The organism is Actinophytocola sp. (assembly GCF_049647105.1).
GTDB lineage: Bacteria > Actinomycetota > Actinomycetes > Mycobacteriales > Pseudonocardiaceae > Actinophytocola.
Window position 1 is genome coordinate 1 of record NZ_JBARWZ010000128.1, and the last position, 47,547, is coordinate 47,547.

General features: G+C 70.0%; 41 protein-coding genes and 2 pseudogenes. 21 read left to right on the forward strand and 22 right to left on the reverse strand.

Annotated features, from left to right (window positions below; translation table 11 throughout):
* Nucleotides 1-189, forward strand: a pseudogene (locus WBA97_RS15735) (hypothetical protein); the annotation flags it as partial.
* A gap of 201 nt (nt 190-390) precedes the next feature.
* Here the strand turns inward: WBA97_RS15735 and WBA97_RS15740 are convergent.
* Nucleotides 391-1,488, reverse strand: a complete 1,098-nt coding sequence (locus WBA97_RS15740; RefSeq protein ID WP_424231555.1) for an MFS transporter — start codon at nt 1,486-1,488, stop codon at nt 391-393.
* 80 nt (nt 1,489-1,568) lie between these two features.
* Here WBA97_RS15740 and WBA97_RS15745 point away from each other — a divergent pair, with 80 nt between their 5' ends.
* The gene (locus tag WBA97_RS15745; RefSeq protein ID WP_424231556.1) at nt 1,569-2,645 is read left to right on the forward strand and encodes an ADP-ribosylglycohydrolase family protein; all 1,077 of its coding nucleotides are present in this window, start codon (nt 1,569-1,571) and stop codon (nt 2,643-2,645) included.
* Here WBA97_RS15745 and WBA97_RS15750 read toward each other — a convergent pair.
* Together WBA97_RS15750 and WBA97_RS15755 are read right to left on the reverse strand one after the other, a co-directional pair.
* Nucleotides 2,630-4,081 (reverse strand): M20/M25/M40 family metallo-hydrolase, encoded by a 1,452-nt coding sequence (locus tag WBA97_RS15750; protein ID WP_424231593.1) that lies wholly within the window; start codon nt 4,079-4,081, stop codon nt 2,630-2,632. The genes WBA97_RS15745 and WBA97_RS15750 overlap by 16 nt on opposite strands.
* Nucleotides 4,082-4,088: 7 nt before the next feature.
* Nucleotides 4,089-4,238 (reverse strand): hypothetical protein, encoded by a 150-nt coding sequence (locus WBA97_RS15755; protein ID WP_424231557.1) that lies wholly within the window; start codon nt 4,236-4,238, stop codon nt 4,089-4,091.
* A 427-nt stretch (nt 4,239-4,665) separates the two neighbouring features.
* Between WBA97_RS15755 and pdhA the strand changes: the two genes are divergently transcribed.
* Genes pdhA through WBA97_RS15770 form a run of 3 tightly spaced genes read left to right on the forward strand, consistent with a single transcriptional unit; the run spans nt 4,666 to nt 8,198 of the window.
* Nucleotides 4,666-5,871: a pyruvate dehydrogenase (acetyl-transferring) E1 component subunit alpha gene (gene pdhA / locus WBA97_RS15760; protein WP_424231558.1), complete on the forward strand. Its 1,206-nt coding sequence runs from the start codon at nt 4,666-4,668 to the stop codon at nt 5,869-5,871.
* Entirely contained in the window at nt 5,871-6,887 is a 1,017-nt protein-coding gene (locus tag WBA97_RS15765) for an alpha-ketoacid dehydrogenase subunit beta (protein ID WP_424231559.1), read from the forward strand. Before pdhA ends, WBA97_RS15765 begins: the two co-directional genes overlap by 1 nt.
* A 3-nt stretch (nt 6,888-6,890) precedes the next feature.
* Nucleotides 6,891-8,198, forward strand: coding sequence for a dihydrolipoamide acetyltransferase family protein (locus tag WBA97_RS15770; RefSeq protein ID WP_424231560.1), 1,308 nt, complete (start codon nt 6,891-6,893; stop codon nt 8,196-8,198).
* Here the strand turns inward: WBA97_RS15770 and WBA97_RS15775 are convergent.
* Both WBA97_RS15775 and WBA97_RS15780 read right to left on the reverse strand, forming a co-directional pair.
* A complete protein-coding gene (locus tag WBA97_RS15775) occupies nt 8,136-9,482 on the reverse strand; it encodes a pentapeptide repeat-containing protein (RefSeq protein ID WP_424231561.1) in 1,347 nt (448 codons plus the stop codon). The genes WBA97_RS15770 and WBA97_RS15775 overlap by 63 nt on opposite strands.
* A gap of 22 nt (nt 9,483-9,504) precedes the next feature.
* Complete coding sequence (locus WBA97_RS15780; RefSeq protein ID WP_424231562.1) at nt 9,505-10,122, reverse strand: SCP2 sterol-binding domain-containing protein; 618 nt, start codon at nt 10,120-10,122, stop codon at nt 9,505-9,507.
* A 97-nt stretch (nt 10,123-10,219) separates the two neighbouring features.
* Between WBA97_RS15780 and WBA97_RS15785 the strand changes: the two genes are divergently transcribed.
* Nucleotides 10,220-10,876: a TetR/AcrR family transcriptional regulator gene (locus WBA97_RS15785; protein WP_424231563.1), complete on the forward strand. Its 657-nt coding sequence runs from the start codon at nt 10,220-10,222 to the stop codon at nt 10,874-10,876.
* 12 nt (nt 10,877-10,888) lie between these two features.
* Here the strand turns inward: WBA97_RS15785 and WBA97_RS15790 are convergent, their stop codons facing one another.
* Both WBA97_RS15790 and WBA97_RS15795 read right to left on the reverse strand, forming a co-directional pair.
* The gene (locus WBA97_RS15790; RefSeq protein ID WP_424231594.1) at nt 10,889-11,728 is read right to left on the reverse strand and encodes a MaoC family dehydratase; all 840 of its coding nucleotides are present in this window, start codon (nt 11,726-11,728) and stop codon (nt 10,889-10,891) included.
* Nucleotides 11,728-13,050 carry a 3-oxoacyl-ACP reductase gene (locus WBA97_RS15795; RefSeq protein ID WP_424231564.1) on the reverse strand — a complete coding sequence of 441 codons (1,323 nt, stop codon included), beginning with the start codon at nt 13,048-13,050 and terminating at the stop codon, nt 11,728-11,730. Before WBA97_RS15795 ends, WBA97_RS15790 begins: the two co-directional genes overlap by 1 nt.
* Nucleotides 13,051-13,155: 105 nt before the next feature.
* Between WBA97_RS15795 and WBA97_RS15800 the strand changes: the two genes are divergently transcribed.
* On the forward strand, nt 13,156-14,439 hold the full coding sequence (locus WBA97_RS15800; protein WP_424231565.1) for an acetyl-CoA C-acetyltransferase: 1,284 nt from the start codon (nt 13,156-13,158) through the stop codon (nt 14,437-14,439).
* Between the two features lie 669 nt (nt 14,440-15,108).
* On the opposite strand, the gene WBA97_RS15805 is transcribed toward WBA97_RS15800, so the two are convergent.
* Nucleotides 15,109-15,255, reverse strand: a complete 147-nt coding sequence (locus tag WBA97_RS15805) for a hypothetical protein (protein ID WP_424231566.1) — start codon at nt 15,253-15,255, stop codon at nt 15,109-15,111.
* Between the two features lie 228 nt (nt 15,256-15,483).
* On the reverse strand, nt 15,484-16,680 hold the full coding sequence (locus WBA97_RS15810) for an AAA family ATPase (RefSeq protein ID WP_424231567.1): 1,197 nt from the start codon (nt 16,678-16,680) through the stop codon (nt 15,484-15,486).
* Between the two features lie 136 nt (nt 16,681-16,816).
* Here WBA97_RS15810 and WBA97_RS15815 point away from each other — a divergent pair, with 136 nt between their 5' ends.
* Genes WBA97_RS15815 through WBA97_RS15830 form a run of 4 tightly spaced genes read left to right on the forward strand, consistent with a single transcriptional unit; the run spans nt 16,817 to nt 23,536 of the window.
* Nucleotides 16,817-20,950 (forward strand): NEW3 domain-containing protein, encoded by a 4,134-nt coding sequence (locus WBA97_RS15815; protein WP_424231568.1) that lies wholly within the window; start codon nt 16,817-16,819, stop codon nt 20,948-20,950.
* The gene (locus tag WBA97_RS15820) at nt 20,947-21,702 is read left to right on the forward strand and encodes a peptidylprolyl isomerase (protein ID WP_424231569.1); all 756 of its coding nucleotides are present in this window, start codon (nt 20,947-20,949) and stop codon (nt 21,700-21,702) included. The genes WBA97_RS15815 and WBA97_RS15820 overlap by 4 nt, the downstream gene beginning before the upstream one ends.
* Nucleotides 21,703-21,705: 3 nt before the next feature.
* Nucleotides 21,706-22,575, forward strand: a complete 870-nt coding sequence (locus WBA97_RS15825) for an ROK family protein (RefSeq protein WP_424231570.1) — start codon at nt 21,706-21,708, stop codon at nt 22,573-22,575.
* A 34-nt stretch (nt 22,576-22,609) separates the two neighbouring features.
* Nucleotides 22,610-23,536: a bifunctional helix-turn-helix transcriptional regulator/GNAT family N-acetyltransferase gene (locus tag WBA97_RS15830; protein ID WP_424231571.1), complete on the forward strand. Its 927-nt coding sequence runs from the start codon at nt 22,610-22,612 to the stop codon at nt 23,534-23,536.
* A gap of 126 nt (nt 23,537-23,662) precedes the next feature.
* Here the strand turns inward: WBA97_RS15830 and WBA97_RS15835 are convergent, their stop codons facing one another.
* The 6 genes from WBA97_RS15835 to WBA97_RS15860 form a co-directional block, all read right to left on the reverse strand.
* Entirely contained in the window at nt 23,663-24,253 is a 591-nt protein-coding gene (locus WBA97_RS15835; protein WP_424231572.1) for a peroxidase-related enzyme, read from the reverse strand.
* 225 nt (nt 24,254-24,478) lie between these two features.
* Nucleotides 24,479-26,302, reverse strand: coding sequence for a phosphoenolpyruvate carboxykinase (GTP) (locus tag WBA97_RS15840; protein ID WP_424231573.1), 1,824 nt, complete (start codon nt 26,300-26,302; stop codon nt 24,479-24,481).
* A 315-nt stretch (nt 26,303-26,617) separates the two neighbouring features.
* Complete coding sequence (locus WBA97_RS15845; protein WP_424231574.1) at nt 26,618-27,394, reverse strand: DUF6802 family protein; 777 nt, start codon at nt 27,392-27,394, stop codon at nt 26,618-26,620.
* A gap of 107 nt (nt 27,395-27,501) precedes the next feature.
* The gene (locus WBA97_RS15850) at nt 27,502-29,337 is read right to left on the reverse strand and encodes a dynamin family protein (protein ID WP_424231575.1); all 1,836 of its coding nucleotides are present in this window, start codon (nt 29,335-29,337) and stop codon (nt 27,502-27,504) included.
* Entirely contained in the window at nt 29,334-29,882 is a 549-nt protein-coding gene (grpE, locus tag WBA97_RS15855; RefSeq protein ID WP_424231576.1) for a nucleotide exchange factor GrpE, read from the reverse strand. Before grpE ends, WBA97_RS15850 begins: the two co-directional genes overlap by 4 nt.
* Nucleotides 29,883-29,887: 5 nt before the next feature.
* The gene (locus WBA97_RS15860) at nt 29,888-31,480 is read right to left on the reverse strand and encodes a dynamin family protein (RefSeq protein ID WP_424231577.1); all 1,593 of its coding nucleotides are present in this window, start codon (nt 31,478-31,480) and stop codon (nt 29,888-29,890) included.
* Nucleotides 31,481-31,677: 197 nt separating this feature from the next.
* Between WBA97_RS15860 and WBA97_RS15865 the strand changes: the two genes are divergently transcribed.
* From WBA97_RS15865 to WBA97_RS15900, 8 genes are all read left to right on the forward strand, one after another.
* A complete protein-coding gene (locus WBA97_RS15865) occupies nt 31,678-32,826 on the forward strand; it encodes a sensor histidine kinase (RefSeq protein ID WP_424231595.1) in 1,149 nt (382 codons plus the stop codon).
* A gap of 130 nt (nt 32,827-32,956) precedes the next feature.
* Nucleotides 32,957-33,613: a response regulator gene (locus WBA97_RS15870; protein WP_424231578.1), complete on the forward strand. Its 657-nt coding sequence runs from the start codon at nt 32,957-32,959 to the stop codon at nt 33,611-33,613.
* A gap of 199 nt (nt 33,614-33,812) precedes the next feature.
* Complete coding sequence (locus tag WBA97_RS15875) at nt 33,813-34,763, forward strand: ABC transporter ATP-binding protein (RefSeq protein ID WP_424231579.1); 951 nt, start codon at nt 33,813-33,815, stop codon at nt 34,761-34,763.
* 5 nt (nt 34,764-34,768) lie between these two features.
* A complete protein-coding gene (locus WBA97_RS15880) occupies nt 34,769-35,530 on the forward strand; it encodes an ABC transporter permease (protein ID WP_424231580.1) in 762 nt (253 codons plus the stop codon).
* A gap of 428 nt (nt 35,531-35,958) precedes the next feature.
* Nucleotides 35,959-36,462 carry a hypothetical protein gene (locus tag WBA97_RS15885; RefSeq protein WP_424231581.1) on the forward strand — a complete coding sequence of 168 codons (504 nt, stop codon included), beginning with the start codon at nt 35,959-35,961 and terminating at the stop codon, nt 36,460-36,462.
* A gap of 235 nt (nt 36,463-36,697) precedes the next feature.
* A complete protein-coding gene (gene trmB / locus WBA97_RS15890; protein WP_424231582.1) occupies nt 36,698-37,342 on the forward strand; it encodes a tRNA (guanosine(46)-N7)-methyltransferase TrmB in 645 nt (214 codons plus the stop codon).
* A 145-nt stretch (nt 37,343-37,487) separates the two neighbouring features.
* Nucleotides 37,488-38,528, forward strand: coding sequence for a nitric oxide synthase oxygenase (locus WBA97_RS15895; protein ID WP_424231583.1), 1,041 nt, complete (start codon nt 37,488-37,490; stop codon nt 38,526-38,528).
* Nucleotides 38,529-38,569: 41 nt separating this feature from the next.
* The gene (locus tag WBA97_RS15900) at nt 38,570-39,868 is read left to right on the forward strand and encodes an amidohydrolase family protein (protein ID WP_424231584.1); all 1,299 of its coding nucleotides are present in this window, start codon (nt 38,570-38,572) and stop codon (nt 39,866-39,868) included.
* Between the two features lie 3 nt (nt 39,869-39,871).
* On the opposite strand, the gene WBA97_RS15905 is transcribed toward WBA97_RS15900, so the two are convergent.
* From WBA97_RS15905 to WBA97_RS15935, 7 genes are all read right to left on the reverse strand, one after another.
* The gene (locus WBA97_RS15905) at nt 39,872-40,507 is read right to left on the reverse strand and encodes a hypothetical protein (protein ID WP_424231585.1); all 636 of its coding nucleotides are present in this window, start codon (nt 40,505-40,507) and stop codon (nt 39,872-39,874) included.
* Nucleotides 40,507-41,196 carry an SDR family oxidoreductase gene (locus WBA97_RS15910; protein ID WP_424231586.1) on the reverse strand — a complete coding sequence of 230 codons (690 nt, stop codon included), beginning with the start codon at nt 41,194-41,196 and terminating at the stop codon, nt 40,507-40,509. The genes WBA97_RS15905 and WBA97_RS15910 overlap by 1 nt, the downstream gene beginning before the upstream one ends.
* 9 nt (nt 41,197-41,205) lie before the next feature.
* Nucleotides 41,206-43,239, reverse strand: coding sequence for a PhoX family protein (locus tag WBA97_RS15915; protein WP_424231587.1), 2,034 nt, complete (start codon nt 43,237-43,239; stop codon nt 41,206-41,208).
* A 122-nt stretch (nt 43,240-43,361) separates the two neighbouring features.
* On the reverse strand, nt 43,362-44,099 hold the full coding sequence (locus WBA97_RS15920) for a hypothetical protein (RefSeq protein ID WP_424231588.1): 738 nt from the start codon (nt 44,097-44,099) through the stop codon (nt 43,362-43,364).
* Nucleotides 44,096-44,617: an RNA polymerase sigma factor gene (locus WBA97_RS15925; protein WP_424231589.1), complete on the reverse strand. Its 522-nt coding sequence runs from the start codon at nt 44,615-44,617 to the stop codon at nt 44,096-44,098. Before WBA97_RS15925 ends, WBA97_RS15920 begins: the two co-directional genes overlap by 4 nt.
* Nucleotides 44,618-44,659: 42 nt before the next feature.
* Nucleotides 44,660-45,751, reverse strand: a complete 1,092-nt coding sequence (locus WBA97_RS15930) for an inositol-3-phosphate synthase (protein WP_424231590.1) — start codon at nt 45,749-45,751, stop codon at nt 44,660-44,662.
* 94 nt (nt 45,752-45,845) lie between these two features.
* On the reverse strand, nt 45,846-46,415 hold the full coding sequence (locus WBA97_RS15935; RefSeq protein ID WP_424231591.1) for a PadR family transcriptional regulator: 570 nt from the start codon (nt 46,413-46,415) through the stop codon (nt 45,846-45,848).
* A gap of 264 nt (nt 46,416-46,679) precedes the next feature.
* Between WBA97_RS15935 and WBA97_RS15940 the strand changes: the two genes are divergently transcribed.
* Together WBA97_RS15940 and WBA97_RS15945 are read left to right on the forward strand one after the other, a co-directional pair.
* A complete protein-coding gene (locus tag WBA97_RS15940; RefSeq protein ID WP_424231592.1) occupies nt 46,680-47,084 on the forward strand; it encodes a DUF5318 domain-containing protein in 405 nt (134 codons plus the stop codon).
* Nucleotides 47,085-47,166: 82 nt separating this feature from the next.
* Nucleotides 47,167-47,547, forward strand: a pseudogene (locus WBA97_RS15945) (hypothetical protein); the annotation flags it as partial.

Here is a 47,547-nt window from a genome sequence, read left to right on the forward strand (position 1 = left end):
ACCATCGACCTGGTCGGCACCATCGGCCGACACGTCCTGGCAAACCTCATGCCCGCCCGACGACTGCGGGTCTGCCCGCGCATCGTCAAACGCGCCATCTCCAAATACCAAGCTCGCGGCCCCAACATCGACCGAACCAGCTACAAAGCCACCATCAGCATCCACATCCTGACACCGGCAGACCCTTGACCAGCACCACAACCACCTAACTTCACGGCCTTGGAGCTAGTGCCCCGTTCAGGTGGATTGGGGTGATTATCGGTGGATCCCGGTGTTCGCTGGCAAGGCGCCGGAAGGTCCTCGTACCGGGTTGTACTCGGGCCTTTCGGCAACGCGGCCAGCGGGCGGCGGGGCCGTCGAGAATCGTGCCGCATCCGCCTGGACGGGGCACTAGCGCGCTGACACCACGAACACCACCGCCACCGCGCCGTAGAGCCACATCGCCGGGCCAAGGCCCGTGTGGTCCGCCAGCAGACCGATCACCAGCGGGGTCGTCACGCCGACCTGGCTCACCGCCTCCGCCACCGACGACGTCGCACCCGCCTGGCCGGGGCGGAGCGTCATGTACCGCGCCTGCAGGATGATCCACGCCAGGTTCACCGCAGCGCCCACCAACGCCATCGCGATCGCCGCCGTCACCGTGGCCGGCGCCAGCAACAGCAGGAACACGCCCGCCGCCAACGCCACCGCGCACGTCCGCAGGCCTGCCCGCCGTCCGTTCGTCCGGCTCGCCCACGCGGCCGCGGCCACCCCGCCCGTCAGGCCCGCGCCCGTCGCCACCGTCGCCAGTGCCGGGCTCAGGTCCTGCTCGGTGATCAGGAACGCCACCGCGAAGCCGATGAAGGTGTCGTCGAACGCCACGATCACCGCCACCAGCAGCCCGGCGACGATCACCCTGCGGTCGCGGACGACCGACATCAGCGCACCCAGCGCGCTCTGCTCCTCCTCCTCGCGCACCGGGCGGGGCAGCGGCCGCGTCGCCAGCCACACCCCGTACGCCACCATCATCAGGCCGGCCGTCCAGAACGCCGCCCGCCAGCCCAGGCCCGACCACAACGCGGTCGCCAGCAGCAGCGGGCCCGCCAGGTCGCCCACCGCGGCCAGCAGGTTCGCCCGTGCCAGCGCCGGTTCCACGTTGTCGCCCGCGATCTCCACCAGCGACACTTCTCCCGCGGTCACCAGCAGGTCGCCGAGTGTCCCCATCACGCAGACCGCGGCGAACAGCGTCCGGAAGTCGCCGGCCGCCGCGAACAGGAACAGGCCCGCGCCGGAGCCGAGGCCGCCGATCGCCGCCAGAACCCTGCGATCGCAGCGGTCCACCAGCACGCCGAAAGGCGTTGTCAGCAGTCCTATGCCGGGATACAGGAACAGCAGGAACCCTGCCTGTGCATACGTCAGGTCGACGTCCGCGCGGATGGACTCCACCGCCGCGTAGGGCAGGTAGGCCACCGTCTCGTCGAAGAAGCGCACCAGAAGCAGCGACGCCACCAGCGTCGCCGGGAACCTCGGTGCTAGGTCAGATCAATGTCGGAACCATGCGCGCATGCGAGTGATCGTAGCCTTGGCCGATGATCGACGACGACCGATTTCTGGGCTGCGTCCTCGCGGGCGCGGTGGGGGACGCCCTCGGCGCACCCGTCGAGTTCCTCACCATCGAGGCCATCCGCCACCGGTTCGGTCCGGACGGCACCACCGGCTACGAAGAGGCGTACGGCGGCCGGGGCACCATCACCGACGACACCCAGATGACCCTCTTCACCCTCGAAGGGCTCATCCGGGGCCACCGCGGCGAGCACGATGATCGCTTCGTGGCGCGAAACAGCAGGTACAGCGCCCCCATGCAGCACGCCTACCAGCGGTGGCTGCACACGCAGGGCATGGAGCCGCGCTGGGCCGACAACGGCGGGGTGTTCGCCACCAAACCAGAACCGGACGGCTGGCTGATCACCAACAGGGGCCTGTTCGCCATGCGTGCGCCCGGCAACACGGTCACCCGGGCACTCCGCGCCTTCTCCCTCGGCAAGCCACGCGGCTCGTTCGACAACCGGCTCAACGACTCCAAGGGCTGCGGCGCGGTGATGCGTGCCGCGCCCTACGCGCTGCTCGGCGACGACGCGTTCGCCTTCGCCGTCGGGAACGGGCTCCTGACCCACGGCCACCCGAGCGGCTATCTGTCCGCCGGCGCGCTCGCGCACCTCGTCCACCTGCTCCTGCACGACGCCCCGCTGCCCGACGCGATCGCCGCCACCAGGGCGGAACTGCTGACCTGGGACGGGCACGATGAGCAGGTCGCCGCGCTCGATGCCGCGGTCGCGCACGGCAGGCCGACCCCGGAGTCGATCGCTGACCAGCTCGGCGGCGGCTGGACCGGTGAGGAGGCGCTCGCGATCGCGGTCGCCGCCGCGCTCGCCGCGGCGGACATGCGCGACGGGCTGCTGCTCGCCGTCAACCACTCCGGCGACAGCGACTCCACCGGCGCGATCTGCGGCAACATCCTCGGCGCCATGCAGGGCACCAGGGCGATCCCGCCGGAGTGGCTGGCGGAGCTGGAGCTGCGCGCCGTGATCGAGCAGGTGACCAGGGACGCGCTCGCCGAGTTCTGCGAGGCGCCCCCGGACTGGGGTGACCGCTACCCGCCTACCTGAGCGGAGCTCGACGCGTGCGCGTCCAGCAGGTGGGCGATCGACTCCGTGACGCGCTTGGCGTGCGGGATGTGCAGCCACTCGTCCGGCACGTGCGGGTTGCTGTCGTTCGCGAGCGCGCCCGTGACCACGAACTGCGCCTTCGGGTACGCCACCGCCAGTGAGCCCATGAACGGGATCGAGCCGCCGAGCCGCATGGTCAGCCACTGGTTGCCGCCGAACACCGACTCACTGAGCGCGTCCAGCGCCGAAGCCAGCCACGGCGCGGTGGGCGGCGCGTTCCAGCCAGGACCGGTCTCCGGCCCGGACACGGTGACCTTCGCGCCGTAGGGCACGTCGGTGGTGAGAGCCCGCTCGACCGCCGCGAGCGCGGTCTTCGGGTCGGCCGACGGCGGCAGGCGGAAGCTCAGCTTCAGCGTGGTGAACGGGCGCAGGACGTTGCCCGCGTCCGCCGGCAGCGGCAGGCCCGCCGCGCCGATGACCGACAGCGTCGGCCGCCACGCGTTGTTGACCATCAGCTCGTAGTCGTCGTCCGAGGCCGGGGACATGCCGTCGACCAGTGCGAACGCCGCCTTCGCCGCGCCGGGCGCGAGGTCGGCGAGCGCCTTCATCTCCGCGTCGCGCTCCGGCGGGATGGGACCGTGCAACTCGGGCAGCAGAAGCTCACCGGTGGTGGCGTCCTCGATGCGGTCCAGCAGCTGCCGCATGATCCGGAACGAGCTGGGCACGATGCCGCTTGCCGAACCGGAGTGCTGGCCGGACTCCATGACCTGCACGGTCACCGTGGTCGACACGAGGCCGCGCAGGGACGTGGTCAGCCACAACCGCTCGTAGTCCTGGCCGCCGGAGTCCAGGCACACGACCAGCGAGATGTCGCCGAGCCGCTCGCGGTACGCCTCGAGATAGGCCTCCAGGTCCGGGCTGCCGGACTCCTCGCTGGTCTCCAGCAGCACCAGGCAGCGTGCGTGCTTGCCGCCCGCCGCACGCAGCGCCTCGATAGCGGCCGACGCCGCGTAGCCCGAGTAGCCGTCGTCCGCGGATCCGCGCCCGTACAGCCGGTCGCCGCGGATCACCGGGGTCCACGCGTCGAGGCCCTCCGACCAGCCACCGACCGGCGGCTGCTTGTCGAGGTGGCCGTAGAGCAACACGGTGCCGCCGTCGGCGGGCATGCCATCGGACGCGGGCACGTCCATCAGCACGACCGGGGTGCGTTCCGGCAGCCGGAGGATCTCGACGCTCGCGCCGGGGATCTCGCGCGCGGCGAGCCAGTCGCGGACGTGTTCCGCGGCGGCGTCGAGGTGGCCGTTCTCGGCCCAGTTCGCGTCGAACACCACCGACACGGCGGGGATCCTCACCAGCTCGGACAGGCTCGGCAGGATCTCCGCGTCCCATGTCCGTTCGACAGTTGTGTGTACCTGTGCGTTGTCCACCCTGGCGATACTGCCACTACCAGGCGTCACGCAGCACCGACGGCTCCGGCTCCGGCTCGGGGAGCTGTCGCGGCGCGATCGACGAGAGGATCTCGTCGGCAGCCTGTGCCGCGTCCTCCAGAGCCTCCTCGGCCCGTCGCACTCGCTCGTCCCGCCAGTCCACCATTACCGAAGCGTAGTTCGGCTCCGCCGGTCATCGAGCGGGGACGACTATGATGGGCGGTGACGCAGATCACTTTTCCCGGCGAGGTGGTCGGCTGGAGGCCGGAACCGGCGCCGTGCGGACTTGGGGACAGTACGGCGGACGACTGCTCTGAGCTGCCTCGTTCACTGCCTGCCAGGAGGTGGTCACGCGCCCGCCCATGAACGCCCTAATGTCGGTTGTCCTACGGTTTCCGCAGCTCAGCGCGTCGCGAACGCCAAGATGCCGACGTTCGGATCTCAACAGACCGGGCTGACGCATGCCAGGATGATCCCCGAAACCGTCAGCGCCAGCGGCGGTCGAACCTCCCCTACCCGGGTTGGTGACCGTTGGTGGTGCGGCCGCGCGGGCGCCACAAGCGAACGCCCGGCGTCGACAACTAGGAGAACGAATGTCGTCCCCAGAACAGTGGACGCACCCGGAACCCGGAGTCGGACCGGCCGCCACCGCGGCCAAGCCGACCGCGGAGCAGGTGATTGCCGGTTTGCGCGCAACGAGCGAGGGTGGCCCGGAGCTGGTGCAGCTCCTCACGCCGGAAGGCGAGCGGGTCGCCGACAGCCGATGGGACCCCTACGTCGCCGACGTCACCGCCGAGGACCTGCGGAACCTCTACCGCGACATGGTCCTGACGAGGCGGGTCGACCGTGAGGCGAACGCGCTGCAGCGGCAGGGGCAGCTCGGTATCTGGGTGCCGCTGCTGGGCCAGGAGGCCGCGCAGATCGGCTCCGGCCGGGCATTGAAACCACAGGACATGGCGTTCCCGAGCTACCGGGAACACGGCGTGGCGTGGACCAGGGGGGTCAAGCCGACGGACCTGCTCGGCATCTTCCGCGGCACCGACCACGGCAGCTGGGACCCGATCGCGAGCCGCTTCCACCTGTACACGATCGTCATCGGCAATCAGGTGCTCAACGCCGCCGGTTACGCGATGGGCCAGCGCTTCGAGGGCAAGGTAGGCGACGACGACGGCGAGGCCACGATCGTCTACTTCGGTGACGGCGCCACCTCGCAGGGCGACGTGCACGAGGGCTTCGTGTGGGCGTCGGTGTACGACGCGCCGCTCGTGTTCTTCTGCCAGAACAACCAGTGGGCCATCTCCGAGCCCACCGAACGCCAGTCGCGGCTGCCGCTGTACCAGCGCGCACGCGGCTACGGCTTCCCCGGCATCCGGGTCGACGGCAACGACGTCCTCGCGACGCTCGCCGTGTCCCGCTGGGCGCTCGACGAGTGCCGCCACGGCAACGGTCCCGTGCTGATCGAGGCGTTCACCTACCGCATGGACGCCCACACCACGACCGACGACCCGACCCGCTACCGGCTCTCCGACGAGCTGGAGGCGTGGAAGCTGAAGGACCCGATCGAGCGGGTCCGCGTGAACCTGGTCCGGCACGAGCAGGCCGACCATGACTTCTTCGACTCGGTGCAGGCCGAGTCCGACCAGCTCGCGGCCGAACTGCGCGAGTTCTGCCAGAACATGCCCGAGCCGCCGCACAAGCGGATGTTCTCCGAGGTGTACGCGGAGGCCAGCCCGGTGCTGGACGCGCAGCGCGACGCCTTCCTGGAGTACACGGCCGGGTTCGCGGGGGGTGAGCACTGATGGCGGCGCCAGTCATGAACAAGTCGGAAAAGTCCCAGAAGATCCAGACCATCACGCTGGGCAAGAGCCTGAACCTGGGCCTGCGTGCCGCCATGGAGGCGGACCCGAAGGTCATCATCATGGGTGAGGACGTCGGCAAGCTCGGCGGTGTCTTCCGCATCACCGACGGGCTGCAGAAGGACTTCGGGGAGCAGCGCGTGCTGGACACGCCGCTCGCGGAGTCCGGCATCATCGGCACGGCGGTGGGTCTCGCGATCCGCGGGTTCCGGCCGGTGTGCGAGATCCAGTTCGACGGCTTCATCTTCCCCGCGTTCGACCAGATCGTGTCGCAGGTGGCGAAGCTGCGGTTCCGCAGCCAGGGCAAGATCAACCTGCCGATGGTGATCCGGGTGCCGTTCGGCGGTGGCATCGGCGCGGTCGAGCACCACTCCGAGTCGCCGGAGTCGTACTTCGCGCACACCGCGGGCCTCAAGGTGGTGTCGTGTGCCAACCCGGTCGACGCCTACTGGATGATCCAGCAGGCCATCCAGTGCGACGACCCGGTGCTGTTCTTCGAGCCGAAGCGGCGCTACTACGAGAAGGCTGAGCTGGACTTCGACGCGAAGCCGGAGCCGCTGTTCACCTCCCGCGTCCTGCGCAGGGGCACGCACGCCACGATCGCCACGTACGGGCCGATGGTGAAGACGTGCCTGGAGTCCGCGGCCGCCGCGGCCGAGGAGGGCAAGGAGCTCGAGGTCATCGACCTGCGTGCGCTCTCCCCGATGGACCTCACGCCGGTGTACGAGTCGGTGCGCCGCACGGGGCACCTGGTGGTGGTGTCGGAGGCGCCGTCCGAGGCGTCGCTGTCGTCGGAGATCGCCGCACGCGTGCAGCAGGAGTGCTTCTACTCCCTCGAGGCGCCGGTCCTGCGCGTGACGGGCTTCGACACGCCGTACCCGCCGTCGAAGCTCGAGGAGGAGTTCCTCCCCAGCCTCGACCGGGTGCTGGACGCCGTCGACCGCTCGCTGGGCTGGTGAGGCATGCCTGACTTCAAGGTGTTCCCCCTGCCCGACACGGCGGAGGGCCTGGTCGACGCCGAGATCCTGACCTGGCACATCAAGCCGGGTGACGAGGTCAAGGTCAACCAGATCATCGTCGAGATCGAGACGGCCAAGGCGGCGGTCGAGCTGCCGTGCCCGTGGGCCGGTGTGGTGACGGAGCTGCACGCGGAGACCGGTCAGACGGTCATCGTCGGCGAGCCGATCGTGACCATCGACGTCGACCCGGGCGGTGCCGCCGCACCCGCGAAGGCACCCGCGCCCGCCGCGCAGGCGGAGAGCAACGGGCAGGCCATGCTCGTCGGCTACGGCCCGAAGGCGTCGACCGCGAAGCGGCGTCCCCGCAAGGACACCGCCCCGGTGGCGACCGCGCCACCGCCGGTCGTGGCGCCGGAGCCGATCACCGTGCCGGACTCGCCCGCCGCGCTGCTGGACCCGGCGGCACTGGTGCCGCTGGCGAAGCCGCCGGTGCGCAAGCTGGCCAAGGACCTCGGCGTCGACCTGCGGTCGCTGGCCGGGTCGGGCGTGATCACCCGCGAGGACGTGGCACGCGCGGCGAGCGGCCCTGCTGCCGCGCCCGCGCCGGTCGCGTCCGGTGACCGCGAACGACGGGTGCCGGTCAAGGGTGTGCGGAAGATGACCGCGCAGGCCATGGTCGGCAGCGCGTTCACGGCTCCGCACGTGACCGAGTTCCTGACGGTCGACGTCACGCCGATGATGGAGCTGCGGGCTCGCCTGAAGACCCACCCCGCGTTCCGCGACGTCAAGATCACCCCGCTGACGTTCGCCGCGAAGGCCGTGTGCCTGGCGGCGCGCCGGACCCCCGACGTCAACGCGACGTGGGCCGGCGAGGAGATCGTCTACAAGGACTACGTCCACCTCGGCATCGCGGCCGCGACGCCGCGCGGCCTGGTGGTACCGAAGGTCCGCGACGCCGACGCGATGTCACTGCACGAGCTGGCGGTCGCGCTCGAGGAGCTGACCCGCGTGGCCCGCGACGGCAAGACCACGCCGGCGGACATGCTCAACGGGACGATCACGATCACCAACGTCGGCGTGTTCGGCGTCGACACCGGCACGCCGATCATCAACCCCGGCGAGTCCGCGATCCTCGCGCTCGGCGCGATCAAGGACATGCCGTGGGTGGTCGACGGTGAGATCAAGGTCCGGAAGGTGTGCCAGCTGTCGCTGAGCTTCGACCACCGCGTGGTCGACGGCCAGCAGGGCTCACAGTTCCTCGCGGACGTCGGCGCCATCCTGGCCGACCCCGCCATGGCCATCACGTTCTGACGGACGGGGCGTGTCGTCGGGAATGACGGCACGCCCCCGCCAGATCCGGTTCGGCAGCGGCACTTCGACCTCAGCGTTCCTGGCCTCGATCCGCCGCAGGTCGAACGATGGGTACCTCACCTCGACAGGCTTGACCCAGAGGTTGCTGCGTTCCAGTACCAGGTCTCGCAACACGACCCGGCCATGCACCACGTAGATGTTCACCAACGTCACCGGTGAGCGCTCCATCACGCAGCCGACAAAGTGGATGCTGCCTCGGGTCCAGTCCTGTGCCCGGCCACGTAGCCGGTCGACCAGCCTGCGGTCGTCCAGCACTGATCCGAACTGGCCGTATTCGAAGTTGACCGGAGCGTTCTCGAACACGCAGCCATCGAAACGAAGCATGCCCGGATCGACGATGATCTCCTGCGCCCTGACCCGCCGCTCGAACACACAGTGTTCGAACTCGATCCGGCCGCCATCGACCCGCACCGCACCAAGCTCGAGCACGGTGCTGAACACCGAATTCCGGAACGTGGCCGCTCGACGGAACACCGCGTCGCGAAAGTCGGTCATCGTGGCCCCGAAGACCGTGGCGTGGCAGCGAAGCTGACCCCTGAACCTGGTGTCCGCGAACGACGTCCGCTCGCCGCTGAACGTCACGTCGTCCAGCGTCACCGTGCCGCGAAAGGTGAACCCGCCGAAGTCCATGTCGATGAGCTTCATCCCGGTGAAGTCGAAGTCGACGTCGCACCACGGGGAATTACTGGTCAGTCGCTCGCGGAACATCCGGAAGATCGTGTCCACGACGTCGGTCTCACCGGAGCCGGACAGCCGCAGATACGCGATCAGGACCTCGACGCACCTCTGGCGGCCTTCGTCCCAGTCGTCGGCGAGGCCCGCCAGTGCGTAGACACCCGCCAACCGGACCTGTGCGCGTTCGTGGGCCAGCTGCTCGGCCGCGGCGGCGAAGCGTTCGTTGAGGAGCTTGGACTTCTCGCGCTCTTCCTGCCGGAGCGCCAGCCGGTGGTCGCCCTCGGCGACCCGCTGTTTGCGGTGGTTGACCGACAGCAGGACCACGCCGCCGAAGCCCGCGATGACCGCCAGGACGATCTTCAGCAGCTCGACCACCTCGCCGGCCGTGAACTCCGCCGAACTCGGCAGGCTCGGCCAGCCGAACACCCACAGCAGGAGCGCGCTCGTGCCCGCGCCGACCAGCAGGGCCACCACGAGCCAGCCGAGGATGGAGAGTGTCATCGAACCCGCCGACGCGTCGGCGTGGCGGTCGCGGCCCCGGGATCTCATCGACGTCGGAGCCTACCGGCGGTCAGCCGTCGCCGAGGCCGGGTCGCGGGAGGTCGAAGTAGTTGATCAGGCCTGCCGCGAACGCGATGTCGCCCTTGACCTTCACCTTGCCGCGCATGAAGAGCATCGCCACGTTGACGCTGCCGGTCACCGCGCGCAGGAAGTCCGTCGGCGACAGGGTGAGCGTGACGCGCGCGTCGGCCGTCGGGTCCTGGCCGGACGTGCACGTGCCGTTCTCGATCACCGTCTCGTAGCGGTCGTAGCCACCCTCGCCGGTGCCGCCGGACAGGCGCCAGTGCACGACCGCGGACAGCGTCGCCGCCTTCACCGGGTCAAGGTGCTCGCCCATCCGCCGGAAGATCTCCTCGAAGACGACGCCGCGCAGGTGCTGGTGCGACATCAGGTGTTCCAGCTGCGGGGTGGACGCCTGCGACACGAACCACACGAACGTGTCCGTGCGCATGGCCGCCAGCTCGATGCCTGTGCCCACCCGGCCCAGCATGTCGAGCACGTCGATCAGCTGCACGAACTGCTTCTCGTCGAGCCGCACCGGGTCGACCGCACGCGCGAACGCGTCGATGTCGACGGTGCTCTCCACCACCGGCCCACTCGGCGCCGATGGCTTGTGACTGAATCGCATATTCCACCTTATCTACTGGCGGGTAACGCTACGTTCGACTCTGTACCCTGGCAAGGATTTCTCGAACCGCAGGAGGACCCGTGGAGAAGAGTGTCTGATGGATCACTCCGCAAGCTCCGTTCACGAGCGTCGGCGGGTCAAGCGACTGCCGCGCGAGGTTCGCGAGCGGCAGATCCTCGACGCAGCGGTCCTGGTGTTCTCCGACCACGGCTACCACAACGCGTCGATGGACGAGATCTCCGACGTCGCGGGTGTCTCCAAGCCGATGATCTACGCGTACCTGGGGTCGAAGGAAGACCTGTTCGCCGCGTGCATCCACCGCGAGGCCACCCGGCTGCTCGAGGCCATCGCGGGCGGCGTGCGCACGGAACTGCCAGCTGACATGCAGCTCTGGCACGGCCTCGGCGCGTTCTTCGAGTACGTCGGCGAGCACCGGGAGAGCTGGCAGGTGCTGCACCGGCAGGCCATCTCCCAGGGCGGGCCGTTCTCCGAGGAGCTGCTGGGCATGCGCCGCCAGGCGATCAGCCTGGTCGACACGCTCCTGGTCCGGGTCGCCACGAAGGAGGGTCTGGACCGGGGCGCCACCGAGTCGCTCGCCGCCGCGCTGGTCGGCGCCGCCGAGTCGCTCGCCGACTGGTGGCTCGACAACCCGGACGTGCCGAGCCGGGCCGTCGCGTCGCGGCTGATGAACCTCGCGTGGATGGGGTTCGGCGGTCTCGTCGAGGGCAACACCTGGCACCCAAGCGGAGAATAGTTGCAGTCCGTTTCAGCGTGGGCCGCTGATGGTCCCCGACAGGTGCGGCTTGCCGCTCTTCGCACCGAACAGCTCGAACCGCCTGCCGTCGCCGTCCTCGTGCACCGCGAAACCGACCTTCGCGGGCAGCAGCACCGGCAGCTTGAACGCGACGTCCACCGTGTACGCGTCCGGTAGCCGGCCCTCGAACGCCGCGAGGCAGCGCGCCTTCGTCCACATGCCGTGCGCGATCGCCATCGGGAAGCCGAACATCTTCGCGGTCAGCTTGTACAGGTGGATCGGGTTGCGGTCCCCGGACACCTCGCCGTAGCGGCGGCCGATGTCGTCCGGCACGGACCAGATCGCCGTCGGCGCGGGGGGTTCCGTCTTCTCGGTCCGCTCCTTGCGGCCCTCGCCGCCACCCCGGCGGAGGTAGGTGGACACGTCGGTCCACACGACCTCGCCGTCCACCAGCGCCTCGCTGACCATGTCGAACTGGCGGCCACGCGGGTGGTCGCGCAGGTTCTCCAGGTGCACGCGCAGGTCGAGCGGCTCGTCGATGCGCAGCGGGCGGGCCTGCGTGATCCGGTTGGCCACGTGCACTGAGCCGACGAGCGGGAACGGGAAGTCGCCGCCCGCCATCAGCTTGATCTGCATCGGGTACGTGAGCAGGTGCGGGTAGGTGACCGGCAGCTCGTCGCTCAGCCGGAACCCGCACACCCGGTTGTAGGCGGCCAAGTGCGCGGAATCGGTGCGCACACCCGACATCGTGTACACGGTGCCGGGCAGCTCGCCGCCCTTGCGGCGGAAGCCGGTGAGGACGGCCTTCGGGTACAGGACCCGGAGGCTGGGCCGCGACGACAGCTCGACCATCACGCCCCCAGGAGGCTCTGGCCGCACACGCGCACGACGTTGCCGTTGACCGCGGCCGACGCGGGACTCGCGTACCAGGCGATGGTCTCCGCGACGTCGACCGGCAGGCCGCCCTGCGAGAGGCTGCTCATCCGGCGGCCGGCCTCGCGGATGAACAGCGGCACCGCCGCGGTCATCTTGGTCTCGATGAACCCGGGCGCGACCGCGTTGATCGTGGCCCCGCGCCCGGCGAGCACCGGTGCGTACGCGTCGACCATGCCGATCACGCCCGCCTTGCTGGTGCCGTAGTTGGTCTGCCCGTTGTTGCCCGCGATACCGGCGATCGACGAGACGCCGATGATCCGCCCGTTCGGTCGCAGCACGTCCTCGGCGAGCAGTGCGTCGTTGACGGCGAGCTGGCTGGACAGGTTGACCGCGAGGACGGCGTCCCACGCGGCGTCCTTCATGTTGGCGAGCTTCTTGTCCCGGGTGATGCCCGCGTTGTGGACCACGATGTCGACGCCACCGTGCCGGTCACGCAGGTACTGGACGAGCTGCGCGGGTGCCGTGCCGGTAGTGATGTCGAGCTGGAGCGCGGCACCCTTGATCTTGTTGGCGACGTCGGACAGCTCGGCGCCCTGCGCGGGGATGTCGAGCGCGACGACGTGCGCGCCGTCGCGGGCCAGCACCTCGGCGATCGACGCGCCGATCCCGCGCGACGCACCGGTGACGAGCGCGACCCTGCCTGCGAGCGGCCGGTCCCAGTCGTCGGGCACGACGGTGTCGCCGCCGTGCGTGCCGATACGGATGACCTGCGCGTCGACGAACGCAGACTTGGCGGAGAGCACGAACCGCAACGTCGACTCGGCGGCGGCCTCGAAGCCCGGCGCGACGTAGACGAGCTGCACGGTGGCGCCCTTGCGCAGCTCCTTGCCCACCGAACGCGTGAACCCCTCGAGCGCACGCTGGGCGATGGCGTCCCGGCCGCTGCCCGACGGTGGCGTGCCGAGCACGACGACGCGCCCGCAGGTGCCGATCTTGCGCATGAGCGGGTGGAAGAAGTCGTACAGCTCACGCAGCCGGGCGGGGTCGTCGATGTCGGTGGCGTCGAAGACCAGCGCGGCGTAGCGGTCGGCGTCGGCGGCCTCCTCGGCACCGAGCGCCTTGAGCACGGTGCGCACGGTGTCGGCCAGCCTGCCATTGCCGCCGACGAGCGCGGGCCCGTCCAGCACGGGATCGCCTGGCACGTGCCGCCGCAGCGGCGTGGGGTCGGGCAGGCCGAGCCGGCGGACGACCTGCCGGCCGAGGCCGGACCGGGCAAACTGCTGGTAGCGGTCGGTCATGATGCTCCGCTTCTGACGTGTTCGGGGCCTCACTCGACGTCTAGCCTACTCACGAGTAGGTTGGGAGTGCCAGCCGGGACAAGTCCGCAGGGGTGTGATCGAGACATGACGCGCAAGGTGGCGATCGTCGGGGGCAACCGAATCCCGTTCGCCCGGTCCAACAAGCACTACGCGACGGCGTCCAACCAGGACATGTTCACCTCGGCACTGGACGGCCTGGTGAGCCGCTTCGGCCTGCAGGATGAACGACTTGGCGAGGTGGCGGCCGGTGCGGTGCTGAAGCACAGCAGGGACTTCAACCTGGCGCGCGAGTGCGTGCTCGGCTCCCGCCTGTCCCCGGAGACACCGGCGAACGACGTGCAGCAGGCGTGCGGCACGGGCCTGCAGGCAGTGATCCAGGTGGCGAACAAGATCGCCCTGGGCCAGATCGAGTCCGGCGTGGCAGGCGGCGTGGACACGACGAGCGACGCACCACTTGGCGTGAACGAGGACCTGCGCCAGGTCTTCCTGGAACTGAACCGGGCCAGGTCGATCGGTGCTCGTATGAAGGCACTGGCCAAGATCCGCCCGACGCAGATGGTCCCGGACATCCCCCGCAACGCGGAGCCGCGCACGGGCCTGTCGATGGGCGAACACGCGGCCATCACGGCCAAGGAGTGGGGAATCACCCGCGAAGCCCAGGACGAGCTGGCGGCCGCGTCCCACCAGAAGCTGGCGGCGGCCTACGAACGAGGTTTCTTCGGCGACCTGCTGACCCCGTACCAGGGCCTGACCCGCGACGCGAACCTCCGAGCCGACTCGACCGCCGGCAAGCTGGCCAAACTGAAGCCGGCCTTCGGTGGCAAGGACGGCACCATGACCGCGGGCAACTCGACCCCGCTGACCGACGGCGCATCAACGGTCCTGCTGGCGTCGGAGGAATGGGCAAAGGAACGAAGCCTGCCGATCCTGGCGTACCTGACCCACTCGGAAACCGCCGCGGTCGACTACGTACACGGCCATGAGGGCCTGCTGATGGCCCCCGCGTACGCGGTGCCGAGGATGCTGGCCCGAGCAGGCCTGACCCTGCAGGACTTCGACTTCTACGAGATCCACGAAGCGTTCGCGTCACAGGTCCTGGCCACCCTGGCCGCATGGGAAGACGCCGACTTCGCCAAAACCCGCCTTGGCCTGGACGAACCCCCAGGCGCCATCGACCGCACAAAACTGAACGTCAACGGCTCATCCCTGGCAGCAGGCCACCCCTTCGCCGCCACCGGCGGCCGCATAACAGCCACCCTGGCCAAACTCCTACACGAAAACGGCAAAAGCAAAGGCAAAGGCCGAGGCCTGATCTCCATCTGCGCAGCAGGAGGCCAAGGCACAACAGCAATCCTGGAAGCCCCGTAAGCACCCAAGGACAGGACTGAGTTAACCCCAGGGCTTGACACAGCCCTGGCGGACACGGCTGAACAGGCCCGCCGGACAGGGTGACAGCAAGACGGACCGAGCCGCCAAAGCGGGCGAGGCACAGCAAGCCGGACCAGCAAAAGGCAGAGCAGCCAAGCCAGCCGAGCACGGCCGAACAGGCACGCAGGCTCGCGCTGTCAAGCCAGGCAAGGCCAAGTCAGGCAGAGCCAGACCGTGTTCGCCCGGACCGGTCCGGGATAGGCCGGATAGGCCGGGCCAGGTCGGGCCGGGTTGGCCGGGTTGGGTTGCGATGGGGCCGGACCGGAATTGACTGAGCTGCTTTGGACGGAGTCAACCAAGCCAGGGCACAGGAAACCGGACCAAGTCAGGGCAAGAACGAAGCCGAAGGCAAGAGCGAAGCCGAAGGCAAGGCAAGATCGACAAACGCACGGGAGCTGGGTCAAGAGTGACCGCACCGTGGGGGGTTTGGGGGGCTCGGCCCCCCAACGTGATGACGAAAGGGGCGGCTGCGAAGGTGCGGAACGCACCGAGCACCGGTGAAGAAACCCCGTAGTGCTGCCAGGTCGGGGGTCCGCCAGCACTACGGGGTCAACCGGAACATCGTGGGGCGACCCACGGGTGTTACACGGCTTCGGAAAAAGTTTTGGGTTACCGGATCGTGGTGGCCTGGCGCTGCGCCATGATCAGGATCTCGTCGCGCATCGCGGGGGTGGCGGCGGTGGCGATCGCGTGGTTCACCGCCCGGCGGTTGCGGGACTCGACGCGGCGGGCGCGGAGCTTGGCGGCGATGTTCATGGTGTTCTGCACTCCCTCATTCGTGCTCTGCTGGGTTCTCCAGCCACTGACCATTATGCCTCCTACAACGCATCAAGTCACCCGTTTATTCGGTGAAGCGGCACACACTCCGATGAATCATCGGTGACTGTCTAGAACCACAGGACGTGGGACGATACTACGATCCGAGTCGATGCAGTCGTATCTGACTCTCTAGCGTTAGAGCTAGACAGCTGGATAGAACGGCAGTCAGTCGTCCATGTTCAGCAGGTACCGGCCGAAGTGCGGCACCGTGAACGCGATTCGCCCGCGTTCGGCGGAGAAGATCAGCCCCTTCTTGATGAGGCTGTCGCGGGCAGGCGACAGGGACGACGGCTTCCTGCCCAGGTGGCTGGCTATGTCCGCGGTCGCGGCGCCCTCGTCGGTCTTGCCCTTCGTCAGCTCCGCCATGGCGCGCAGGTACTCGCGCTCGGCGGGGGTGGCTCGTTCGTAGCGGGAGCCGAAGAAGCCGACCGCCAGCTCTGCCTCCGCCTCCGGGGCGGCCACACCGACGTCCTCTGCCGTGATCGGGTCGCTTGGTGCCGCGTCCCATGCCGCTTTTCCGTACGCCTGGATGAAGTACGGGTAGCCGCCCGCCGCGTCGAAGAGTGCGTCCAGCGCCTCGTCGGTGATGGTCGCGTCCTCGCGGGACACCGGGGCCACCACCGCCTGGTCCGCGTCCGCGCGGTCGAGGCGGTCGATGCGCACGTATCTGAAGAGGCGTTCCGAGTACGACTTCGACGCCGACAACACCGCGGGCAGGTGCGGCAGACCCGCGCCCACCACCACGAACGGCGCGCCGGACTGTGACAGCTCGTGGCAGGCCGCGCAGAGTGCCGAGATGTCATCGGCCATGACGTCCTGCATCTCGTCGATCAGCAGCGCGACGCCGGTGCCGACGTCCTGCGCCAGCTCCGCGACATCGGTGAACAGCTCGACCAGGTCGATCTCGATGTCGCCGGAGTCGGCGCGGCCCTGGGTGGGCGGCACGTCGATGCCCGGCTGCCACCGGTCACGGAGCTTCGAGTCGCTGGGGCTGGCGCGCAGCGCGAACGCCTTCAGTACACCGAGTACCTGCTCGACACGGTCCGGTGCGCGGTGGCGGACTGCCAGGTCGCGGACGGCTCTGTGCAGTGCGGCCGACAGGGGGCGGCGGAGTCCCGCGTCCGGGCGGGCCTCGATCTTGCCTGCGCCCCAGCCTCGGCGGATGGCCATCGAGCGGAGTTCGCCGAGCAACACCGTCTTGCCGACGCCACGCAGACCGGTCAGGACCAGGCTGCGTTCCGGGCGGCCACGCGCGACCCGTTCGAGCACGACGTCGAACGCCGCGACTTCCTTCTCACGGCCAGCAAGCTCAGGGGGTCGCTGACCTGCTCCAGGGGCGAACGGATTGCGCACCGGGTCCACGCATCAGACGTTATCCGGCTTTCTAGGAAGATCCCGATATTGAGGCAGAAAGACCTACGGCGTGTCGTGGGACACAGATGGACAAGATCGCTCCGGCGGGTTGTGTGTTGATGTTCGAGGCACCACAGTGCGAGCCATGGGTGTTGTCTCCGTGGAGTCGACCGAGTTGTTCATCGGGTCGGTCGAGGCTCCGCTTCAGGTTGTCCGGGTTTCGTGGGAGGCGGTCGGGGCCGCTCGGGTGTACGTCGAGGGACAGGGTGTCTCGACGCCGTCACCTGTGGAAGTCGTCGCGGCCGGGCACGCCGGGGTGGAGGTGGGGGTCGACACCCACGGGGCCGCGCCGGGTACCCGGATCCCCGCGCGGGTGGTGATCGAGGGCAGCGGCGACACCGCGTTCGAGCTGCTCGTCGCCGAGCCCGGCTGGACCATGCACATGGTCTCCCACTTCCACTACGACCCGGTCTGGTGGAACACCCAGGCCGCCTACACGACCGCGTGGGACGAGCTGGACTTCCCCGGCTCGCACCGCGGTGCCCGCCAGCTCGCCGGGTTCGACCTGGTCAGGGCGCATCTGGATCTCGCGCTCGCCGAGCAGGACTACTGCTTCGTGCTCGCCGAGGTCGACTACCTGAAGCCGTACTGGGACACCTATCCCGCCGACCGCGAGGTGTTACGGCGCCTGCTCGCCGAGGGCCGCGTCGAGGTCATGGGCGGTGCGTACAACGAACCCAACACGAACCTGACCGACCCGGAGACGACCGTGCGGAACTTCGTGCACGGCATGGGGTTCCAGCGCGACGTGTTCGGTGGGCGGCCCGACACCGCATGGCAGCTCGACGCGTTCGGGCACGACCCCGCCTTCCCCGGGTTCGCCGCCGACGCCGGGCTCACCAGCAGCTCGTGGGCCCGCGGCCCGTTCCACCAGTGGGGCCCGATGGAGAAGACGGGCACGGACCGGGGCGACCCGACGCGCATGCAGTTCCCGAGCGAGTTCGAGTGGATCTCCCCGTCCGGCAAGGGCCTGCTGACCGCCTACATGACCGACCACTACGGCTCCGGCTGGGCGATGGACTCCGCGACCACCCTCGACGCCGCGGCCGACGCCGCCTACGAGGAGTTCCTCGAGCTGAAGAAGGTCACCTCCGCGAAGCACGTGCTGCTGCCGGTCGGCGGGGACTACACGCCACCGAACAAGTGGATCACCGATCTGCACAGGGACTGGGCACGGCGCTACGTGTGGCCGCGGTTCGTGTGCTCGCTGCCGAGGGACTTCTTCGCCGCCGTCCGCGCGGAGTTCGCCGAGCGCGGGGAGGAGCCGACGCCGCAGACCCGGGACATGAACCCGATCTACACCGGCAAGGACGTCTCCTACATCGACACCAAGCAGGCACAGCGCGCCGCCGAGGCCGCACTGCTGGAGGCCGAGCCGTTCGCCGCGTTCGCCACTATCCTCGCGGGCGCCGACTACCCGGACGCGGCGCTCGCGAAGGCGTGGGTGCAGCTCGCGTACGGCGCGCACCACGACGCCATCACCGGATCCGAGTCCGACCAGGTGTACCTGGACCTGGTCACGAGCTGGCGGGACGCGCACGACCTCGCGACCGGCGTCCGCGACGGCGCGCTGACCGTCCTGTCGGGACTCGTAGAGCTGCCGCCGGGCACCGGGAAGCCCGTGGTGGTCTGGAATCCACTCAACCACGAGCGGACGGACACGGTCACGGTGAAGCTCGCCGAGCCGGTGTCCGGTGCGAGCGTCATCGACGACGCCGGCGCCGAACTTCCCGCGCTGGTGGCGAACGGGACGGTCACGTTCCTCGCCGAGGGGGTGCCGCCGTTGGGGTGGCGGGTGTTCCGGCTCGCGGCGTCCACGCGGGACGACCAGGGCTGGGCCGGGGTCGGCGGTGACACCGCGGCGAGCGACCGGTTCCTGGTGACGGTCGACCCGGCGCGCGGTGGTGGCGTACGCAGCCTGGTCTCGGCCGGAAAAGAGCTGATCACGCCGGGTGCGGTCGGCAACGAGCTGGCCCTGTACGAGGAATACCACGACCATCCGACGTTCGGCGAGGGCCCGTGGCACCTGCTGCCGAAGGGCCCGGTGACCACGTCGGCGTCGACGGCGGCCACGGTGACCGTCGAACGCAGCCCGGTCGGCGAGCGGATCACGGCGAAGGGCCAGGTCGGGGCCGTCCGGTACACGCAGACGATCACGTTGTGGCAGGGCGTCGACCGGGTCGACTGCATCACGACGGTCGACGAGTTCACCGGCGAGGACCAGCTCCTTCGCGTGCGCTGGCCGTGCGCGGTGCCCGGTGCGCTGCCGGTCAGCGAGGTCGGGAACGCCGTGGTGGGGCGGGGTTTCGGGCTCATCGACGTCGACTCGGCGCAACACCCGTGGACGCTGGACAACCCGGCGCACACGTGGTTCGGCCTGTCCGCCGCCGCGTCGCTCCGGCTGGCGGACGGTGCGCTGCGGCCGATCGGCGTCGCCGAGATCATCGTGCCGACGGAGGCGGAGGCGGCGCCGCTGGCCCGTGAGCTGGCGGTCGCGCTGGCCAGGTCGGGGGTGACGTCGACGGTCAGCAGCGCGGCCGGGGCGCGGTACGGCGACCTCGGGGTCGACTCGAACCTGCCGGACGTGCGGATCACGCTTGGCGGGCCGGAGGTCAACGCGTTCACCGCGGAAGTGGTGGCACGGTCGGGAATCAGCGGCGAGGGCGTCTACTGGGTGCCGCCCGAGAAGCCGCTTTCCGAGGTGTGGCAGCCGAGCGCGGACCTGCGGGACGCGCGGACACTGGGTGTCCTCGTGGTGCCGACCGACCGCATTCAGTCCATTGTGGACGATCTGGTGGACCACGTGATCGACGTGGGTGCCGGCACACCGGGGCAGGACGAGTACGCGGGCCGCTCCGTGGCACTGCTGAACCGCGGCCTGCCCGGCTTCGCCGTCGACTCGGCGGGCACACTGCACGCGTCTCTGCTGCGGTCGTGCACCGGCTGGCCGTCCGGGGTGTGGATCGACCCGCCGCGCCGCACGGTGCCGGACGGGTCGAACTTCCAGTTGCAGCACTGGACCCACGAGTTCCGGTACGCGCTCGCGGCCGGGGACGGGGACTGGCGCGGCGCGGGAATCGCCGAGAACAGCGCGGAGTTCAGCCGCCCGCTGCACGCGGTGATCACGATGGACGGTGGCACCCGAGGACTGCCTGCCCGGGGTTCGCTGCTGCGTGCCGAGCCCGCCGACCGCGTGCGGCTTGCCGCGGTGAAGGCGGCGGGCAACCCCCTGACCCGCGGTTCCGCCGCCCAGACCGACCCGCGCGAGTGCCTCGCCATCCGGGTCGTCGCGCACACCGGCGCGCCTGCGGCCGCGACGCTCGCCTCCGACGTGGTCGCGTTGTCCGACCTCACCGCCGCGAACCTGCTCGAGGAACCCGGCTCGCCGGTGCCCGGCCCGATCGAGGTCGCTGGGTGCGACGCGGTCACCGTGCTCGCGCGGCCGACGGTCGGCTGGTCCACTGTGGATGGTGGGGTGCTCGGGCCGGAAGCTGAGCCCGTCCAGCCGCTGTACGCGAAGTACTGGCTGCACAACCGGGGTCCCGCGCCGCTGGGCGGCTTGCCACTGGCTGTGCACGTCAACCCGGTCAAGGCCGAACCCGGCACACCGCTGACGGTGACGGTCGCCTCCGACGCCACCGACGTCGACCTGCACGGGTACGTCCGGATCGGGTTGCCCGACGGGTGGACGGCAGAGCCCGCCGAGGTGCCGTTCGGGCTGCCGCCGGGCGGGCACCTGACCGAAGACGTGGCCGTGACTCCGCCCGCCGACGCCGAACCGGGCCGCTATCCGGTGCGCGTGCGGGTCGAACCGGCAGGGGACGCGCTGCCCGCGAGCTGGCGGCAGGTGGTGGAGGACGTGGCCGTGGTGACCGTCGGCTCGGCGCTGGCACAGGAGAGCCTGATCCGGCTGTCCGCCGACCCGGAGCCGGTGCGGCTGGCCAGGGGGGAACGCGGGCGGCTGGCCGTTCGGGTGGCGTCGGCGGCGAGCGCGCCGATCACGCTCGAGGCCGCGCTCGTGAGCCCGTGGGAGACCTGGGAGTTCGCCGGTCCCCGGCTCGTCGGCGCCGAACTGCCCGCGCACGGCGAGGTGGAGCTGGCGTTCGACGTGATGGTGCCGCCGTGGGCCGCGCCGGGCAGCTGGTGGGCGCTGGTCCGCGTGGCAGGTGCGGGCCGGCTGCTGTACTCGCCAGCGGTGCCGCTGGAGGTGACCCCGTGACGGCCGTGGCGTGGGTGTCCGGCGACCCCGTCGACGTGTCCGAAGTGGACACATTGGAGTCCGGCCTGCGGGCAGGACCCGTCGGGCCGACCCTGCCGAGGGAGCACACCAGCGAGGGACGGCAGCTGCGCCGCTGGATCGTGCAGGTGCTGGTGGCGGAGCGGCTCGTCGCGGCGGAAGCCGAGGCACGCGGGCTCGACGCGGCCGACGCACCCGGCCTCTTCGACCTCGCGCCGGACCGGGCCGCGATGCTCGGGCTCGGCAGCGTCGCGGCGGACCTGCTGACGCGGAGTCCTTTGGCGCGCAAGGTGTTCGTGGCGGTGACCGAGCAGGTGGCTGTACCGCCGGTCGCGGAGTTCTACGAGCGGAACCCGGAGCGGTTCCGGGTGCGGGAGGAGCGGGTCGTGACGCACACGATCGGCGGCGGGACACCGCGGCGGCGGGTGCTGCGACGCGGGCAGCTGGCCGGGCCGGTCGAGGACGCCGTGTTCGCGGCCGCCGCCGGGGACACGGTCGGGCCGGTGCGGGATCCGCTCGGCACGCACACCGTGGTGGTCGAGGAGGTGCGGCCCGCGCGGGTGCGAGCACTCGCGCAGGTGCGGGACGAGATCGCCGCGCACCTGCTGGCGGCCGCGCGGCGGCGGGCGTTCACGGCGTGGCTGGACGTGCACGCGGCGGCGGAGGCCGAGCTGGCGCCCGGGTTCGAGCACCCCGGCGATCCCGGCCAGCCCGACAACACCCACCGGCACTGAACCGTGCTGGCGCTGGACATCGGCGGCACGAAGATCGCCGGGGGACTTGTCGGCAGGGACGGCACGCTGCTGCGGCACGCGACGAGACCGACCGGCACCGACCCGTTCGCCTCGGTCGTGGCCGTGCTGGAGGAGCTGGCACCCGGGCCGGTCGACGGAGTGGGGATCGCGTGCGCCGGGCCCGTGGACACGGTCGCGGGCACGGTGTCACCCATCAACATCCCGTCGTGGCGGGACTTTCCACTGGTGGCACGGGTGCGGGAGCTGACCGGTGCGCCGGTCGCGCTGGCGGGCGACGGGTTGTGCATGGCGCTCGGCGAGCACTGGGTCGGTGCCGGGCAGGGCTCGTCGGCGATGCTCGGGATGGTCGTGTCGACCGGGGTCGGCGGCGGGCTGGTGCTGGGCGGGCGGCCGTTCGGCGGGCGCAGCGGCAACGCCGGGCACGTCGGGCACGTGGTGGTGGAGCCGGACGGCGAGCCGTGCACGTGTGGTGGGCGCGGGTGTGTGGAGACCGTGGCCAGCGGGACGCACCTGGTGCGATGGGCGCGGTCAAGGGGCTGGACCGGCGCTGACGCCGGTGCCCTCGCGGTGGACGCGCGCGCCGGTGATCCCGTGGCGGCGGAGGCGTTCCGGCGGGGCGGGCAGGCCGTCGGGCTGGCGATCACGGCCACCGCCGCGGTGTGCGACCTGGACCTCGTGGTGATCGGCGGTGGCGTGTCGCAGGTGGGTGACCTGCTGTTCGAGCCGGTGCGGGCGACCCTCGCGACGCATGCCCGGCTGTCGTACCTGCGTGAGCTGCGGGTCGAGTCGGCGAGGCTCGGCACGACGGCGGGTCTGTACGGCGCGGCCGCCCTGGCATATTCTTTGACGTAGTCAATGAATTGTTTCACGGGAAACGAGGCTCGCCATGGCCACCACGGTCTCGCCGGACCGTATAGCCGCTGTACGAGCATTCAACCGCAGTTACACCAGGTTCCTCGGCGCACTCGACGAGCACCTGCTGAGCACGCCATTTTCCTTGACTGAGGCAAGAGTCTTGTTCGAACTTGGCCAGCGGGACGAGACCGCGGTGTCGGCGCTGCGACACGCCACCGGACTCGACCCCGGGTACCTGAGCCGCCTGCTCAGCCGGTTCGAGGACAGCGGGTTCGTGCGCCGCGACCGCTCCGGCGCCGACGCGCGGCGGCAGGTCATCCGGCTGACCGGCAAGGGCCGCGACGCGTTCCGAGTACTCGACACCAAGTCGGCGGGGCAGATCCGCGACCTGCTGGCCGACCTGACCGAGGAGGAGCAGGTCCGCCTGGTCGAGGCCATGGAGATGATCCGCAACCGGGTCGACCGGCCGACCTCGCGGCCGGACGTGGCACTGCGTGCCCCCGTGCCGGGCGACTTCGGCTGGGTGATCGAACGCAACGGCGCGCTGTACGCGGCCGAGCACGGGTTCGACTCGTCCTACGAGGCGCTGGTCGCACAGATCGTCGCCGGCTACCTGGCCGAACACGACCCGGTGTGCGAACGGGCGTGGATCGCCGAGATGAACGGCGAGCGGGTCGGCGCGATCTTCTGCGTGCGACAGGACGACACGACCGCGAAGCTGCGACTGCTGCACGTGGAGCCGAGCGCGCGAGGCGCCGGGGTCGGGTCGGTGCTGGTCGAGGAGTGCGTCCGGTTCGCGAGGACCGTCGGGTACCGGGAGATGGAGCTGTGGACGGTGTCGCTGCTCGCACCGGCCCGCCGGATCTACCAGCGGGCCGGGTTCACGCTCGTCGAGGAGGACACCCGGCACCGGTTCGGACAGGAACTGACCGGGCAGACCTGGCACCTCAAGCTCTAGCGCCTGTCCTGTGGATCTTTGTGCGATGGCCTGGGTCTGACCAACAGTGACCTCAGGGGAACGTGACGGCACCCAGCCACCAACCGCCTGCGATCCGCAGCTGTCGCTGGGTCGGGACCAACACTGTTAATGCCGGGGAGGCGGACTATTCCGACCCATCAGGTAGAACTCGTCGTTCGGGCGCAGTGCCGTCAGGTGGGCGATGCGGTTCGACAGGGCGAACAGGGCGGTGATGGCGCCGACGTCCCAGATCTCGTCGTCCGTCAGGCCCGCGTCGCGGGCGTCGTCGAGGTCCTGCTCGCCGAAGGTGTTCGGCTCGACCGCCAGTGCCAGCGCCAGGTCGACGATCGCGCGCTGCCGGTGGTCCAGCTCGACGGTCCACGGGTTGGTGGCGACGCGGTCGGCGATCGTGGGGTCCTTGGCGCGGATGCGCAGGATCGCGCCGTGCGCGACCACGCAGTACGTGCAGCTGTTGGCGCCGGACGTGGCGACGACGACCAGCTCGCGCTCCGCCTTCGAGAGCGTGCTGTCCTCCCGTTCCATCACGGCGTCGTGGTAGTCGAGGAACGCACGCAGCTCGCGTGGCCGGTGCCCGAGTGCGGTGAAGACGTTCGGGACGAAGCCGGACCGGTCGGCGATCGCGTTCACGCGGTCGCGCAGGTCGGCTGGCAGGGCGTCGGGTTCCGCGACGGGGAACCGGCTGATGTTCTCGGCCATCCGTCGATTGTGGGTCTGCCCTGCTTCTGTGGACAAACTGGGTGTGCACAGCGTGGCCGCGGCGTGTCTTCCGTATGCCGTCGGCTTCCCGCCTGGTCACGGGCCGGGGCTCGACTCCACAGGCTGTGCACAGGGTTGTCCACAGGTTGTGGACAACCCTGAAGCCGCCATCCGGGTCCCATGGAAAGGGGACCACCCGTGGGTGGTCCCCTTTCCCATGGAATGTCAGGCGAGACGCGTCTTCAGTGCGTCCAGCTCGGCACGCAGCAGCGTCGGGACCTTCTCGCCGATCTTCTCGAACCACTCCTCGATCAGCGGGAGCTCCGCACGCCACTCGTCGGCGTCGAACGCCAGCGACGCCTCGATGTCGGCGCGGTCGGCGTCGAGACCGGACAGGTCCAGGTCATCGGCGGTCGGGACGTAGCCGATCGGCGTCTCCACCGCGGCGGCCTTGCCCTCGATGCGCTCGATGGCCCACTTCAGCACCCGCGAGTTCTCGCCGAAGCCCGGCCACAGGAACTTCTTGTTCTCGTCCCGGCGGAACCAGTTGACGTAGAAGATCTTCGGGAGCTTGTCCGCGTCGGCGCGCTTGCCGGTGTCGATCCAGTGCTGGAAGTAGTCACCGGCGTTGTAGCCGATGAACGGGAGCATCGCCATCGGGTCGCGGCGCACGACGCCGACCTTGCCCTTCGCGGCGGCGGTGGTCTCCGACGACAGCGTGGCGCCCATGAAGGTGCCGTGCTGCCAGTCGCGGGACTCGGCCACCAGCGGGATGGTGTCGGCGCGACGGCCACCGAAGAAGATCGCCGAGATCGGCACGCCCTGCGGGTCGTCCCACTCCGGCGCGAGGATCGGGCACTGCGACATCGGCGTGCAGTACCGCGAGTTCGGGTGCGAGGACGGCTCGTCCGAGTGCGGCGTCCAGTCCTGCTTCTTCCACGACGTGAGGTGCGCGGGCGGCTCGCCCATGCCCTCCCACCAGATGTCGCCGTCGTCGGTCAGCGCGACGTTCGTGAAGATCGAGTTGCCCTTCTCGATCGTGCGCATCGCGTTCGGGTTGGTGTGGTAGTCGGTGCCCGGCGCGACGCCGAAGAAGCCGGCCTCCGGGTTCACCGCGTACAGGCGGCCGTCCTCGCCGAACCGCATCCACGCGATGTCGTCGCCGAGCGTCTCGACCTTCCAGCCCGGGATGGTCGGCTCCAGCATCGCGAGGTTGGTCTTGCCGCACGCGCTCGGGAACGCGGCCGCGACGTAGTAGACCTTGTTCTCCGGCGAGATCAGCTTGAGGATCAGCATGTGCTCGGCGAGCCAGCCCTCGTCACGGCCCTGTACCGAGGCGATCCGCAGCGAGTAGCACTTCTTGCCCAGCAACGCGTTGCCGCCGTAACCCGAGCCGTAGCTCCAGATCTCACGGGTCTCGGGGAACTGGGAGATGTACTTCTCCTCGTTGCACGGCCACGCGGCGTCGACCTCGCCCGGCTCGAGCGGCGCGCCGACCGAGTGCAGCGCGGGCACGAAGTCACGCTCGGTGCCGTCCGGCGCGGTGAACTGCTCCAGCGCCTTGGTCCCCATCCGGGTCATGATCTTCATGGAGACCACGACGTAGGCCGAGTCGGTGATCTCGACACCGAGCATCGGCTTGTCGGCGGTCAGCGGGCCCATGCAGAACGGGATGACATACATCGTCCGGCCACGCATCGAGCCGCGATACAGCTCGGTCATGGTGGCCTTCATCTCGGCCGGGTCCATCCAGTTGTTCGTGGGACCCGCGTCGTCGGGGTGCACGGAGCAGATGAAGGTGCGCTGCTCGACGCGTGCGACGTCGTCGGGGTCGGAGGCGGCCCAGAACGAGTTCGGCTTCTTGGCAAGGCGGGTGAAGGTGCCTGCCTCGACGAGCTTGTCGGTCAGGCGGGTCCACTCCTCCTCGGAACCGTCCACCCAGACAACGCGGTCCGGCGTGGTCAGATCGGCCACCTCCCGCACCCAGGAAAGAAGCCGTTCGTGCGTCGTCGGTGCGCTGTCCACACCTGGGATTGCCACTGCCGTCATCTCGCTTCATCTCCTGTACTGGACACCGAATGACGCAGGACGCCGTGGTCCGTCGAAACCGGACTTCGGCGTCCTGAGTGAACGGCGATACCCCCGACCGGATCGCCGGACGGGACTCGCTTGGGGATGTATAGGAGGTTAACTACAAGGCGCGCGGTCAAACGAGAGCTGACGTGTCGGCTCTGCCACAAGACCGATAAGGGTATCGATTCAGAACCCGGTTGTACGAGTGGTCTACCGCACATACAACGATCCCGGCAGGCAGAGCGCCTACCGGGATCGTCGAGTAGCTGTCAGGTGACCGAGTGGTTCAGATCACCGGTCGGCCCAGGCGGCGTCCGAGGACGATGACGAATCCGAGGACGAACCGCTGTCCGGCACGTACTCGCCGGAGGAGTCGATGTGGCCCTCCTCGGTGGTGGTCCACTCGTCCGTGCCGGTGTGCTCGGCGACCGTCACGTCGCCGTCGGCCTCGATGATCACGGCCTGGTCGGCTTCGCCGTCCTGGTCCGTGTCGGTGAAGGCGTAGGTGGTGCCGTCCGCGTCCGTCACGACCGCGGTGTCGTTGACGCCGTCGGCGTCGGTGTCGTAGGTGGCCGGGCCCGCGTCCACGTCCTCACCCGGCAGGTCGACGGTGATGTCCTCGCCAGTCGCGGAGGGGTCCGCCGAGTCGTCGGGCGTTTCCGTGTCGGCGCCGGAGGTGTCGGTGCCGGACCCATCGGCATCGTCAGCGCCGTCACCGGTCGGCGTCGGGAGGCTCTCGACGTCCTCCTCGGTCCACTCGCCCGTGCTCGCGTCGTACTCGGCGCCCGCGATCGGGTTGCCCTCCGAGTCGTACTCGACGGCGACGTCCGCCGTCCCGTCACCGTCCGTGTCCGCGAACGCGAGGTAGCCGTCCTCGGTCTCGACGACGGCGGTGTCGTTGGCGCCGTCGTCGTCGAGGTCGACGTTCTCCTCGGCGGTGTACTCCTCGCCGTCGATCTCGACGGTCAACTCGTCGTCACCGGTGGTGCTGGTCGAGTCGTCGCCGAAGTCGGTCGAGTCCTCGGTGGTGTCGGTCGTGTCGGCGGAGGTGTCGTCGTCCACGTACACGGGGTGCCCCCTTAGTCGGTCCCTGGCGGGATCCTCAAGCTCTTGTTCGTATTGCGGATGTATGACTGACGGCAGGACCGGTCGGTTCCCTCACGATTTCGCGAGGGTCACGCCCGGTCACGGACGGCGCGGATGCTCCCGAGGAGCTTCTCCGCCCGGTCCCGGCCCGCGGTGACGTCGGTCAGGCGCTTGTTCACCGCGTTGAGACGTTTCGTCCGCTCGGCGGTGTCCAGGCGCAGTGCCTTGTCTACCTCACGGAGCTCTTCTTCGATACCCGCGATGCGTTTTCCGAGTGCCTCGTCGAGCGAGAGGGACAGTTGCTGCTCGGCCTCGATGAGCTGTTCGGCCAGCAGCTGGTCCACAGTGGAGCGTGCGTCCGCGATGGCCTCGCCGAGCCACTGCTTCATGTGCTGCTTGTCGGCGGAGTGCTTGCGGGTCTTGGACAACCACCAGCCCGCGCCGAGCGCGATCGCGATCGTCGGCACCAGCAGCACGGGCGCGATGACCAGCCCGGCCAGCGGCGCGACGGCCAGCTTGCCCGCGCTGAACCCGCCGGTGACACCCATGAACACGAGCAGCTTGTCCTCGGTGGTCGGCGGGCGCCGCTCCGCCTGCCGCACGATGATCGGCGACCCCGTCCGCGCGAACTGCGCGCGGATCACCGACAGCTCGTCGGCGGTGAACAGCTCGCCGAGCACGGTCTCGGCGACCTGGTTCAGCCGGTAGGCGACCGCCTGGCTGATCCGCCCGGAGACCATCTGCAACGCGACGTCGACCTGGGGTGGCAGCTCACGCAGCTTGTCCTTGCTGGCGGCGTCGATCGCCTGCCGGAACCACGACTGCACATCGCGCATCTGCCGTTGCACTTCGTGGTTGTTCTCGACGCGGGTGCGCTGGATCTCCGAGCGCATGCGGACCTGCCAGCCCTTGGTGGACGACCGCCGCTCCGAGGTCAGCTCGTCCTTGCGGGCACGCAGCTTCTCCGCCTCGTCCTCACCGGTGGACAGCGCCCGCTTCTCGGCTTCGAGCCGCACCTGCAGCTCGGACAGCGCGGTCGAAAGGGCACGCATCGTGTTGGCCTCGCCGAGCATCGCCGACCGGCCGCCGATGAGGGTCTCGAGCGCGGCCCGCAGCTCCTCGACGCCGGAGCGTTCGCGCAGCATGGCCGCGGCCTCCGGGTTGGGTGCCTTCGCGGCCATGTCGTACATCCGGGCGGAGACCGGGTGGAACTTCGCGCCGGCGAACCGGGGTGCGTGCTCGGCGAGCAGCGCCTGGTCGTCCTCGAGCACCTGCCGCCAGCCGCGGTACTGGTCCACCTTGGACAACGCGAACACGACGGTCTCGACGCTCTCGCCGACGGTCGCGAGGAAGTTCAGCTCGCCAGAGGTGAACGGCGCGGACGCGTCGACCACGAACAGTAGCGCGGTCGCGGAGGCGGCGGCCTCCTTGGCCAGCTCGCCGTGCATCGAGTCGAGCCCGCCGACGCCTGGCGTGTCCACGATGGACAGCTTGCCGAGCAGCTCGGCGGGGCCGTCGATCTCCACGTACCTCGGCGGGATCTGGCCGCCGGGCAGCTCGTGCGCCGCGGACACCCAGTTGATCAGCTCGGGCAGGTCGATCGGCACCGGCGCGACCTGACCCGGGTAGCAGGCGCGGGCCTGCCACTCCTCCGCGTGGCCGAACACGAGGTAGGTCGCCGTGGCGACCTCGGCGTCCACTGGCGAGAGCCCCGGCTGGCCGAGCAGCGCGTTGACGAGCGAGCTCTTGCCACGGTTGGTCTCGCCGACCACCACCGCGGACGGGTTGCTCCTGCGCCTGCCCCTGATCTCCTCGACCCAGCGCGCCGAGTCCGGGTTGATGTCCTTGAGCAGCGTCAGCAGCTTTTCGCGGGTCGCCTTGACCTGCTGGGGCAACGAGGGTTTCTGCTGCGCGGGCGCGGTCATGTCCCGCCCTTGCTGTACACCGTCACGATCGGTACCCGCAGCACCTCACCCCGGTCGGCGAAGCCCACCACCTCGGTTTCGGCGACCACGCCGTCGATCGCCTCGTCGGTGGTGGCGACCGTGCCGCCCGCCTCGTGGTGCGCCGGGTCGAACCGGGCGCCGTCGGGGCGGATCGCGTCGACGCCGACGCCGGCGAGCCCCTCCTCCAGCCGCTCGACGACACCCGCGCTGCGTGCCCGGTCGAGCGCGTAGAGGCACAACTGCACCAGCGATCTGCGCTCGGCGAGTGCCTGGTCGAGCGCGATGGCAGCCGCGCTCGGCGGCACGTCGTCCTGCTCGGTGAAGTCGCCGCCGGTCACCAGCCCGTCGGACGCTATCCCGGCGGCCGGGCCCACCTGCGGCTGCTGCTGCTCGGCGGCGCGGACCGCGTCCGCGATCACGTGTGCCTTCACCTCGATGGTCGAGTCGTCCCGCGGCTCGTTCACGGTGTCACCGCCGTGATCGCCGTCGTTGTCATCCTCGCGGCGCTTGAACCACGATGCCAAGAGTCTCACCCCGCCTGTTCGCGAAGCTGTTGCCAGATAAGGAAATACGCGCGGTGCACCACGTGTGCGACGCGGCTCTGCGCCGGTGTCGCGCCGAACGACGCGAACGACCGCCACCACCCGGCCCGCTCGAGGGCGTAGGCGGAGAGCTCTTTGGCGGGCCTGTTCTTCATCCCGAGCTGCTCGCCGATGTCGGCGCTGCTGCCCACCCGCAGCACCTCCTCCGCGAGGTCCTCCGGCATGGCGACCGCGCCGGACGTGACGAGCGTGAGCGCCTCCAGCAGACGCAGCTGGTGCGCCTCCGGCTTGGCGAGCAGCACCTCGATCGCGTCGTGTACCCGTTGCCGCTCACCGGGATCGCCGGACGCGTGCGCGAGCGCGGTGACCGAAGCGAGCGCGGCGGCGGCCTTGATGCCGTCGGCGCGGGCGCGGAACACGGCGTCGAGCTTGCCGCGGACACCGGAGAGCCCCGAGGCGTTCAGCAGCACGCGGCGCAGCGCGCCCGCGGTCATCTCGGGGTCGCGGCGCAGCGCGTCGACCGCGGTGCGCACGCCGTACAGGTCGAGCTTCTCCAGCAGGAGCGTCCTGGTGCCCTCCGGCACCTCGCAGTCCCAGGTGGCGAAGATGTCCGCGGACATCAGCATCGTGTCCCAGGTCGCGTCGTCGAGTTTGGCGAGCGCGCGCAGCGCGTCGGCGTCGGCGGAGGTGAACCCGCCGGACTCGGCGGACTCGGCGAGCAGCCCGATGACCGGGATGACGTCGGCGACGCGGGGCTTGAGCGTGGCGGCCTGCTTCTCGGCGAGCAGCGCGGCGGCCTTCCACACGTCGCCGCCGGAGCCCGCGACCGACTCCGGCGCGATCGTGTCCGCCTTGTTGAGGATGGCGATCGCGTTGACCGGGCCCGCCTCGCGGCTCGCGGTGGCGGCGGTGAACGCGGCGAGCGCCTGCTGGTCGTCGGCACGCACGCCCTGGGTCACGACATAGAGCACGGCCTCCGCGCCCGCGACGGCGTTGCGGGAGGTGTCGTCGAGGTCGTCGGAGCCCTCTTCCTCACCGAGGGCGTCGGCGCCGTCACCGCCGTCGGGCTTGCGGTGCTTGGCCGCGCCGAGGAGCTGCTCGGTGCGCCTGACCGACGCGGCGTCCAGCGAGCCGAGGCCGGGGGTGTCGATCACCGTGAGGTCGCGCAGCACGGCGTTGGTCAGGTACGCCTCGAGGTGGGAGACCTTGTCGAAGTCGACCTCGAGGTCGTTGGGGATCATGCCGTCCGCCGAGAACGGCAGCACCTGCTTGCGCCCGTCGTCGAACACGATCTCGACCCGGTCGACGGTGCCGTACTGGAAGCGGGTGACCAGCCGGGTGCACTCGCCGACGTCCGTCGGCGCGACCCGGCGCCCGATCAGGGCGTTGACCAGCGTGGACTTGCCGGACTTGATTCGTCCGGCGACCGCGACCTGCAGCGGCGCGGACAGCCGCCGCAGCACTTCGCGGAACCCCGCGGCGGTGCGTGCCGAGACCTGCGGCTGCAGGCGTGAGCACAGGTTGGCCACCGCGGCCGACAACGGACCGGCGAGGTGCTGCTGCTCGGTAGCCGTCGTCATGTCACCCCCGTTCGAACAGCATGCGTCCGTGCAGGGTTGATCGTGCCATGGCGGTCGTCGACGTGTGGCCGGGTCCTGCCGATCCGCGGGCCCGGCGGATCGTCAACCGTACGGCGTAGTGACGATCAGACCTGGGCCTGACGCCATCGGCGGCGCCTGCTGCCTACGCTGGGTTCGTGCGGCGTCTCAGCCTGTGGATGAAGGCACACCCCATGGTCGGGGACACGCTGCTCGCTGCCGTCATCGCGTTATTCGACCTGCTGATCTTCGTCAGCCGCGTCGCGGTGTCGCCGACGGAGTCGGAACCGCGGCCCTGGTACGTCACCCTGCCGGTGATCGCCGCCGTGGTGGCGCCGATCGTGTTCCGCCGCAGGTACCCGATCACCGCCGCCTATTTGACGCTAGGTATCGGGGTCCTGCACTCGATGCTGGAGGTCGGCGTCGCGAGCATGTTCACCGCGTGCGTCGCGCTGTACACGCTCGTCGCGTACGTGGGCAGGCGCAGCGCGTTGCTGTTCCTGGCGGTGAACGAGGTCGTCTCGCTCGTGCAGACGCCGTGGCAGTACCCGGAACAGTGGGTCACCACGCTGATCGTCGTGAACCTGTCGCTCGCGTTCTCGTGGGCGCTCGGCGAGTTCGTCGGCGCGCGCCGCGCCTACCACGCCGAGCTGGAGCAGCGGCTGCGGTTGCTGGAGACCGAACGGGACCAGCAGGCCAGGATCGCGGTCGCGGACGAGCGGGCCCGCATCGCCCGCGAGCTGCACGACGTGGTCGCGCACGCGGTCAGCGTGATGGTGGTGCAGGCCGACGGCGCCGCGTACGCCGTGCGGAGCCAGCCGGAGCTCGCCGAGCGGGCCGTGACGACGATCGCCGCCACGGGCCGGGACGCGCTCACCGAGCTGCGCAGGCTGCTCGGCGTGCTGCGCAGCGAGGACAGCGGCGGGGAACGCACGCCGCAGCCCGGCACGCAGTCGCTCTCGGAGCTGGCAGGACGCGTGCGCGCGGTGGGACTGCCGGTCCAGCTCGACATCGTCGGCAACGTGGACGACCTGCCCGCCGGTGTCGGGCTCGGCATCTACCGGATCGTGCAGGAGGCGCTGACGAACTCGCTCAAGCACGCCGGCCCCGGCGCGGCGGCGACCGTGCGCGTCGAGCGGACGGGCGACCGCGTCGATCTGTCCATTGTGGACAACGGAAGACGGTCGAGCCGGTCGCTCGTCGGGGTGTCCGGCGGCAACGGGCTGATCGGCATGCGGGAGCGGGCACTGGTGTTCGGCGGCACGCTCGAGGCGGGCCCGCGCACGGGCGGGGGCTGGCAGGTGACGGCGAGCCTGCCGTTCGGCTAGGAGCTGCTCCATGGATCTTTGTGCGAAGGTCGGGTCCTGACCGACGGTGACCTCAGGAGAACGTGACGGCACCCAGCCACCAACCGCCTGCGTTCCGGCCAGTACTTTTGTGATTTGGGGAGGCGGACTGGTGATCAGGGTGTTACTCGTCGACGACCAGGAGCTCATGCGTGTCGGTTTCCGCATGGTGCTCGGGGCGCAGGACGACATGGAGATCGTCGGCGAGGCCGGCAACGGCGACGAGGCGGTGAAGCTCGCGGAGGAGCACCGCCCGGACGTCGTGCTGATGGACGTGCGGATGCCGGTGCTCGACGGCGTCGAGGCCACGAAGCTGATCACCGAGCGGGGCCTCGCGAAGGTGCTCGTGATGACGACGTTCGACCTCGACGAGTACGCGCTGTCCGCGCTGCGCAACGGTGCGAGCGGGTTCCTGTTGAAGGACACGCCGTCCGTGCAGCTGGTCGCCGCGCTGCGATCGGTCGCGAGCGGCGACGCCGTCGTCTCACCGAGCGTCACCCGGCGCCTGCTGGACCGGTTCCTCGGCGTGACGGGCGGTGAGCTGCGGGACTCGTCGATCCTCGACGTGCTGACCGACCGCGAACGCGAGGTGCTGCTGCTGATCGCGCAGGGCCTCTCCAACACCGAGATCGCGCGGAAGCTCTTCCTCTCCGAGGCCACGGTCAAGACCCACGTCGGCCGCGTGCTGTCCAAACTGGATCTTCGGGACCGGGTGCAGGCGGTCGTGCTCGCCTACGAGACCGGACTGGTCCGTCCTGGCGAAGCGTGAGGTCGTTGCGGGAAAACCCCTACCTCGGAGTGATCACGAATCAGGGTCGCCTCAGGGTCGTTACGGATCCGCCAGCCTTTTGGCTGATGGAGGCTACCCCCAGAGGTTGACCCGATCTGGCGACCACAGGTGGACGTGCGGGACCGCCGCCTAGGACCAGTATTACGGCCAGGGGACAACGAACTTTCAGGGAGAGACCATGATTGAGGCAGCTGGCCTCAGCAAGAGGTACGGCAGGACGGTGGCCGTCGACAACCTGTCGTTCTCCGTCCAGTCAGGGCGGGTCACCGGCTTCCTCGGCCCCAACGGCGCGGGGAAGTCCACCACGATGCGGATGATCCTGGGGCTTGACCGGCCGACGGCCGGCAACGTTCGCATCGACGGCAAGCACTACCGGGAGCTGCACAACCCGCTCCGGACCGTCGGCGCGCTGCTGGACGCCAAGTGGGTGCACCCGAACCGGTCGGCCCGCGCACACCTGCGCTGGCTCGCGAAGTCCAACAAGCTCCCGGCCAAGCGTGTCGACGAGGTGCTCGACCTCGTCGGCCTCACCGACGTGGCGAACCGCCGCGCCGGCGGGTACTCGCTCGGCATGTCGCAGCGGCTCGGCATCGCGGCCGCGCTGCTCGGGGACCCGCAGGTGCTGCTGTTCGACGAGCCGGTCAACGGCCTGGACCCGGAGGGCATCCTGTGGATCCGCCGGTTCATGCACCGGCTGGCGGAAGAGGGCAGGACCGTGTTCGTGTCCAGCCACCTGCTGTCGGAGATGGCGCTCACCGCGCAGGATCTGATCGTGATCGGCAAGGGAAAGCTGATCTCGCAGTGCAGCACGGAGGAGTTCGTCGCGCAGGCGACGGAGAGCACCGTGCTGGTGCGCAGCCCGCAGCTGCCGGTGCTGCGCTCGGCTCTCGGCGAGCTCGGCGGGAGCATCCGCGACGAAGGCGAGAGCCTGATCGTCTCCGGCGTCGACATCGCCAAGATCGGCGAGCTTGCCGCGGCCAAGGGGATCGCACTGCACGAGCTGAGTCCGCAGCGCGGCTCGCTCGAGGAGGCGTTCATCCAGCTGACCGGTGACGCCGTCGAGTACCACGCCGCGCTGGGCGACGACGCGCCCGCGCAGCCCGCCGACCTGACGACGCTGGGGAAGTGACCCTGATGACTCTGCTCGCAGTCGAACGAATCAAGCTCTTCACCACGCGCTCGCCGCTGTGGTGCACGCTGGCCGCGCTCGGTCTCACCATCGGCTTCGCCGCACTGATCGCCGGCGTCGACACCGAGAACCTGCCCACGATCGCCTCGACCCAGTTCGGCATGAACTTCGGCCTGATGGTGATCATGGTGATGGCCACGCTGGCGATCACCACCGAGTACCGGTTCGGCACGATCCGGGCCACGTTCCAGGCGGTGCCCAACCGGACCGGCGCGCTGCTCGCCAAGACCACGGTCGTGGCGTTGTTCGCTGGCCTGGTCGGCGAACTGGCCGCGTTCGGCGCGGTCGGGATCTCCAAGCTGATCCAGTCCGGCGCCGACCTGGGCATCAACACACCGTTCGAGTGGCGTGCCACCGCCGGCGTCGGCCTGGTCTACGCGCTCTCGGCGGTCATCGCGGTCGCCGTCGGCGCCCTGATCCGCCACTCGGCGGGCGCGGTGTCGCTGACGCTGATCTACGTCCTGCTCGTCGAGGGCCTGGTCGCGCTGATCCCGAACGTCGGCGACGACATCCAGAAGTGGATGCCGTTCTACGTCGTCAACAAGTTCCTGACCGGCGACCCGGACATCACGAACCGGCCGATCGCCGAGGGCCCGCCGCCCTCGCTCTCCTCGCTGAGCCCGTGGTGGTCGCTCGCCTACTTCGCCGGGTTCGCACTGGTGTTGTTGATCGCGGCGCTGTTCACGGCCAACAAGCGGGACGCGTAGCGCTCGGGGGAGCTGCTGCGCCGTCACGGGGGAAAGGGACCCGGGTCACCTTCGGGGGGTGGCTCGGGTCCCTTATATGTCTGCCATTCGGGTGAAAATAGGCACAGAACGCCCACCGTAAGGTAACGGCCACCACTAGGCGGTCGATGTGCCATGTGGGGCAGATTCGGTGTCTTGCAATACGACACCGTTACGACCGCGTTAAGTCATCGTGGCCCTGCCCACAGCGTGCTGCCATACCCGGTTACTGACGTCATTATCGAATCAGTGCAGTCCCCAACCCGCCCCAACTCCATAAGGGCGCCCCTGGAGGTGGACTTGTGACGGTGGTTGACACCGGCCCAACTACTGATGCCGCCGCTGCGGCAGAGGAGCAACGGCGCTCGTCACACCAACCGTCCACGGCGGAAGCGCTACAGGTCGAGCCCTTGCTCGGGCTCGAGTGGTCGCAGGCCATCGAACAGTGGGGCGGCGAACAGGACGACGCCACCACACCGGCGGAGACCAGGCGCTCCTGGGTGCACCGCGCGCCGGAACAGCAGGTCCTCACGCTGTACCGCACGATCCACGCGGTCGACCCGTTGGCACCGGCGCCATGGTGGCTGCGGGCACTCGCGGCAGGCACGCTGACCACCCGGCTCGAGGGCTACACGGTCGAGGACCGCGTGTCGAAGCTGCTCACCGCCCGCACCGGCTGGGTGTACGTGCCGTGGGGCGCCGACGGCGACTCCGGTTTCTGGGAGTACGTGCCGTCCGAGCGCAAGCTGGCCGAACCCGGCGTGCCGACCACGCTCATGCTGACCGACCGGCACGCGGGGTGGATCGACGTGATCCGAGTGCATCCCAGCGAGGCCAACCCGGCACCGATCGCCGTGGAAGGGCTCCCGGACCTGCGAGCGAACCTCGCGAGACTGGAATCGCTCGCCCCCTAGGGTCCCGAACCGGAAATCTGGCACATGATTCGGCGGCCCAGCGAGTGCCGGGCCAGCGAGACGGCGTTGCCGATCCACCCAAGTACAACCCGGTACGAGGGAGGATCGGCGCCTTGCCGGCAGAAACCTGGATCCACCGACTTACGCACCGCATTCCCGGTTCGGGACCCTAGGCTCTCCCCCCGTGGATGCACCCAGGCGCACAGTCGTCAGCTTCGTGAACCGCGGCGGTCGGATGACCGTCGGGCAGACCCGCGCGTGGGAACGACAGTGGCCCGCCATGGGCCGCGACATCTCGGCGCTGCCGCCCGGGCCGCTGGACGTGGACGGGTGGTTGCGCCGGTCAGCGCCGGTGATGCTGGAGATCGGGTCCGGCATGGGCGAGACCACGGCCGCGCTGGCCGAGGCGGCGCCGGACGTCAACTACCTCGCCGTCGACGTGTACCAGCCGGGGCTCGCGCAGCTGATGATGCGTGCCGAGACCGCGGCCCTGAAGAACCTGCGCCTGCTGCGCGGGGACGCGGTCGTGCTGCTCGAACAGCACCTGGCCGAGCAGTCGCTGTCCGGGGTGCGGATCTTCTATCCGGACCCGTGGCCGAAGAAGAAGCACCACAAGCGCAGGCTCGTGCAGCCGTCGCTGGTGTCGGTGGTGGCGTCGCGGCTCGTGCCCGGCGGCACGCTGCACCTCGCGACCGACTGGGAGAACTACGCGGAGCACATGATGGAGGTGTGCTCGGCCGAGCCGCACCTGCGGAACCTCTACCCGGACGAGCACGGCGGCTGGGCGCCGAGGCCCGCGTGGCGGCCGCTGACGAAGTTCGAGAGCCGCGCCGAGCAGGAGGGCCGGGTCAGCCGCGACCTCATCTTCGAACGCGTGTGACCGGATCGGGTGGTCTGAGTGTTCCCAACCGAGCACGAACACGCCGAAATGACCGGATTAGGACCCACATTCGGTAATTTCGGTGCCCAGGCCACCACCTGTCCAGGTAATCCAGTACCGCACAACCGGGGCCGATACCCATGGTGTGACAGCACTGCGCGACGAGCCCGTCGTCACCCCGGCGCCCGCCCCCGCGCGACCAAGGCCGCGGGCGCGATCGCTCTACGGCGAGGCCGAGGAGTTCATCCGCGCGTTCCACCACGCGAGGCCGAAGGCAGGGCAGGTGGAGTCGCGGCTCGCAAAGGTGCGCGAGGAGATCACGGCGACCGGCACCTACCGCCACCTGCCCGCCGAGCTGGCGTACGGCGCGCGGCTCGCGCTGCGCGACAGCGGGTGGTGCCCGGCGGATGTGCCGTGGCGCGGGCTGCTCGTGCGTGACCTGCGCCAGGTCCGCAACAGCACCGAGGTCGCCGTCCAGTGCGTGCAGCACCTGCGGATGTCCACCAACAACGGCGCCGTGCGCCCGATGGTGAGCGTCTTCGCGCCCGACACCCCGGCGCGGCCGGGCCCTCGGATCCGCAACGACCAGCTGGTCCGCTACGCCGGTTACGTCGAACCCGGGCGGGTGCTCGGCGACCGCAGATACGTCGACTTCACGACGGCGGTGTGCCGCCTCGGCTGGCGCCCGCCCGCCGGGCACACCGCGTTCGACAAGCTGCCCCTGGTGGTGCTGACCCCGCACGAGGGGGTCGCGGTGTTCCCGTTGCCAAGGGACGCCGTGCGCGAGGTGCCGCTCGAGCACCCGGAGCTGCCGTGGTTCGCGACACTCGGCCTGCGCTGGCACGCGGTGCCGGTGATCAGCAACCGAGGGCTGCGGATCGGCGGCGTCACCTACCCGGCGGCGCCGTACAACGGGGTGTACATCTGCCAGGCCATCGGCGAGGACGTGCTGGCCAACGACGCGGCGTACGGGCTCGCGCGGGTGATCGCCGACCGGCTTGGCCTGGACACCACGTCCGACCGGACGCTGTGGCGGGACCGCGCGGTCGTGGAGCTGAACCGCGCGGTGGTGTACTCGTTCGACGCCGCGAACGTGAAGATCAAGCATTCGGTCAACGGGTTCCTGCCCGCGACCGGCGGCGGCTCGCGCCCGGCGTTCACCACCTGGGGGAACGCGCTCGTCTAGGATCTTATGGATCTTTATGCCCACCTGGCAGGATCCAGAGCATGTTCCGTCTGCGTGCCCCGATCGTCCTGCCCTGCGACCCGTCGTGTGGTGTGTTGCGCGACGCGGTGGTGGATGTCGGCCCGTCCGGCCGGCTCGGCTACGTCGGCCCGGCGGACGGCGCGCCCGCGTCGGACGCCCCGGTCCGGTCGCTGGACGGCATCCTCATGCCCGGCATGATCAACATGCACGCGCACAGCCCGATGACGGTGCTGCGCGGCATGGGTGGCGACCTGCCGCTGATGCGGTGGTTACAGGAGGTCATCTGGCCGGCCGAGGCGCTGCTGACTCCCTCTGACATCGAGGCCGGGATGCTGCTCGGCTCGGTGGAGATGCTGCGCAACGGCGTCACGACCAGCGTCGAGCAGTACTTCCAGCCCGACCACGTGGTGCGTGCCGTGCTCGCGACCGGCGGCCGGATGGTGCTCGGGCCCGCCATCGTGGACGCGGCCGGGTGGAGCTGGCGCGCACAGCTCGACGAGGTCAGCGCCCGCATCGACGTGGACGGGCTGCGGCCGCACGACCGCATCGAGATCGGCTACGGCCCGCACTCGGCGTACACGCTGTCGCCGGAGGCGCTGACGATGGTGGCCGAGGCGTCCCGCGTGCGGGACGCGCTGCTGCTGATCCACGTGGCGGAGTCGCCGCAGGAGGACGCCGCGCAGCGAACGTCTTACGGGTCGGTGCCGAAGATGCTGTCGTCGATCGGGCTGCTGGGCGGGCGGGTGCTGGCGGCGCACTCGGTGCACCTGTCGGACGAGGACATCGCCGTCTTCGCGGCGAACGGCGTCGCGGTGGCGCACTGCCCCGGTTCCAACGCGAAGCTGGCGTCGGGCATCGCCAGGGTGCCCGCGCTGCGGGCCGCGGGGGTGCCGGTGGGGCTGGGCACGGACGGCCCGGCCAGCAACGACGACCTCGACCTGTGGGAGGAGATGCGGCTGGCCGCGCTCGTCGCCCGCCTGTCCACCATGGACTCGGCGGCGCTGACGGCGGCGGACGTGCTGCTGATGGCCACCCTCGGTGGCGCGGAAGCGCTGGGGCGCACCGACATCGGCGTGCTGGAGGAGGGCCGCTGGGCCGACGTGGTGCATGTCGACACGTCGACGGAGGCCTTCGCCGCGGGCCTCTCGGTGCCGGACGAACACCTACTGGCGAACCTCGTGTGGGGCGCGAACGCACGCAACGTGCGGGACGTGTGGGTGGGCGGCGAACAGGTCGTCGCCGACCACGAGCCGACGAAGGTCGAACGTGCGAAGGTGCAGGCACAGGCGGGCGCGGTGACCTCCCGCCTGCGCGGCTGAGGGTCAGCCGCTGCTGGCGAACTCGTAGAAGATCGTGGTGCGGCAGTCCGGTGCGGCGAACGCCTCGGCCTCGCCCGTGTAGACGGCCACGAGCAGGTCGTCGTCGCGCCACCACGAGTCCGCCAGCCCCTCGACCTCGCCGACCAGCTCGTACTCGTCGAGGTCGACGCGCTCCACGTCGTCGCCGGTGAGGCGGGTGACCCGGTGCGCGGTCGCGGACGCGTGGTGGGTGAGCGCGAGCGACTCCACCCAGCCCTCGACGGTCGCGTGCAGCGGGATCCAGCGGTCGCCGTGGATGCCGAACTCGCCGGTCGGGCCGATCATGAACGAGTAGGGCACCGCACCGCGCGGGGGCCCTGCCTCGAACCACCAGCCGTCGTCCGGCGACGGCTCGGGGATGTCGGCGTTGAGGTAGCGGGGGCCACCGTCGTAGACCGGCGCGGGCGGGAAGGCCAGCCCGCCCCAGCGGCGCTGGTAGGTGGCGACCCGGTCGATCTCCTCGGCCGGCACGCCGAACCCGAGCCACCGCTCCCGCCAGGACGTGACGTCGATGGCGTCGACGCGCACGCAGTTGGCACGCACGAACGTGCGGGCGCGCTGGGTCAGACCGTCCGGCACACCAACGGGATCCCAGTTCATCAGCGGTTCGGCTGACGGATCACGATCTCGTGCACGTGTGCGTCCCTCGGTGTCTCGATCGCCGCCCGGACCACGTTCGCCACCGACTCGGGCCGCATGTACTTCTCGGGGACGAAGTCGCCGCCCTCGAAGTCGCGGACCGCCTTCTGCATGTCGGTCGCGGTGCGGCCGGGGTGCACCGAGGTGACGCGCAGGCCGTTGGGTTCTTCCTCCGCGCGCAGGACGTCCGAGAAGGCACGCAGTGCGAACTTGCTCGCCGCGTACGCGCCCCACCCCGGGTTGGCCTTCAGGCCGGAGCCGGAGTTGATCAGGACCACGTGACCCTCCGCCGCGCGCAGGGCGGGGAGCAGGAGCCTGGTCAGCTCCACGACCGCCACCACGTTCACCTCGTACGACTCGCGCCAGTCGGCGGCCGTGACCTCGGTCAGCGCGCCGAGACGGGAGATGCCCGCCGAGTGCACGAGCACGTCGAGGCGGTCGATGCCCGTGACCGCCGCCGCCAGGGCCCGGTCGTCGGTCAGCTCCACGGGCCACGGGCGGGCCGACGGCAACCCGGCGGCCCGCGACGCGAGTGCTTCCTCGTCGCGGCCGCCGAGCAGCAGGTCGTGCGTACCGGCGAGGGACTCGGCGATGGCCCTGCCGATTCCCCGTGACGCGCCGGTGATCAGCGCGAGCGGACGATCAGTCATACCCCCACTCTACGAACGGTAGACCGCCACCACCGACGGCCTCGGCTGCGCGTCGCCACCGTCCGGCCAGTGCGACAGCGGGTTGTCCGCGCTCGCGCCGTCCAGCTCACCGGGGTGCTGCACGGAAACCAGCACGAAGTCGTCGGTCACGACCGGGCCGCAGGTCTCCGCGCCGTCGGGCACCGTGAGGAACTGCCTGACGTGCCCCCGTTCGCGGCCTTCGACCGGCACCGCGAACAGCCCGTCGTTGTGCGACAGCGCGTTGCCGTCCGTGGAGATCCACAGGTTGCCCCTGGCGTCGAACGCCACGTTGTCCGGGCACGAGATCGGGCTGACCTGCGACTTGTCGTAGCCCGCGAAGTAGGTGTCCGGCGAGGCCGGGTCACCGCAGAGCAGCAGCAGCTGCCACGAGAACCGGGTGCCGGTGTGGTCGCCCCTGCGCTCCTCGACCTCCAGCACGTGCCCGTGCTTGTTGGCCACCCTCGGGTTGGGCTCGGTCGCGCCTTCCCTGCCCGCCTTGCCGCGGTCGGTGTTGTTGGTGAGCGCCGCGTAGATCCGGCCGTTGCGCGGGCTCGGCTCGACGTCCTCCGGGCGGTCCATCTTGGTCGGGCCCACCACGTCGGCGGCGAGGCGCGTGAAGACGTACACCTCCTCGGCGGTGAAGCCCGGCACGAACGACTTGTTGTTGCGTACCAGGGGGATCCACTCGCCGGAGCCGTCGAACTCGCCGTCGGCGGGGACCGTGCCCGACCCGTCGATCTCGTCCGCCGGGCTGTCGCCGGTGAACTTCGCGACGTACAGCGTGCCGGAGTCGAGCAGCTTCTTGTTGTGCTCACGGGCGTAGCGGCTGTCGCCCGGCTTGTACCTGCCGTCGGTGACGAACTTGTACAGGTAGTCGAACCGCTCGTCGTCGCCCATGTACGCGACCACGCGCCCGTCCCTGGCGACGACGACGTTCGCGCCCTCGTGCTTGAACCGGCCGAGCGCGGTGTGCTTCACCGGCGTCGAGTGCGGATCGAGCGGGTCGATCTCCACGACCCAGCCGAACCGGTTGGCCTCGTTGGGTTCCCGCGCCAGGTCGAACCGCTCGTCGAAGCGCTCCCACTTGCGCTGCGACGCGCCGCCCGCGATGCCGTAACGGGTGTTGCGTGCCTTGGCGACCGGGTCGGTGACGAGGTCGGCGTTCGCGAAGTACTGGTTGAAGTTCTCCTCGCCGGACAGGATCGTGCCCCACGGCGTGACCCCGCCAGCGCAGTTGTTCTGCGTGCCGAGGACGCGGCGACCGGTCGGGTCGGCCGAGGTCCTCAGGTACTTCGAGCCCGCGGCGGGGCCCCGCACCGCGAACGGCGTGGTCAGCGTGATGCGGCGGTTGTAGTGCCGGTCCGGTTTCACCTCGAGGCCGCCTCGGCGGCGCCGCTCCACGACGACGACGGAAAGCCCGTGCGCGGCCCACGCGATCTCCGCCTGCTCGCGGGTCGGGTTGTTCGCGTCGTAGCCGAAGAACATGGCCGACTCGGTCGTGTACTCGTGGTTGGACACCATGAGGTACCGGTCGCGGCCGAGCGGTACGAGGCCGCAGAAGTCGTTGTTGAAGCCGAACTGCCCGGCCTGCGCCGCCGCGGTCTGGTTCGCGAAGTCGAACCGGGGCGCGCCGGGCACCACCGGGTCGCCCCAGCGGATGACCACGTCCTGCTCGTACCCCTTCGGCACTACCAGCGTGTCGAGGTCGTTCGGCGCCACCGGCTCGAAGTCGAGGCCCGTGCCGTGACCATGACCGCCGCCGGGCCGCCCGGGGGTCGCGGCCGCGGTCCCCGCACCGGCGGTCACCAGGCCCGCGACCGCGATCACCGCACCCGCCTTGAGCATCCCTCGGCGGCTGGCGACGTCGGCGACCACGTCGGCGAAGTAGGTGTTGTCCGAGGTGTTCGGCGCCTCGTGCGCGCAGGCGTTGCCGCACCGGTACAGGCAGGTGATCGAGGACCGCCCGCCCTTGGGGTTGGTGGTGAACAACGGGAGGAGCCGGGGTTCGTCGGCTGGGGACACGTGGCCTCCACGGTCAGGCACTGTCGGACTTGGCAGGGCCCGACGCTAGGAGCCGAAGACCAGCGGCACGCGTGGAGCAGGTGAAGCCGGGATGAACAGCTGGGGCGCATCGGCCCAGGTGATCAGGTGATCGCGCTCTCCACCACATTGCCATCGGCGTCGTAGGCGGTGTAGCCGAAACCCTGCGTCGAGCCGGCGAAGTCGGCGAGGAACAGGTTAAGCGTGCCGCTCCGGTCGAGCTCCCGAACGGAGACCGGCGAGCCGTCACCGCTCCGCACCGTCAGTACCTCGACCTTCGGGTCGGTCAGCAACAGCATCAGGCCGGGCACCGGACCGGACTCGATGGCCCCGTCGGAGAGCACCGCCCTGGTCTCGACGTGCGTGCTGTTCCGCGGGCCGGTCGGCCACGCCGGCACCGTGAAGCACGACGTGTTGACGATGGCGGCGGGCGGGCGGGTGGTCGAACCGCCGACACCGACGTGATGGCCCTCGGCGACGCACAGCTGCCCGTCCAGCACCCAGGCGACGGCGTCGACGTTCTCGCCGTTCCTGGCGAACGTGCCGAGCACGTGCGGGCCCGCGTCGGCACGCACCCAGTCGTAGTCCGGTGACCACACGAGGCCGTCGTTCTTCTCCTCGGCCGCGGGCGGTGCCGGTGCGTCGTGGTGCACCGCGAGCGGGATCACCACGCCGACGGCCGCGACGACCGTGGCCGCCGCGGCGGCCACCAGCGCGGGCCCTCGGATCCCCCGGCGGTCTGCGAGCCTGCGCTCGAGGTCGCCCTTGGCGTTGTCACTCGGCGGCACGGTGTCGGCGAGCTCGTGCAGCGTGTACCGCAGGCGCTGGTCGAGGTCGTTCATCGGTCGTCCTCCTCGGGCAGCGCGGCGCGCAACGCGGTCATGGCATGGCTGGTGGTGGCCTTCACGGTGCCGACCGCGATGCCGAGGGTCTCCGCGATGGCCTGCTGGTCGAGGTCCAGCCAGTACCGGAGCACGAGCACCTGGCGCTGGCGCGGGGTCAGCCGCTGCATCGCCTCGTGCACGGCGCGGTTGCCGTGCCCGGCGAGCACGGTCGCCTCCGCGGACGCGATGTCCCGGTCCGGTTCCCTCGGCGCCCTGCGCACCACCCGCAGGTGCCGCAGCCGCGACCGGGACAGGTTGACCACGGTCCGCCGCAGGTAGGGCAGCACCTTGTCAGGCGCCAGGCTCGGCCACTTGCCGTGCAGCCGGACGAACGCCTCCTGCGCGATGTTCTCCGGGTCGTCCGCCCCCAGGAGGAACGCGAGGCGCTTCATGCGCTCGAAGGACTCGTCGAACAACGCGTGGAACCCCGCGCTGTCCGCGCGGGGTTCCGACGTTTGGTCGGTTGCCGTCTTCACGCCCCTCTGACGCCTGCGACGGCTCCCGGGTTTAGCGGCCGGTCAGCGCTCCAGCTCCCCGGCGATGAACTTCTCCACCGCGTCGTAGGCCTCGGAGTCGGAGTACTGCTCCGGCGGCGACTTCATGAAGTACGACGACGCCGAGGTGATCGGGCCGCCGATGCCGCGGTCCAGCGCGATCTTCGCGGCACGCACCGCGTCGATGATCACGCCCGCCGAGTTCGGCGAGTCCCACACCTCGAGCTTGTACTCCAGGCTCAGCGGCACGTCACCGAACGCCTTGCCCTCGAGCCGCACGTAGGCCCACTTGCGGTCGTCCAGCCACGGCACGTGGTCCGACGGCCCGATGTGCACGTCCGCCTTGGCCATCTCGTGCGGGATCTGCGAGGTCACCGACTGCGTCTTGGAGATCTTCTTCGACTGGAGCCGCTTGCGCTCCAGCATGTTCATGAAGTCCATGTTGCCGCCGAAGTTGAGCTGGTAGGTGCGCAGCAACTCCACGCCACGGTCCTCGAACAGCTTCGCCAGCACGCGGTGCGTGATGGTGGCGCCGACCTGCGACTTGATGTCGTCGCCCACGATCGGCACGCCGGCCTCGGTGAACTTCGCCGCCCACTCCGGGTCCGACGCGATGAACACCGGCAGCGCGTTGACGAACGCCACGCCCGCGTCGATGGCGGCCTGGGCGTAGAAGCGGTCCGCGTCCTCTGAGCCGACCGGCAGGTAGGACACCAGCACGTCGACCTCGGCCTCGCGCAGCGTCGCCACCACGTCGGCGGGCTCCTCGTCGGACTCGGTGATCATGTCCCGGTAGAACTCGCCGAGGCCGTCGAAGGTGTGGCCGCGCTGGACGGTGACCCCGAGCGGCGGCACGTCGCAGATCTTGATCGTGTTGTTCTCGCTCGCGACGATCGCCTCGGACAGGTCGCGGCCGACCTTCTTGGCGTCGACGTCGAACGCGGCGACGAACTCCACGTCCCGCACGTGGTAGTCGCCGAACTGGACGTGCATCAGACCGGGGACGCGGGTCTCCGGGTCGGCGTCACGGTAGTAGTGAACGCCCTGCACCAGCGACGCGGCACAGTTGCCGACGCCGACGATGGCCACCCGGACGCTGCGACGCTGTTCGCCCATGCCGGTTCTCCTTCTCCCTGTGTGTACCCCGACCACTGGCGGGTCGTGGCGGTCCGAAGTCGCAGATCCGCACTGACCTGCCAGTCAGGCGCCGTCATTCGGCGCCTTCCTGCCGTTCCTTCTGCTCCCTCTGCTCGGTCGCGATCAGCTCGTTGAGCCAGCGGACCTCCCGCTCGCTGTGTTCGAGCCCGAGCCGGTGCAGCTCGCGGGTGTAGCGGTCGATCTGCTCACCCGCCCGCGCAACCGAGGAACGCAGCCCTTCTCGTCGTTCCTCCACCCGGCGCCTGCGGCCTTCGAGGATCCGCATCCTCACCTCGGCGGGCGTGCGGGAGAAGAACGCCATGTGCACGCCGAACCCCTCGTCGTCATAGGCCTGCGGGCCCACGTCGGCGAGCATCTCGGCGAAGCGCTCCTTGCCTTCGGCGGTGAGCTTGTAGACCCGCTTGGCGCGCTTGCCCCAGGTGCGGGCGGCGCGTTCGTCCTCGGTCTCCCGCTGGTCGTCCTCGACGATGAGGCCGGCCTTCAGCAGCCTGCGCAGCGTCGGGTAGAGCGAGCCGTAGGAGAACGCGCGGAGCGTGCCGAGCATGTCGAACAGTCGTTTACGCAGCTCATAGCCGTGCATGGGGGCCTCGTGCAACAACCCGAGGATCGCGAAATCGAGCATCGCGCGCCTCCTTTCGTGTGCACTGACCTACTGGCCCACTATATCGCGCCGATACATCAGGGAGGAGCACTGGAGAAGACGTGGCGGTGATCACGAATCTTCAGGACACGGCGGGATCTCGGACAGGTCACAGCGCAACCGCAGGTCACGGCCGTTGACAACCGGTGACCACATCACTTCTTCAACGCAGAGTGGCGACTGCGCCGCGCGCCGTATGTCAAACAGCGCATGGACGTGGTAACGGCGCCGCGTAGGCTGTCCTCCGTGCGTACACAGCGACAGGTGGTCGACTACGCGTTGCAGCGCAAGGCGCTGCTCGCGGAGGTGCACTCCGGTCGCGTCGGCACCATGGACGTGTGCGACGCGAACCCGTACCTGCTGCGCGCCGCCAAGTTCCACGGCGAGCCGAGTGACGTGACCTGCCCTGTCTGCCGCAAGGAACCGGTGACGAAGGTGTCCTGGGTCTACGGCGACGAGCTCAAGCACGCGTCCGGCTCGGCACGCGCGCCAGAGGAGCTCGTGCGGATGGCGGCGTCGTTCACCGAGTTCACTGTGTACGCGGTCGAGGTTTGCCGCACCTGTGGATGGAACCACCTGGTGCAGTCATACGTCCTGGGGACGGGTGGACTCGACACCCATAAGCCACGAAGGAGGACAGCGGCGGAGTGAGATCGATGGTTCTGCCTGCTCTGCCGCCGACGACCACCACGCGGCGTGCTCTGCCGTGCGCCGCTCTGGGAGGCCTGTTCACGTGAACGACCATCGCAACCACCGGTATCGCGAAAGCGGGCCGGCATGGCCGAGTGGTGACGACTCGGACCCGCGCGCGTCCGCCCGAGGCGCACAGGAGGAGCCCCCGGAGCGCACCGGCTTCTGGAGCCCCCTGTGGGAGGACGACGACGAGCCACCGGCCCGCCCTTCGCACGGGCACGGCCGTCACGAGGCCGCGAGCAACGGTCGCGCACGCCACGAAGCCGCCGACCCGGGTGCCGGTAGCGGCGGCAACGGCCACCGCTGGCCGGACGCCGACGCGGGCGACCACCGCTGGCCCGACGCCGAGCCGCCCGCCGCGCCGAAACGGCCACCCGCACCGCCCCGCCCGTCCCCGCGTTCCTCGGGACCGGGGTGGCCA

What these genes read in the sequence shown, in the direction of transcription:
- WBA97_RS15745 (WP_424231556.1), top strand. Translation starts at nt 1,569, where the DNA reads ATGATCGACGACGACCGATTTCTGGGCTGCGTCCTCGCGGGCGCGGTG.
- WBA97_RS15755 (WP_424231557.1), bottom strand. Translation starts at nt 4,238, where the DNA reads ATGGTGGACTGGCGGGACGAGCGAGTGCGACGGGCCGAGGAGGCTCTG.
- pdhA (WP_424231558.1), top strand. Translation starts at nt 4,666, where the DNA reads ATGTCGTCCCCAGAACAGTGGACGCACCCGGAACCCGGAGTCGGACCG.
- WBA97_RS15765 (WP_424231559.1), top strand. Translation starts at nt 5,871, where the DNA reads ATGGCGGCGCCAGTCATGAACAAGTCGGAAAAGTCCCAGAAGATCCAG.
- WBA97_RS15770 (WP_424231560.1), top strand. Translation starts at nt 6,891, where the DNA reads ATGCCTGACTTCAAGGTGTTCCCCCTGCCCGACACGGCGGAGGGCCTG.
- WBA97_RS15775 (WP_424231561.1), bottom strand. Translation starts at nt 9,482, where the DNA reads ATGAGATCCCGGGGCCGCGACCGCCACGCCGACGCGTCGGCGGGTTCG.
- WBA97_RS15780 (WP_424231562.1), bottom strand. Translation starts at nt 10,122, where the DNA reads ATGCGATTCAGTCACAAGCCATCGGCGCCGAGTGGGCCGGTGGTGGAG.
- WBA97_RS15785 (WP_424231563.1), top strand. Translation starts at nt 10,220, where the DNA reads ATGGATCACTCCGCAAGCTCCGTTCACGAGCGTCGGCGGGTCAAGCGA.
- WBA97_RS15790 (WP_424231594.1), bottom strand. Translation starts at nt 11,728, where the DNA reads ATGGTCGAGCTGTCGTCGCGGCCCAGCCTCCGGGTCCTGTACCCGAAG.
- WBA97_RS15795 (WP_424231564.1), bottom strand. Translation starts at nt 13,050, where the DNA reads ATGACCGACCGCTACCAGCAGTTTGCCCGGTCCGGCCTCGGCCGGCAG.
- WBA97_RS15800 (WP_424231565.1), top strand. Translation starts at nt 13,156, where the DNA reads ATGACGCGCAAGGTGGCGATCGTCGGGGGCAACCGAATCCCGTTCGCC.
- WBA97_RS15805 (WP_424231566.1), bottom strand. Translation starts at nt 15,255, where the DNA reads ATGAACATCGCCGCCAAGCTCCGCGCCCGCCGCGTCGAGTCCCGCAAC.
- WBA97_RS15815 (WP_424231568.1), top strand. Translation starts at nt 16,817, where the DNA reads ATGGGTGTTGTCTCCGTGGAGTCGACCGAGTTGTTCATCGGGTCGGTC.
- WBA97_RS15830 (WP_424231571.1), top strand. Translation starts at nt 22,610, where the DNA reads ATGGCCACCACGGTCTCGCCGGACCGTATAGCCGCTGTACGAGCATTC.
- WBA97_RS15835 (WP_424231572.1), bottom strand. Translation starts at nt 24,253, where the DNA reads ATGGCCGAGAACATCAGCCGGTTCCCCGTCGCGGAACCCGACGCCCTG.
- WBA97_RS15840 (WP_424231573.1), bottom strand. Translation starts at nt 26,302, where the DNA reads ATGACGGCAGTGGCAATCCCAGGTGTGGACAGCGCACCGACGACGCAC.
- WBA97_RS15850 (WP_424231575.1), bottom strand. Translation starts at nt 29,337, where the DNA reads ATGACCGCGCCCGCGCAGCAGAAACCCTCGTTGCCCCAGCAGGTCAAG.
- WBA97_RS15860 (WP_424231577.1), bottom strand. Translation starts at nt 31,480, where the DNA reads ATGACGACGGCTACCGAGCAGCAGCACCTCGCCGGTCCGTTGTCGGCC.
- WBA97_RS15865 (WP_424231595.1), top strand. Translation starts at nt 31,678, where the DNA reads ATGAAGGCACACCCCATGGTCGGGGACACGCTGCTCGCTGCCGTCATC.
- WBA97_RS15875 (WP_424231579.1), top strand. Translation starts at nt 33,813, where the DNA reads ATGATTGAGGCAGCTGGCCTCAGCAAGAGGTACGGCAGGACGGTGGCC.
- WBA97_RS15880 (WP_424231580.1), top strand. Translation starts at nt 34,769, where the DNA reads ATGACTCTGCTCGCAGTCGAACGAATCAAGCTCTTCACCACGCGCTCG.
- trmB (WP_424231582.1), top strand. Translation starts at nt 36,698, where the DNA reads ATGACCGTCGGGCAGACCCGCGCGTGGGAACGACAGTGGCCCGCCATG.
- WBA97_RS15900 (WP_424231584.1), top strand. Translation starts at nt 38,570, where the DNA reads ATGTTCCGTCTGCGTGCCCCGATCGTCCTGCCCTGCGACCCGTCGTGT.
- WBA97_RS15905 (WP_424231585.1), bottom strand. Translation starts at nt 40,507, where the DNA reads ATGAACTGGGATCCCGTTGGTGTGCCGGACGGTCTGACCCAGCGCGCC.
- WBA97_RS15910 (WP_424231586.1), bottom strand. Translation starts at nt 41,196, where the DNA reads ATGACTGATCGTCCGCTCGCGCTGATCACCGGCGCGTCACGGGGAATC.
- WBA97_RS15920 (WP_424231588.1), bottom strand. Translation starts at nt 44,099, where the DNA reads ATGAACGACCTCGACCAGCGCCTGCGGTACACGCTGCACGAGCTCGCC.
- WBA97_RS15930 (WP_424231590.1), bottom strand. Translation starts at nt 45,751, where the DNA reads ATGGGCGAACAGCGTCGCAGCGTCCGGGTGGCCATCGTCGGCGTCGGC.
- WBA97_RS15935 (WP_424231591.1), bottom strand. Translation starts at nt 46,415, where the DNA reads ATGCTCGATTTCGCGATCCTCGGGTTGTTGCACGAGGCCCCCATGCAC.